The sequence below is a fragment of the uncultured Psychroserpens sp. genome (genome assembly GCF_947492715.1).
Taxonomy (GTDB): domain Bacteria; phylum Bacteroidota; class Bacteroidia; order Flavobacteriales; family Flavobacteriaceae; genus Psychroserpens.
Genome location: NZ_CANLNS010000004.1, coordinates 115,344 through 173,014, shown reverse-complemented (window position 1 = coordinate 173,014; position 57,671 = coordinate 115,344). Strand labels below are relative to the sequence as shown.

Genomic DNA, 57,671 nt, shown 5'->3' with positions numbered 1-57,671 from the left:
AAAATCGTGAAACCTACGAAATTATTGACCCAAAAGATGTTGGTGTTACCAATTCGGCTATTATTTTAACTGCAAGAAGTGGTCGTGCAGCCTTAGCTTATAGAGCTAAAAATGTTGGCTATGAATTAACAAAGTTACAATTGGATGAAGTCTATGCTAACTTTTTAAAATTTGCAGATCGAAACAAAGAAATAAATGATAATGATATCCATCAAATCATAGAAACAAGTAAAGTATATCAAGAAATTCTTTCAGCATAATGAGTAAAAAAACATTATTCGATAAAGTGTGGGATGCTCATGTGGTTAGTAGTATAAAAAATGGCCCACAGATATTATATATCGATAAACACTTAATCCATGAAGTTACAAGTCCGCAAGCTTTTAACGAATTAGAAGATCGTGGAATTCCTATTTTTAGACCAGACCAAATTGTGGCAACTGCAGATCATAATACGCCCACTATAAATCAAGATCAGCCAATTGAAGATGCGTTGTCTAGAAATCAATTAGCACAGTTGTCTGAAAATTGTAAAAAAAACAACATCACTTTATATGAACTAGGACATCAATATAATGGAATTGTTCATGTAATGGCTCCAGAGTTAGGAGTTACGCAACCAGGTTATACTATGGTCTGTGGTGACAGTCATACTTCAACTCATGGTGCTTTTGGATCTATTGCATTTGGTATAGGAACAAGTCAAGTGGCGCAAGTTTTTGCGAGCCAGTGTTTATTGCTTACTAAGCCTAAAAGTTTAAGGGTTACCGTTAATGGAAAATTAAAGAAAGGCGTGCTGCCAAAAGATGTCATTCTTTATATCATTTCAAAATTAGGAACCAATTCTGGTACAGGATATTTCTGTGAATACGCAGGAAATGTCTTTGAAGAGATGAGTATGGAAGGACGTATGACTGTTTGTAATATGAGTATTGAAATGGGAGCACGAGGTGGAATGATTGCACCAGATGAAACAACTTTTAATTATGTGAAAGGTCGGAAATTTGCACCTAAGGGTGAAGATTTTGCTAAAAAAGTCGCCTATTGGAAGACCTTACCAACAGATGATGGAGCACAGTTTGACAAAGAATATCATTTTGAAGCTGAAGATATAGAACCCATGGTGACTTACGGAACTAATCCAGGAATGGGAATTAAAATTTCAGAAAAGATTCCTAAAGATGAAAATCCTTCATTTAAAAAATCATTGGCATATATGAATTTTGAGGCTGGTGAGAGTCTAATTAATAAACCAATCAATTATGTCTTTATAGGAAGTTGTACCAATTCTAGAATAGAAGATTTTAGAGTGGCGGCAGATTTTATAAAAGGAAAGAAAAAAGCCAATAATGTAACGGCTTGGTTAGTGCCTGGAAGTAAACAAGTTGAAGCTCAGATTATAGAAGAGGGTTTAAAAACTGTTTTTGATGAAGCAGGATTTGAATTACGCCAACCTGGATGCTCAGCGTGCTTAGCCATGAATGATGATAAAATTCCACAAGGTGAATATTGTGTGTCTACATCAAACCGAAATTTTGAAGGACGACAAGGCCAAGGATCTAGAACGATTTTGGCAAGTCCTCTCGTCGCAGCTGCTACAGCAGTCGAAGGAAAAATAATTGATATTACGAAACACTTAAATTAATGGAGAAGTTTACAACATTAAAATCAACAGCTATTCCATTGAATATTGAGAATGTTGATACAGATCAAATTATACCAGCTCGCTTTTTAAAAGCAACGGATAAAAAAGGGTTTGGAGATAATGTATTTAGGGATTGGAGGTATCATAAAGATGGTTCTGAAAACTCAGAATTTATATTAAATAATTCAAAATATTCTGGAAGTATATTAGTTGCAGGAGATAATTTTGGTTGCGGATCGAGTAGAGAACATGCTGCTTGGGCTATTGTAGGTTACGGTTTTAGAGTCGTAGTATCTAGTTTCTTTGCAGATATCTTTAAAGGTAATGCATTAAACAATGGCTTATTGCCAGTTCAAGTTTCCGAGTCGTTTCTAATCAATTTGCTAAATAGAATTGAGTCGAACCCAAATACAGAACTCGAAATTAATCTTCAGAACCAAAGGATTTCAATAGTGGGTTTAGACATTTCTGAGAATTTCGAAATAGACGCTTACAAGAAAACGTGTATGATAAATGGATATGATGATATCGATTACTTAATTAATAATAAAGAACAAATCGAAGCTTTTGAAGCTCATAAAATATACTAACATAATATGAAATTAAATATAGCCGTTTTGCCAGGTGATGGTATAGGACCAGAAGTTACAAACCAAGCAGTAAAAGCATTAAAAGCAATTGCGTTCGAATTTAATCATGATTTTAAGTTTGTAACCGGAGATGTTGGAGCTATGGCCATTGACAAATACAACGATCCTTTGCCAGAAAAAACTTTGGATTTATGTAAATCGTCTGATGCTATTTTGTTTGGAGCTATTGGGCATCCAAAATATGACAATGATCCAACTGCCAAAGTGCGTCCAGAACAAGGTTTACTCAAATTAAGAAAAGAACTAGGTCTCTATGCTAATATAAGGCCTGTAAAAGCGTATGAAACATTATTAGGTAAATCACCTTTAAAAAAGCATATTATTCAAGGTACTGATATTAGTATTTATAGAGAGTTAACAGGAGGGATCTATTTTGGCGAAAAGGACTTAAGCGAGGATGGTAATAGGGCTTCCGATTTGTGTTCATATTCTAGAGAAGAAATTGAGCGTATTGCACATTTAGCGTTTCAAGCTGCTCAAAACAGGAAAAATAAAGTAACTTTAGTGGATAAAGCTAATGTCTTAGAAAGCTCAAGACTTTGGAGAAAAGTTGTTGCCGAAATTGCTGTACAATATCAAGACGTTAAGCTAGATTATTTGTTTGTAGATAACGCTGCTATGCAAATGATATTAAACCCAAAACAGTTTGATGTTATTTTAACTGAAAACATGTTTGGTGATATTTTAAGTGATGAAGCAAGTGTTATTGGAGGCTCAATTGGATTGTTAGCTTCTGCTTCAATTGGAGATAAATATGCCATGTTTGAGCCTATTCATGGATCATTTCCACAGGCAGAAGGCAAAGGTATTGCTAATCCAATTGCGTCAATCTTATCAGCAGCAATGTTATTGGAGCATTTTGATTTATTTGCTGAATCTGAATTGATAAAACAAGCTGTAGAAAAATCTCTGAAACTAGATGTTTCTACACCAGACATTAATATGAAATACAATAATATAACTACGGGTAAAGTAGGAGAGTTTATAGAAGATTTCATCAATAATCCTAATGACAGTAATATGAACTTTACAAATATTCACTTAGGTCAGTCGACTATTATATAAATTAAATGCCTACACAGCCAAAACTTACGAGATTCAATCAAAATGTATTATCCAAGTATCAGATATACAACAGTATATTTATGACCTTACCGTTTGATACGATTACAAAAACAGGAGTCTTATTGCCTTTGTTTCATGAGACCTGTAAAAAAGGATTTGCCAATCAAGAAGATCCAACAACAATTGTTGATACATTCTTTAAAAAATACCAAGCAAGAAGATCTCCTAAAAGTCAAATTAATTTACTATTTCGATTTATTCAGTATATAGAGCGCCAAGTCGTTTTGTTCGATGCTATTGAAGATGCAGCGTTTCCTGTTGTAAATAATATGGATGGTATTGGAACACTTCGAAGTTTGAAGGAATCGGTAACAAAAAATAATAAACTCGATACGCTCAGAAAATATTTAGAAGAGTTTAAGGTTCGTATTGTTTTAACTGCCCATCCAACACAGTTTTATCCTGGTTCGGTACTAGGGATCATTACAGATTTAACTGAAGCCATTCGAGAAAATGATTTGCTTAGAATTAATAACCTATTAGCTCAGCTAGGAAAGACGCCTTTTTTTAAGCATAAAAAGCCTACTCCTTATGATGAAGCCGTGAGTTTAATATGGTATTTAGAGAATGTGTTTTATAAGTCTTTTGGGACAATATATGATTATATTCAGCAGAATATATTTGAAGGCGAACAAATTGAAAACGATATTATAAATATCGGTTTTTGGCCTGGAGGTGACAGAGATGGAAATCCATTTGTGACTCCAGAAATAACCTTAAATGTTGCAAAAAGATTAAGAGATACAGTTATTAAAAACTATTACAGAGATGCACGTCGATTAAGACGAAAACTAACCTTTGCTGGTGTGGAAGAGCGGATAGTAGTTTTAGAAACAGAATTGTATAAAATTATTACGAACAAAAATTCCAACCTAACAGCTCAGACGTTTGCAGAAGAGCTAAAAGAGATAAAAAATAGTATTGTAAGCGAGCATCAATCACTTTATGTGTCAGAGGTTAATAGTTTGCTTAATAAAATCCATTTGTTTGGGTTTCATTTCGCAAATTTAGATATAAGACAAGACAGTCGTAAGCATAATCAATTCTTTAATGATATGGTTAATGCCTTGATTGAAAGCGGAAGCGATATTTTTCCAAAGAATTATCACGATTTATCAGAAAAAGAACAGGTAACGTTTTTGTCTAAAGTTAAGGGAGAGGTTGATTTATCATTAATCAAAGATGAAGACACCTTGAAAGCCTTACGAACAATGAAAGCTATAAAGACGATTCAGGTGACTAATGGCGAGAAAGCTGCTAATCGTTATATTATTAGTAACAACCAGACCACGCTTAATGTTATGCAATTATTTGCAATGTTAAAATTGGTGGCATTTCAAGATGAATTGACAGTAGATATTGGACCGCTTTTTGAAACCATAACGGATTTACAGAATGCGCCAGAAGTCATGGAAGCCTTATATACAAATCCAGAATATGCAAAGCATTTAAAATCTAGAGAAAATAAGCAAAACATAATGCTAGGTTTTAGTGATGGTACTAAAGATGGTGGTTATTTAATGGCAAATTGGGCTATTTATAAAGCTAAAGAAAATTTAACAACAGTGTCTAGAAATTATGGTGTGACTGTTATTTTCTTTGATGGTCGTGGAGGACCACCAGCACGTGGTGGTGGAAAAACGCATAATTTTTATGCATCTCTTGGGCCAACTATTGAAGATAAAGAAGTACAGCTAACCATACAAGGACAAACAATTAGTTCTAATTTTGGAACTCTAGAATCGTCTCAGTATAATCTTGAACAATTAATTAGTTCAGGAATTCATAATAGTATCAGTGAGACAGATTTAAGTATGACTCATGAGAATAGAGAAGTAATGGCAGATTTGTCTAATCGAAGTTATAAAGCCTATTCAGATTTTAAAGCGCATCCAAAGTTTATTTCATATTTAGAACATATGAGTACGCTTAAGTATTATGCCAAGACAAATATTGGAAGTCGTCCATCAAAACGTGGTAAGTCTGAAGGTTTAGTCTTTGAAGATTTAAGAGCTATTCCTTTTGTGGGTTCTTGGAGCCAATTAAAACAAAATGTGCCAGGCTTTTTTGGAGTAGGTACAGCTTTAAAACATTATGAGGATTCTGGAGAGTTTGAAAAAGTGCAAACGCTATTTAAAACTTCAGATTTCTTTAAAACACTTATTGAGAACAGTATGATGTCATTGTCAAAGTCTTTCTTTGATTTAACACGATATATGGCTGATGATCCAGAGTATGGAGAATTTTGGAAAATCATTTATAATGAATATGAAACGTCAAAGCGTCTTATCCTTAAACTTACTGGATATAAAGAATTAATGCAAGAAGAACCAGCAGGTAGAGCATCTATTGCAGTTAGAGAGTCTATCGTTTTACCTTTATTAACGATTCAACAGTATGCGCTAAAGAAGATTCAAGAACTTGAAAAATCTGGTGTAAAACCTGATAATGAGGAAATGAAAGTGTATACTAGCATGGTAACTCGCTCATTATTTGGTAATATCAACGCAAGTCGAAATTCGGCTTAGTTACCCATTTATGGGAGAATAAATTAACTGTATAACCATATAAAAACCCTCTAAGGAATTCTTTAGAGGGTTTTTAGTTAATTACCAATAAATTTAAAATTTACTTTTTTAGTGTTCATTCATTCTAAAATCTGAATACGCACTCATACCATGTTCATGTTTGTCCAAACCTTGAAGCTCCTCTTGTTCAGAAACTCTAATACCTATAGTTTTCTTCATGATAAAGAGGATTAAAAAAGCCGATACAAAACTGAAAGCAGCATAAGATACGACTCCAATAAGTTGACTTAAAAACTGAGTTCCACCTGCTAGATTTCCAAAGACACCTACAGCTAGTGTTCCATAAATACCACATACTAAGTGTACTGCAATAGCACCAACTGGGTCATCTAGTTTTAAACGGTCAATTAAAGATACTGCAAATACAATTATTACTCCAGCAATGGCGCCTATGATAATAGCATCTGTAGGACTCATTTGGTCTGCTCCAGCTGTAATAGCAACAAGCCCACCTAAAATACCATTAAGAAACATGGTTAAGTCTAGATTTTTAAACTTAGCAACTGAAGCGATTGCAGCGCCAACACCTCCAGCGGCAGCTGCCAAGCATGTTGTAACTAAAGTTAGTGATGTTAATTCAGGGTTGGCAGATAGAACAGACCCTCCATTAAAACCAAACCAACCTAACCATAATATAATAACACCAGCTGTTGCTATTGGAATGTTGTGTCCTGGAATGGCTTGTAGTTTTCCATCTTTAAATTTACCAATTCTAGAACCTAGTAAACATACAGCGACTAAAGCGGCCCATCCACCAACCGAGTGTACTAATGTAGAACCAGCAAAATCGTAAAATGGAGTTTCTAGTGTTTGTAAAAATCCACCTCCCCATTTCCAAGATCCTGCAATCGGATAAATGAATCCAACATAGATTATGGTGAAAATCATAAACGGACCAATTTTCATGCGTTCTGCAACCGCACCAGAAACTATGGTTGCCGCCGTTGCTGCAAACATACCCTGAAATAAGAAATCTGTCCAATAGGTGTAGCCTTCATTGTAAGCTAAGTCTAAAGAGCCTGCTTCTGTTAAAGGAGAATCTAAACCAATACCAGCCGAACCTAGAATTCCCCAATCTCCAGATTCGAATCCAGGATACATAAGATTAAAACCTACTAAGCAATAAAGTAGTAAACCTACAGTGATGATAAACATATTTTTAAATAATATGTTTATCGTATTTTTTTGTCGTGTTAACCCGATTTCCAAAAATGCAAAACCTAAATGCATAAAGAAGACGAGCGCTGTACAGATCATCATCCATACATTGTTTATTGTAAATAAATCCATGTGTTTACTTTAAAGTTTGTCCTCCTTTTTCTCCAGTTCGTATTCTGTAAACCTCTTCGATATGAGAGACAAATATTTTGCCATCTCCAACATCTCCCGTATATGCCGAATCGAGAATAGTCTTTACAGTGATGTCTTCGAAATCATCATTTACAACTATAGAAAGATATCGCCTTTGTATATCGCTTGTGCTGTAAGAAACACCTCTGTAAACATGACCTTCTTTTTCGTTTCCAAGCCCTGTGACATCCCAATAAGAGAAAAAATTTACGCCTACATCGTGGAGCGCTCTTTTTACTTTAGAAAACTTTGATTTCCTAATAATTGCTTCAACTTTTTTCATGATATTTAAAATTAGATTAACAACTTAAAGAGAGGTGAAAAATGTAAGTTTATAGAAATCATTTTGGGCAAATCTGTCATCTTCGTCAGCTAAATTTGCTCCAAGCGAAACCCTTAAACCTGATGATCCTTTTTTTAATTCTAAATAAGGTCCAAGCCATTTGTAGCCATCTGTTCTATCGAGTTCTCCACCACCATTTATATCTCCTCCGCTCAAATAGAGTTCTTCGAAATGAGCTCCTAGTGATAAAAATGATGCGACTTTGAAGCCAAAATTAGCCCAGTAGTGTATGTAATTATTTGTTGCATCTCCTACTTCTGTTTTATCAGTCAAGGCAGCATAATAGCCAAAGTAAATTTGACCTTCTAGTTTATTGGAATCATAATTAACTGTAAGATTCGGCACTATACCATCTCCAACAATACCTTTTTGGCTTGCTCCACTCGAAAGTAAGTTGCCCATCGTAAAACCTATTTGAGGATTAATATCAAAGTAACCTAAGGTTTTATTGTAGCCTAAGCCAAATTCAGTCCATTGTCCCCAAGCACTCCCTGTGCCAGCTCCCCATTGAATACCATAGGCAGTTATTGCACTGTTTTCATTAATGGTGTAGCCAAATGTCATCATGGGATTAAATCCAAAAAAAGCGTCGTGGTTGAGATTCAATCCAAAGTCTATTTTATCATCAGTTGCTGCATCATCTTGAGCAATTAGGCTATAGGTAATTAAGAACATTGAAATGGTAAATAATTTTTTCATAATGATTATATTTTGTTGATTAAATTCAATTCAAAACTATATAAATGACATCTATGCCCATAAAAAAAGGGGGTATTTTGTTTGATTTTTATGTTTTTGATATTTTATACCCATAAAAAATAGGGGTACAATAATTTTATCGCTTATTTTTTGAAATTTAAGAAATCGTGATTTTTGAAAAATGCATATATTTTTGGTTTTTCATGAATAATATTTAACAGAAGTAAGTTTTCGAAAACGTTTTCGTAACAAAGCTCCTTTTTTATTGAATATTTTTTAATTGCAGATTTCATATTAAAGCTCAATAATATTGTCAAATTTTCAATTTGAAAGCTCTTAATTATCGATATGAGAAAAGTGTTTCGGCTTTTTTTTAAATCGAATTTTACAATATATATTACAGATATATTAAGGTGTAGAAACCATCAAAATGTCATCAATTATGTTAAAGAAACAAGGGCTTTATTTACCAGAATTTGAACACGAAAATTGTGGTGCAGGATTTATTTGTAATCTTAAAGGAGAAAAGACCAACCAAATTATCCATGATGCTTTAGAAATTCTTGTGAAATTGGAGCATCGAGGAGGTGTTAGTGCAGATGGTAAAACTGGTGATGGAGCTGGTTTATTAATTGATATTCCTCATATCTATTTTAAACGTGTTTGCGGTTTTAAAGTTCCTGTAAAAGGAAAGTATGCTGTTGGTATGGTATTCCTACCAAAAAACAGAAATCAATATAAATTCTGTAAAGACACTTTCGAAGCAGAAATTATTGCTCAAGGGCTCTTTGTAATAGGATGGAGAGTGGTACCTGTAGATTCAACGCAATTAGGTGAAATTGCTTTGGCATCAGAACCTAATATAGAACAAATTTTTGTTGGAAAATCTAATGAAGTCTCAGAATCAGATTTTAATGCAAAATTGTATGCAGCACGAAAAATAACTGAACATACGATTCGACATTCTAAAATGTCGCAAAGTTCATATTTCTATGTGTCTAGCTTGTCAACGACAACCTTAATATATAAGGGTATCATTATGCCAGAGGATATTGGAGCCTATTATAAAGACTTACAAGAAGACGATTTGGTTACGCGTTTGGCTTTAGTACATCAGCGTTTTTCAACGAATACAATGCCTACTTGGGAGTTAGCGCAACCGTTCCGATTTATGTGTCAGAATGGAGAAATCAATACACTTCGCGGAAATGTAAGTCGCATGCGTGTTCGTGAAGAAATTATGAAAAGTGACGTTTTTGGTCCTCAGATAGATAAATTATTTCCAATCATTTTACCTGGGAAATCAGATTCAGCTTCCATGGATATGGTCGTAGAATTATTAACACATACAGGGCGCTCATTGCCAGAAGTAATGATGATGATGATACCCGAAGCTTGGGAGAAACATGCCACGATGTCGCCAGAGCGTAAGGCTTTTTACGATTATAATGCATGTATTATGGAGCCTTGGGATGGGCCAGCTTCTATTCCTTTTACGGATGGAAACTATATTGGAGCATTACTTGATAGAAATGGCCTAAGGCCGTCACGATATACAGTTACTAAAAGTGGAAAACTAATCATGTCTTCAGAAATTGGTGTTGTAGATATTGCGCCTGAAAATGTAGAACGTCATGGACGTTTAGAACCAGGAAAGATGTTTTTAGTAGACATGAACCAAGGCAGAATCATTAATGATGAAGAAATAAAAAGCAAAATTGTTAAAGAAAGACCATACCAAGAGTGGCTAGATAAAACAAGGTTACATCTAAAAGATATTCCTTATACAGGAACAAGCTGTCCTGTAGAAACCTTAGATATTAAAACAAGACAGCGATTATTTAATTATACGTTTGAAGATATACAGGAAGTTATTACACCAATGGCTCAAAAGGCCAAAGAAGCGTTGGGTTCTATGGGAATTGATACACCTTTGGCTGTCTTATCTAACAAACCACAACTCATTTCTAATTATTTCAAACAATTATTTGCTCAAGTAACTAATCCGCCTTTAGATGGTATTCGTGAAGAAATTGTAACAGATATTAGCCTGTCTTTAGGAAAGGATAGAAATATTTTTAGTATTACAGAACGACAATGTAGAAAACTGAAAATTCAAAATCCTGTAATTTCAAATGATGATTTAGAGAAAATTAGGAACATTACAGTTGAAAGTTTCAAAGCAGAAACTGTAGAAATATTATATACAAAAGAAAAAGGTCTTAACGGACTTGAAGATGCGTTAGATAATATTATCATTCAAATTGAAAAAGCGCTAGATCGAAAAACAAACATCATTATTTTATCTGACAGAGGAGTCAGTAAAAAGAAGGCGCCAATACCAGCACTTTTAGCCTGTTCTTATGTAAATCATCAGTTGAATCGCTTACGAAAGCGTTCGTATTTCGATATTATTATTGAATCTGCAGAACCGCGTGAACCACATCATTTTGCAACTTTATTTGGTTATGGAGCCAGTGCCGTAAATCCGTATATGGTAAATGAAATTATTAGAATACAAGTGAAAGAAGGGTTCATTACTGCTATGGATGAACAAAAAGCCGTTGATAATTTTAACAAAGCAATAGGAAAAGGGATTCTGAAAGTGATGAATAAAATAGGAATCTCAACTTTACGTTCCTATAGAGGTTCTCAAATTTTTGAAATCGTTGGTTTTAATTCACAGTTTGTAGAGAAATATTTTCCATATACAGCATCTAGAATTGAAGGTATTGGTCTATATGAAATCGAAAAGGAAATCGATAAACGCTACCAACATGCCTATCCGACCAAGCACATTGATAAAAGTTTAGGTTTAAACATTGGAGGAGACTACAGATGGAGACGAAATGGAGAACGTCATTTATTTAATCCCACTACAGTGGCAAAATTGCAACAAGCTGTTAGATTGAGTGATCAAACGAGTTATGATATTTATGCAAAAAATATCAACGAACAATCTAAAAACTTAATGACCATTCGTGGCTTATTTGAATTTAATAATATCGACCCCATCCCAATTGAGGAAGTAGAGTCTTGGACAGAAATAGTAAAACGTTTCAAAACGGGAGCCATGTCTTATGGTTCAATTTCTAGAGAAGCACACGAAAATTTGGCAATTGCGATGAATAGAATTGGAGGGAAATCCAATTCTGGTGAAGGCGGAGAAGATCGTAGTCGCTTTCAGCCAGATATTAATGGTGACAGTAGAAACTCTGCTATAAAGCAAGTTGCATCTGGTCGCTTTGGTGTAACCTCTCATTATTTAACTAATGCCAAAGAAATTCAAATTAAAATGGCTCAAGGAGCAAAGCCTGGTGAAGGTGGTCAGCTGCCAGGAGAAAAGGTGCTTCCCTGGATAGCAGCAGCTCGAAATTCGACACCCTTTGTGGGTTTGATTTCGCCGCCACCACATCACGATATTTATTCAATAGAAGATTTAGCACAATTAATATACGATTTAAAAAATGCCAATCGGGATGCTAGAATAAATGTGAAATTGGTTTCTGAAGTTGGAGTTGGTACTATAGCAGCAGGAGTAGCGAAAGCAAAAGCAGATGTTGTTTTAATTGCTGGCTATGATGGAGGGACTGGAGCTTCACCATTAACATCATTAAAACATGCTGGTTTGCCATGGGAATTAGGTATAGCTGAAGCCCAACAAACTTTAGTGCTTAATGGTTTAAGAAGTAGAATTGTCGTTGAATGCGATGGGCAACTAAAAACAGGTAGAGATGTCGCTATTGCCGCATTATTGGGTGCTGAAGAATTCGGATTTGCAACTGCACCTTTAGTGGCCTCAGGGTGCATAATGATGCGTAAATGTCATTTAAACACGTGTCCTGTTGGTATTGCAACACAAGATAAAGAGTTACGCAAAAACTTTAAGGGCACACCTGAACATGTGATTAATTTCTTCTACTATATCGCAGAAGAATTAAGAGGGATTATGGCAGAATTAGGGTTTAGAACCATGTCAGAAATGGTTGGCCAAACCCACAAGATTAATGCTAATAAAGCGATTAAGCATTACAAAGCAAAAGGTTTAGATTTATCATCAATATTACACAGACCAGCAGCATATAATCAGATGACTGTTAAGAATACTGAAAAGCAGGATCATAACCTTGATAATGTCTTAGATTTCAAAATTCTTAAAGATTCACATCGCGCTTTGTATCGAAAAGAGCAAATGAATTTGTCTTATGCAATAAAGAACACCAATCGTACAGTTGGTGCCATTGTGAGCAACGAAATTTCTAAAATATATGGTCATTTAGGCCTACCCGAAGACACGTTAAACATCAATTTTAAAGGTTCTGCTGGGCAAAGTTTTGGTGCTTTTGGTGCGCATGGATTAAGTTTTATTCTTGAAGGAAATTCTAATGATTATCTAGGGAAAGGTTTATCTGGAGCAAAACTCATCATAAAGAAACCAGCAAAGGCAGATTTTGTAGCAGAAGACAATATCATCATTGGTAATGTGTGTTTGTTTGGTGCAGTTAATGGTCAGGCTTATATTAATGGAATTGCTGGAGAACGTTTTGCAGTTAGGAATTCTGGTGCAACTGCAGTTGTTGAAGGTGTTGGCGATCATTGCTGTGAATATATGACAGGCGGAAAAGTAGTGGTTCTTGGTAAAACTGGTCGAAACTTTGCAGCTGGTATGAGTGGAGGAGTGGCTTATGTTTACGATCCAGAAAACAAATTTGTAAACGGTTTGTGTAATACGGAAACTATCGAGTTTGAAGCTATCGAAAAAGAAGATACTAATGATTTAAAAACCTTAATTGAGAAGCATGTAAAATTCACAGGCAGTCAAAGAGGAAGACAATTATTAGCAGATTGGGAAACGAGTTTAGGTCATTTTGTAAGAGTTATGCCAACAGAATACAAGCGCGCATTAAAACGCTTGGAAACCGAAGAACAAATGGTTGAAGCATTAGTATAGTCAGCTAATAATTTGAAGATACTAGACAATACCAATTATACATTTTGATTGGATATATTATAAAAAACGTCAGTTCAAGCTTTTCCTGAATTGAACTCAGGACAACCACTCGGATTGACGAATTTTTCAAAATGCATGACAGGCAATATAAATTAAAATTAGAAAGCAGGAAAAAGATGGGAAAAGTAACAGGTTTTAAAGAATTCGAAAGAAGAGACGAAAAGTACAAGCAAGTAGAGGATCGTATAAAACATTATAAAGAGTTTACAATACCTATAAATGATAAGGATCTTACAAAACAAGGTTCACGTTGTATGGATTGCGGAATTCCGTTTTGCCATAGTGCTTGCCCGCTTGGGAATTTAATTCCAGATTTTAATCATATGGTGCATCAAGGTGAATGGAAAAAAGCTTCTTGGATTTTGCATTCAACAAACAATTTCCCTGAATTTACAGGTCGCTTATGTCCTGCGCCATGTGAGCAATCTTGCGTTTTAGGTATTATTGAAGATCCAGTGTCCATAGAGAATATTGAAAAAAACATAGTAGAACGTGCTTTTAAAGAAGGTTGGATTAAACCACAACCTCCAAAAATAAGAACAGATAAGACGATTGCTATTGTTGGTTCTGGCCCTGCAGGTTTGGCAGCAGCACAGCAATTAAACAGGGCAGGTCATGCGGTTACAGTTTTTGAACGTGATGATGCTATTGGAGGTTTACTACGTTATGGTATTCCTAATTTTAAAATGGAAAAAGGCATTATAGATCGTCGTTTAGCCATACTTGAAAAAGAAGGTATTGTATTTAAAACTAATGTCAATGTTGGTGTTAACTATGATGTCAAGCAATTAAAAGGATTTGATGCTATCGTACTTTGTGGTGGAGCGACCCAAAGACGAAGTTTGCCAACTCCTGGCATTGATGCCGATGGCGTCGTTCAAGCCATGGATTTTCTAACCCAACAAACCAAAGTGGTGTTTGGTCAGGATATAAAAGATCAAATACTAGCAACGGATAAAAACGTAATTGTTATTGGAGGAGGAGATACAGGAAGTGATTGCATTGGGACATCTAATCGTCAAGGCGCAAAATCGGTTATTAACTTTGAAATTATGCCAAAACCACCAGGTCATCGTTCACCTACCACACCTTGGCCATATTGGCCATTGCAGTTAAAAACTTCTACTTCTCATGAAGAAGGTGTTGAGCGCAATTGGTTAATTAATACAAAGGAATTTATTACGGATGAAAATGGAAAATTAACCGCTCTAAAAACGGTAAATGTAGAATGGGAAACGATACCTGGTGAGCGTCCAAAACTTATTGAAATTGCAGGTACAGAAAAAACCTGGCCTTGTGATTTAGCCTTATTGGCACTAGGGTTTACTGGTCCTGAATCTACACTAGCGGATAAATTAGGCATTGATAAAGACGCACGTTCAAATTACAAAGCGTCTTATGGTAAATACCAAACGAATATCCCAAATATCTTTACAGCTGGTGATATGCGACGTGGGCAATCCTTAATTGTTTGGGCAATTTCTGAAGGTAGAGAAGCGGCTAGGCAAGTGGATAGTTATTTAATGGGTAAATCTGATTTAGCCACTAAAAATACTGATGGAGATTTGGTAAGTATATAACTATTTTGAATTAAAGGTTTCTATCGCTATAATAATTCTGAGGGCAAGTTTATTATTGGGTAGAATTTTAAAGCATCTGTTTCCAGATGCTTTTTTTGTTAAATAAATTATTAAAGATAGGTTTAAAGTAATGGTCGTTGTCTATAGTAGAATTAAAACAATATTAATTATGAGTTCTATAAGTGTTGTCATGATCTTGTGTTTTTGTTATGTTGATTATAAATGGTCCAATTCGTAAATAGGAGTGGAAGCTTTTGAGTTTGATATTAAAATAGCATAATCTAAAAAATCAATTGTGGGCATCCCTTTTACGGCTTCACTGTTGGACTTTTCATCGGTCATTATAATATCTATTAAATCAGGTTCATTATTAGCATATGGAGTGTTACTGCTATTTAAGCGAAATAAAGTTTTATCAGACAGTTTGGTGTTTTTTAAATTTTGGATGCCTCTAAAATATTCTTTTTCATAATCGCCAATACCAAATCCTCCTTCTATCGTATATCCTGTGTAATTTCCATTATCATCATAAAGTTCGTTCCAAACGACCTCACTTTCTGTAAAATATCCTATTACTGAAATAACCTTGTCTTTTGGATATATCTCATTTTCTATTAGCTTGGTAAAAAATGGAGGGTTAGCGTTTTTACCTTCTCTCGATTTTTCGAGGTGCCAAAAACCTATTCTCATAAATGGCTTTTGGTTTTCAAAATTGTAGTGCTCTTTTAAAAAAAGATAGTTATCATAAATAGATGGTTCGCGTTGTTTTTTAGCCATTGAATTTTTAATACCATCTATGATATGCCTAAATACTTTTAGGTCTTTTATCTTAGTATTATAAGCACTTGTATTAACTTCATAGTCTTTAATTAACCTATCTAATACACCATGAGCATAACTGAGTTCGCCTCTGGCATAACTTGTAGTGTCTATTTTCACCATTTCACGAAGCTCACTTAATACTTCTGTTTTGAAAGATTCGTCTATGAGTTTTAGAATATGCTTAGAGCTATATTTATAATTGCTCACAACATCAGCGCCTAGAATTTTAATCCTATTAGGCTTTGGGAGCTTATCATTTAGACGTTTAAGAGTCTTCCATTTTTCATATACTTCAATGGTACGCTCTTGCCTTACATGCATTCCGTTTTGAATAACGAGGTCTTTTAATAATAGTGTATCACCGGTTTTCATAAACTCATTATAATAATGAGCCACACTAAAATCTGTTTCGGGTAAATAATATTTTATAGTACCATCTTTGGTTAATGACTGCAATAACTTTAACTCCACGTCTTCCGTTTTAGCACTGCCGTGATAAGCGCCAAAACCAATAATATTAAAATCCTTTTGTGGAAAATTGAATGTTTCAGAATTAAGATCAAAGCGATTTTGTTTTAGGTAGGCTTTTTTTGATTGTGAAATTCCGCTTAAATAAGAGCATAAGACAACTATAAATAGTAACTGTTTCATAGGTTTAAATTTTATCATTTTTTCTATTAGATGTAATTCACCATGAAAGATCTTGTTTGGTGTCAAGATTTATTATGGCTCATTTTATTCGACTTTTTAACTGTTCGTTTTTTGATTGATGATGACTCAAAACTAATGGCTATTCTTTTTTTATGGACTACACCTAAGGGTAGTTTTAAATAATGAGCTGATATTCTTAATCAATTATTTTTTAAAATTGACTACCCAGAAGGGTAGTTTTTATTTAATCTATATATTTGCTCATATGAATAGTGAAAAAGACTTTTTTTCGTTTAAAAATACCGTTCAAAATTTAACAGAGAGTGATAATAAGCAACTGTCAGATTACCTCGGTGTTATTGATGCTTTTGCGCGTACAACTTATAAAAGTATCTATGTTATAGATTATGAAAAGCAGTCTTTCGAGTATGTCTCAGATAACCCTCTGTTTTTATGCGGAAAGACGCCAGAAGAAGTTAAAGTTTTAGGATATCAATTTTATTTTGAAAATGTGGTTGAAGAAGATTTACGATTACTTTTAAAGATTAATCAAGTAGGATTTGATCTTTATGATCAGGTACCTTTAGAAGAACGTAAACTTTATACGATTGCTTATGATTTTAGATTAAAAAATAAGGAAAACACCTCTATTCTTATTAATCAAAAACTAACACCTATTTTTATTACAGAAGAAGGAAAAGTTTGGAAAGCCCTTTGTATTGTTTCGTTGGCAGAGAATAACACATCTGGTAATATCAAGGTTTATAAATCTAATAGTAATCAAATAAAATCGTATTGTCTGATAGATAATTGCTGGAAAGATGAGCAAAAGCCAACACTCTCTCAGCGTGAAAAAGAAATTTTACAACTTTCGGCACAAGGATTTAAGGTGCAGGAAATCTCTGAAAAATTATTTATTTCACCAGATACGGTGAAATTTCATCGTCGAAAATTATTTGACAAAATACAAGTGTCTAGTATATCAGAAGCTATTTTTTATGCCACAACTAATAAGCTAATATAACCTGTTAAGTATTTTTGGTAAAACACTTCAGTTTTAGCGATTTTATTTAATTCAGGTTCATAAGCGTCATTTGGTTCCGTCACTTAGTTTTCGATGCGCTTCTTTAAAAGATGGAGACTATTTCCTTAGCGTTTAAAACCGCTCTTTTATACCATTTATTTTTTCGAAAGAGGCTACCATGCCATGAATTATAGATGAGCTCAAACCTTGATGTTCCATTTCGTTTAATCCTTCAATTGTGCAGCCATTAGGTGTTGTTACCTTATCTATTTCTTGCTCTGGATGATTTTGTGTGTTAATTAATAATTGTGCTGCCCCTTCACAAGTATGCATTGCTAATTTTTGAGCTTCCGAAGCGTCAAATCCCATTTGTATTGCGGCTTGAGTAGAAGCTCTAATAAAGCGCATCCAAAATGCAATGCCGCTAGCACAAACGACTGTAGCCGCTTGCATTTGTCTTTCAGGAATGACTAAGGTTGTACCAAGTGTATTAAATATTTTATGAGCTATATTGAGTTTTAATTGCGCTTTTTTATTACTACAAATACATGTCATCGACTTACCAACAGCAATTGCCGTATTTGGCATCGCCCGAATAATGGTAAACCCTTCTCCAATAATAGCCTCTATTTTATCAATTGAAAACCCAGTAATTGTAGAGATTATTGTATGACGAGATTTTAAAGCCGATGCGTTTTTACGTAACACAGCTGGCAGATGATTAGGCTGTACTGCAAAAATGATAACATCAGAATTTTCTATGGCTAATGTATTATCACTAGTAATACTAACTTTTTTATTAGCTTTTAAACCTTCTATGTCATTAATATGTCGCTTGGTAAGGTATAATGATGTTAATACATTGCCAGATAGTAATCCTTTGGCAATTGATAAGCCTAAGTTTCCTGCTCCAATTATTGCTATTTTCATAAGTAAATGAATTTGGTTGTAAAACTAAACCAAAAACTGAAATAAATCAGGTTTATCATTGAGGTAATCTCCAAAGAAATTATGAAGTTTCATTTTGGTAATTAGAGGTTCTAAATCCTTATGCGATTTTAATTGCAAACCTACTACAGCAACATCCTTTTCTCTGTTTACCTTTTTTGTATATTCAAAATGAGTGATGTCATCATCTGGTCCCAAAATAGTCGTCACAAATTCTCTTAATGCACCTGCACGTTGTGGAAATTTCACAATAAAATAATGCTTTAAATTAGCATAGAGTAGGGCGCGTTCCTTTATTTCGGCAGTACGCGTAATGTCGTTATTACTTCCGCTAATGACGCATACAACATTTTTACCTCTAATAGCTTTAGAAAATTGTTCTAAAGCAGAAAGACTCAAAGCGCCAGCTGGCTCTACAACAATAGCATCTTTATTATATAGATCTAAAATCGTCTGGCAAATTTTGCCTTCATCAACTGTAACGACATGGTCTAGTGTTTCTTTACAAATTGCAAAATTTAAATCACCAACACGTTTTACAGCGGCACCATCTACAAAACTTTCAATAGATTTTAATGTTGTGTTTCTGTTGTTATTAATTGAAGTTAACATTGAAGGAGCACCTTTAGGTTCAACACCAATAATTTTAGTTTGAGGCGATAAAGTCTTAAATACACTAGATAGACCAGCCGATAAACCACCTCCACCAATAGGAACAAATACATAATGTATGGGATGAGTTTTAGCTTGATCTATGATTTCTAAACCAACTGTAGCCTGTCCCTCAATTACCTTTTCGTCATCAAAAGGGTGAATAAACGTTTTGTTAAGTCGCTCACATGCTGTCATTGCGGCATGATAGGCATCATCGAATGTGTCGCCTACTAAAACCACGTCTATATAGTCTTCACCAAACATTTTTACCTGTTCAATCTTTTGATTTGGTGTTGGTGAAGGCATAAAGATTGTTCCCTTTATTTTTAAGAGTTTACAAGAAATAGCAACCCCTTGCGCATGATTACCAGCACTTGCGCAAACAATCTCATTTTCAATTTGAGAGGCGTTTAATGAGGACATTTTATGATAGGCTCCTCTTATTTTATAAGAACGTACTTGTTGCAAATCTTCTCTTTTGAAGAAGATATTGGCATCAAACTGTTTTGAATACTGCACATTCTTAATCAAAGGTGTTACGGAAGCAATCCCTTTTAATTTTTCCGCAGCAGACTCAACAGCTTTTAGCGATGGTTTGTATGAGGTGGTTACGTTGTTCATATTAGAGTAATCCTAAAATCGAGTTAAGAATATCAAGATCTGTTTAAGCTAAAACGGATTCTTCAGTAGGAGCACTTTTAATGACTTTCATTGCTGTCATTGCGGCTCTTAAGCGCTGTCCTACCGCTTCAATTGGATGATTTCTAATGGCATCATTCACTGCGATGAGTTCAATATTATCAATACCAGTTGTATCTGAATATGGTTTTCCGATGATTGATGTATCAACGGTTTTCATAAATTCTGTTAGCAACGGTTTGCAGGCATGATCGAATAAATAACACCCATATTCTGCCGTATCAGATATTACACGATTCATTTCGAATAGTTTCTTTCTTGCTATTGTGTTTGCAATTAACGGCAATTCGTGTAATGATTCGTAGTAAGCAGAATCTTCAATAATACCTGCACTTACCATAGTTTCGAAAGCAAGCTCCACTCCAGACTTTACAAAAGCTACTAATAATACGCCATGGTCAAAATACTCTTGTTCAGAAATATGATCTGTAGTTAAAGCTGTCTTTTCAAAAGCTGTTTCTCCTGTTTCAGCTCTCCATTTTAATAAATTGATATCATCATTTGCCCAATCTTCCATCATTGTTTTTGAAAACTGACCAGAAATGATGTCGTCCATATGTTTATTAAATAATGGACGCATAATGTCTTTAAGTTCTTCTGATAATTCAAAAGCTTTGATTTTAGCTGGATTGGATAAACGGTCCATCATGTTAGTAATCCCTCCATGTTTTAAAGCCTCTGTAATTGTTTCCCAACCAAATTGGATCAATTTAGCGGCGTAACTGGGTTCAATACCTTCTTCTACCATTTTGTCAAAGGATAAAATGGCTCCTGTTTGTAATAAACCACATAAAATGGTTTGTTCTCCCATTAAATCAGATTTCACTTCTGCAATAAATGAAGATTCTAAAACGCCAGCTTTATGCCCACCAGTGGCTACTGCATAGGCTTTGGCTTGTGCCCAACCTTTTCCTTCTGGATCATTTTCTGGATGTACTGCTGTTAATGTAGGTACTCCAAAACCTCTTTTGTATTCTTCTCTAACCTCAGTTCCTGGGCACTTTGGTGCAACCATAATAACTGTTAAGTCTTCACGAATTTTTGTGCCTTCTTCAACAATATTAAATCCATGAGAATAGCTTAAGGTTGCGCCTTTTTTCATTAACGGCATTACAGCTTTTACGACATTGGTATGTTGTTTGTCTGGTGTTAGATTTAAAACGAGATCGGCATTTGGAATTAACTCATCATAGGTGCCAACATTAAAATCATTAGCCGTTGCATTTTTATATGATGCTCTTTGTTCATCGATAGCTTGTTGACGTAAAGCATAAGAAATGTCTAATCCAGAATCTCTCATGTTTAAACCTTGGTTGAGTCCTTGTGCTCCACAACCTACAATAACTATTGTCTTTCCTTTTAAAGCGTTTACACCATCTTCAAATTCTGAAGCATCCATAAAGCGGCATTTTCCTAATTGCTCTAATTGCTCTCTTAGTGGTAATGTGCTGAAATAATTTGACATGTTTTTCTCTATTTTTTTAAACTCTTTTTAATTTTGAAATGCTTGTAGCATTGTTGATATTTTCATTTCGTCTTTAGTTACTGCAATTCTGCCTGAACGTGTAAATTGCATAATACCAAAAGCATTTAATTCTCTATACAATAATTCTATTTCTTGTCGCCTTCCAGATTTTTCTAGAACAAAGAACTCTTTGTTTACAGTGACAATTCTGGCATTACTTTCTTTAATGATGTTTTGAATTTGACGCTCTTCAAACAATAAATCTGATTTTATTTTGAAAATGCACGATTCTTGATAAATGGTGTCCTCTTCGGTATGATAGTATGCTTTTATAACTTCGACTTGCTTTTCAATTTGCCCTATAATTTTCTTAATCTGCGATTCCGTTACATTAACGAGAATTGTAAATTTTGAAACCCCTTCAATTTCTGAAGCAGAAGTGTTTAAGCTCTCTACGTTGATATGTCGTCTTTGAAAAATAGCCGAAAGTCTATTTAATAGACCAATGTTATTTTCAGTGTATACCGAAACTGTATAATGTTGTTTTTCTGAATTCATTTTTATTTTCTTTTCGTTATTTCAAGTGATTTTTTTGAGGTACGAGATAAGATTGTTCTCGATACAATTTTCAAACCCGTTGCACTTCTTTGAAATTCACTCGAACTGACGTTTATTCTAATCTTATATCTGAAACCGAAGCACCAGAAGGTACCATTGGGAATACATTATCTTCTTTTTCTACACATACCTCTAAGAAATATGGTTCTTTACTAGCTATCATTTCTTCAACAGCTGAGGCTAATTCTTCTCGTTTGGTTACACGCTTTGCATTGAGATAATACCCCTTTGCAATAGCTACAAAATCTGGATTTGTCATTTCAGTAGACGCATAACGTCTATCAAAAAATAGTTGTTGCCATTGTCTTACCATTCCTAGGAAATCATTATTAAGTACAACGACTTTTACGGCTGTTTTTTGTTGGAAAATGGTGCCTAGTTCTTGAATGGTCATTTGGTAACCTCCATCTCCAGAAATAGAAATAACTTCTCGTTCTGGTGCAGCCATTTTAGCTCCAATAGCAGCTGGCAAACCAAACCCCATAGTTCCTAAACCTCCAGAAGTAATATTACTTTTAGTTTTGTTAAACTCAGCATAGCGACAGGCAATCATTTGGTGCTGACCAACATCACTTACAATGGCTGCTTCTCCTTTAGTTTGGATGTTAATTTCTTTCAATACTTCACCCATTGTTAGACCTTCTTTTGTTGGATGCAAATCGCTCTTAATAACTTTTTCATACTCAATATCATATAAGTCCTTAAATTTTTGATGCCACTCTGTATGCGAATTTGGTTTTATTAAAGAAAGTATTTCAGCAAGACTCGTTTTAGCATTACCAAGAACTGCTATATCTGCTTTTACATTTTTATCTATTTCTGCAGGATCAATTTCAAAATGAATGACTTTGGCTTGTTTTGCATACGTAGCAAGATTTCCAGTTACGCGATCATCGAAACGCATGCCTATTGCAATAAGTACATCACATTCGTTAGTTAAAACATTAGGTGCGTAATTTCCATGCATCCCAACCATTCCAATGTTTAAGGGATGAGACGTTGGAATTGCAGAAGCACCAAGAATAGTCCATGCAGAAGGGATTCCCGCTTTTTCAATTACGGCCTTAAATTCTTCTTCTGCTTCACCTAAAATGACACCTTGCCCCCAAACCACCATTGGTTTTTTTGCGTTGTTAATTAATTCTGCTGCTGCTGCTAATGATGACTTATCGGTTTCAGGAACAGGTTTATAACTTCTAATCCCAGTGCATTTTTCATACTTAAAATCGAAATCCTCAAATTGAGCGTCTTTAGTGATGTCAATTAAAACGGGTCCGGGTCTCCCGCTTTTGGCAATATAAAATGCCTTAGCCATAACTTCTGGAATTTCAGAAGCCTTAGTTATCTGATGATTCCATTTAGTAACTGGTGTTGAAATACCAACGATATCAGTTTCTTGAAATGCATCGCTACCCAATAAATGTGAAGGTACTTGTCCGGTAATACATACCATAGGTGTAGAATCTATTTGAGCGTCTGCAATACCTGTGATAAGATTCGTAGCACCTGGACCAGAAGTTGCCATAGCAACTCCAACTTCTCCAGAAATTCTTGCATAGCCTTGAGCTGAGTGCGTAGCACCTTGCTCATGACGAGTTAGTACATGATGGATCTTATCTTGATATTTATATAATTCGTCATATACAGGCATAATAGCCCCTCCAGGATAACCATAAAGTACTTTTACACCCTCTTCAAGTAAGCATCTCACAATGGCTTCACTACCAGAAATTCGTTCTGTAGTTTGTGCAGTATTATATGTCTTTTGTATTGTTTGAGTTTCTTTCATCTTTAATGTCTTTTAAAATTCGTCAGTAACACAACCTTTCGAAGCAGATGATACTGTCTTTGCATATTTGTAAAGAACTCCGCGTTCAAATTTTAAGTCTGGTGCTTTCCAATTTTGTCTTCTTTTTTGTAATTCTATTTCTGAAACTTCAACTGAAATAGTGTTGGTTTCTGCATCTATAGATATAATGTCACCATCTTTAACAAAGGCAATTGTTCCACCTTCTTGAGCTTCTGGAGTAATATGTCCAACAACAAAACCATGTGTTCCACCAGAAAATCTTCCATCGGTAATTAAGGCAACATCCTTACCTAAACCTGCTCCCATTATGGCTGCGGTTGGCTTTAACATTTCTGGCATTCCTGGCCCTCCTTTTGGGCCTTCATAACGAATAACAACAACATCTCCTTTTTCTACTTTTCCATCTCTAATGCCGTCATTTGCTGCGTATTCTCCTTCAAAAACTTTAGCTTTTCCGTTAAAACTTAGTCCTTCTTTACCAGTGATTTTCGCGACACTTCCTTCTGTAGCTAAATTGCCGTATAACATTCTTAAATGCCCTGAGATTTTAATTGGCTCCTCAATTGGTTTAATGACATCTTGTCCTTCAGTTAAATCATCTACCTCTAATAAATTCTCAGCTATTGTCTTTCCTGTAACAGTTAAACAGTTGCCATGAATGAGTCCTTTTTTAAGTAGGTATTTCATAACTGCAGGAATTCCACCAACGTCATGTACATCTTCCATGAGATATTTTCCGCTTGGTTTTAAATCTGCCAAAAATGGTGTGCTATCACTTATATCTTGAAAATCTTTTAATGTAAAATCTATTTGAGCTGCTCTTGCAATTGCTAAAAAGTGTAGTACAGCATTTGTAGAGCCACCTAATATGGTAACTAGTCTTACTGCATTTTCAATTGACTTTCTTGTGATAATATCTGAAGGCTTTATGTCTTTTTCTAATAGTACTCTTAACGCTTCTCCAGCTCTTACAGATTCTTGTTTTTTCGCATCACTTAATGCTGGATTAGACGAATTAAAGGGTAATGTCATTCCTAGTGCTTCAATTGCAGATGCCATTGTATTTGCAGTGTACATACCTCCACATGCTCCAGCTCCTGGACATGCCTTTTCTACAATATTCTGATATTCATTTTTAGTTATGGTACCGGCAACCTTGCTTCCCCAAGCTTCAAATGCAGAAACAACATCTAGCTTTTTACCTTCATGGCATCCAGAATCAATTGTACCTCCATAAACTAAAATTGAAGGACGATCTAAACGAATCATTGCCATTAAAGCACCAGGCATATTTTTATCACAACCTACAACGGTTACCAATCCGTCATAACTCATGGCTTGTACTACAGTTTCCATTGAATCTGCAATAATATCTCTTGATGGTAATGAATATCGCATTCCTGGTGTGCCCATTGAAATACCATCACTCACACCAATTGTGTTGAAAATTAGACCTATTACATCTTCATTTTTCGTCCCTTCTTTGACCAATTTGGCTAAGTCGTTAAGATGCATATTACAAGGGTTGCCTTCGTATCCTGTGCTTGCAATTCCCACAATAGGTTTGTAAAAATCTTCTTTGGTTAATCCGATAGCATGCAACATCGCTTGAGCAGCTGGCTGTGTTGGATCTTGCGTCACTGTTTTACTGTATTTATTTAATTGACTCATACGGCTTTTGATAGATTTCTTTTACGTTCTCCTAAAACTTCTTGTTGGTATATGATACTTTCGTTATTGTAATATGCGCTCATAATATTTTAAAGTTCTAAATTATATTATCGTGTTTTTTTTATGTTGTGAATATTTCTGATTGAACTAAACTCATGTTACTTTTATTTTGTTTAAATGCTTGTTTTTGAGTCGTTTACATGTTGTTCTGTATGACGTTCAGGCATCAAATTTTTAATTAAATTTGTTGGATTAGTTTAAAACATAATAGGCAAACATTCTAAGCATGTGGAATTTGGTCTTCTTGAAAATTTAAAGACTAAAGTTGAAAATGAAATGAATAACCTGCCAACAGAGGATGAGTTAGTCTATAAATTAAAAAAATGTATACTAAGTCAGAAACCTGAACGAATTTCAATTGATAAGGCTTCAGAAAAACTTCATATTTCTGAACGAGCTTTACAAAGAAAGCTAAGGAAGTTAGATATACCCTTTAAAAACGTTGAGTATAGTTTACAATTAAGATTGGTTAAAACCTACCTCAAGGAAAATCAAAAATCTAATGAAGAGATAAGTTACCTCTTAAGGTTCTCTGAGAGTAGTGTATTTATTAGATTTTTTAAATCTTTAACTAATGAAAAATATATAAACAACTTATTTTCGATGAAATAGTTCTAAAAGATGTATTCAATATATTCTAGTACATCATTAGTTATCTGGATAAAAATAAATAGCTATTCAAATTTTTGATGTGATTTTTGATAAGACCTTGGAGACATTGAGGTTTCCTTTTTAAAAGCACTATAAAAAGCTGAAGACGTGTTAAAACCAACATCAAAAGCTAGATTTTCAATTTTCTCATTTAAAAAATTGGGATTAATCAGTTTTGTTTTAACATCTGCTATTCTAAAACCATTAATCACATCTTTAAAGTTTTTTCCATATACAGCATTAATGGCTTTAGACACTAAGTATTCAGGGCTGTCTAATGTCTTTGAGAGTTGAGCAATAGAAATTCCTGATTGTAAATACATTTTATCCCTTTCAAGTGCAATCTTAATATTTTCAATAAGCTCATGAGTGACTTTCGCCGAATACTTTTTCTTTATAACGGATGGTGAATTTAATGCTACAAAAAATAGAACATATATAATAGTTGAGGCTATTATCAATCCAATAGTATAATTAGTTTGACCTCTTGAAAAATTTTGAATTGAAAAGGCTATTATCAATCCAAACATTCCATAATATAAATAGTGGTGCCATTTTGTGAGTTTGGACTTATATTTAGAGTTAAAAATGTACTTAACTCCAATGTATATAAGATATATCAAGAAGAAATAATTACCCCAAATGTATACGTCATTAGCTCTATAACTATCAGTTATTAGTATTAAAAAAAGAACTATTGGACCTAAAAAATGCACTAGATTATAAACCTTAAATTTTTTCGATTCCGAAAATAAATATTTGAAATGAAGGAGTAAAAGAGGCGCAGCAATAGTATATCCCAAGAGTACTATTGATATTTGGGTTAACGACATACCATTTACCAAGTAAATTAGCATAGATTTAGAAATTCTCATCGCCATTGAAAAAAATATTAGTCCAATAGTAATATCTAGAAACTTATTTTCCTTTCTAACAAAGAAGAAATAGATAGACATAAACAAACAACTTGATACGGCTATACCCGAAAACATAGTTAAAGCAACAACTAGATTCATAAGCACTAAATTATGAAATATAAAAGTATGAAATCTGCTATTTTTTCATCTGTTAAAGTATTCACAAATAAATCTCCAGTTTCACTGAAAAAGGAAAGTCAACCATTAAATGCATCTTAGTTATACTTCAGTTTTTAAAAAGGTAATTCTTCTTTGCTGGATAAATTTAGAGTCTAAATAATTTTATAATGAATAAAACTAAACCAATAAATCTTTTTTTAAAATCACTTGACCAATTGTTAAAAAGGTCATAAAACTATGTCCTGTTTTTAAAAAAACGGAAGCCTAAAAACTAATGTAAAGCTAAATTTGAGCAAACGAATAAACAATAATATAATGAAACTAAAATTGAATTTAATAATAATGATGTTTGGATTTACAACATCATACGCGCAATTTCATACACTAAATATTCCACAGCCTAGTCCACATGTGAACGATATCTTTTCTTCTTTTGAAAAAGAACTTCTTAACGAATTGAGTAATGGAGGAGCTCCTGGTATTCAGGTATCAATTATGTATAACGGAGAAGTCTATAACAAAAGTTTTGGTTACAGTAATTTTAATAAGAAAATAAAAGCGAATAACAAGACCCTGTTTAAAAATGCATCAACAGGAAAAGTTTTTGTCGCCTATGCAGCCATAAAGTTGTCGTTGCTTGGTAAACTGGATTTAGATAAGAACATATCTACCTATATCTCTGGATTAAATTCGGAAATAGGAAAACTAACGACTAGACAATTAATAACACATACGTCAGGGCTAAAAGATGAATCAGATAATTTTGGGCCATCTGGACTTTCACAGCAAATTAAAATGGCAAAAACCTTGGGAAGTGATAAGTTCTTTGGTGAGCCTGGGATGGTTTTTAGTTATTCAAATACTAATTATGATTTAGCGGGAGCCGTAATCGAATCTTTAACAGGTTGGGATTTTAACACAGCTATGATGAAACTTGTTTTCGAGCCTCTTAACATGAAAGCTACTACTTATAGATTTGATGTTGCTAATCCTAAAAATGTGGCTTTTGGTCATAGTGGTTCAGGTCCAAACTATTCTACTAACACTACAATTCCAGATAATGCAAGAGGAAGAGCTTCAGGTATGGCATTGACAACAGCCGAAGAATTAAATAAGTTTTTAATGTGGTTACAAATAGATCATAAAGATCAATTTGATAACAAATTAAAGGATGCTGTTTTGGAAGTGTTTTCAAACAAAAAAATGACAGGCGCTTATTGGGAATATGGTTACGGGTTATTCCATTCTACCTACTGTAATACCAATGCAATATGGCACAGTGGTGGCATGCCTGGATATAAAGCCGCATTTTTAAGTGTACCAGAACAGAGTTTTTCTGTGACTGTTTTGGCTAATGGTTCTGGAATTAATCAATGGAACGTTATAAAAAAAGCAGTAGAAACTGTAATAAATGGCAACTGTTCACTAATTAGTAATAATGTCGAACTAACCGATATTTCAGAAGAGGAAGGCCAAGAACTCATTGGAACATATACTCAAGGGATTGGAGCTAGGATTAAAGTGTTCAAAAAGGAGGATACTTTTGTTATGAGCGTTGATGGAGGGCCTAGTTATGAGTTAAAGAAAAGAGGAGAAGATAACATTGTAACAATTCGTGAAAATAAACCTTCTACTAGTTATGGTGTTTTTAAAGATAAAAATGGTAAAGTGCTCTATCTTCAATATTGGGTGAGAGCCTACCCGAAGGTTAATATGTAAAATACGTTAATCAGACCGTTTATCCTAAAAAAAACAAATACCGAAATGAGATTCATTGACCATGTTGGATGATTCTTTTAAATCAGTTTTCATCATTATTTTAGCTCGTCTATTCTTGATTCTAACTTTTCATCAACATAATTCAAATAAATTATTTTTAAAATAATATTACTTGAATGTCTAATTTGACTGTTTTTTATTTTACTGTACCAAATTTGTACCCTAAACATAGAAAAGTTAATAAAGCCTATAAGGTTAATTTCTCCTTAGAAAAGTAACTATTATATACTTTAATTCCTTTGCTTTAACTGTTCAATGTTATTCTTGATTATTTAGTTTTAATACTTGAGTAATTTTTACTAGATTTATCCCAGACCTATAATTTCTTTTTTTTATGCATTAATGATGTGAATTTCCGATCGTCAAATTGATAGATCGATTTTTGATGCAGCACAGATATTTAATAATACAGTTAAAAAATGAATAATAGTTATAGGATACTATTCGATTTACTGGTTACTCATACTTACTTTAAAACAGGCTTTTGCGAAGGGCTAACTTATAAACCATCGAAATCTACAAGTGAATTGATGGATAGATTTAATCTTAAAGTTTTGAATATCGATAAAGGCTTTCAGTTTTATTCGAGAGGAAAAGTACCTTTTGATACCTTTCTCAATTATATAACTAAGGCCACAGAGCATTCTTATTTCGAATTTAATGCTCAGTCTACAGACCAAGTTTTTTATCAGTATACAAATTTACCTCTTGATGATATAAAAACACTCTTATTTGATTCTGAACAGAGTCATGCAGAAGGAGACTTTATAGTTTTGAACCAACAATTTCAGAAGCGCTCTGCTAATTTATTTACGTTAAGAATACAATTCTCTGACATTTTAATGCATTTAGCTAAAGATGCTATAGGTCATTATAGAATAGACTTTTCTTCACGAGCCACAAAATGGCAATATAATATCATAAATAATAGCCAGGAACACTATAACGAACTCTCAATTAAGAGCAACTCCGAAGTAGAATTTGATTCAGGAAAAGAAGTGGTGTTAAACAATGGACAAAAAGCAATTGCTTTTACATCTATAGGAGACAATATTGTACTTAGTCAAATTCCTAAACATACTTTTGATTTGGTTTGTACTGAAAGTGAAATGGGCGTAAAAATATCGAGAATTTTATTTAAAGGATTACCGATGCCAATTCCTAGCCAATTGCAAGTTATAAAAACGAATACCGAAATGTCTATGGTATCTCCAATATATATCTATTTATAACAGTCGATAGTTTTTTTCTTTAAAAGGCCAAGGTAGTACATTCTGTAGCAGAATACTGCCCGTTGTTTTGAGTGTTTTATTCAAAACCACTCTGCCAAATACACGTATATATACCTATTGTTTCGCATTATGCGATGCTATACCTTTGAGATGACTCCAAGTTAATCGTGACTTTAATTTTATAGTTACTGAGCTTAATATTTGTGTTTTGAGTAAGCTAAATAATAGCACATTAACCTGTATACATTCAAACTAAATAAGACATTATGGACTCAAAAAAGCAATCGGTTTCATCAAACGAAAAAAAACCTTACCTCTCGCAACCTATTCCTGGCAATGGAGAACTATTTCATGTAGAACATGACCCTATAGACCCATCTGCCACACAACCTTGGAACGGCTTTGTTCCAAAATGTACTTTAGATGATCAAGATCAATGCAAATATTTTCCAGCGCAAACATCAAATATAATCGTAGACGAAGTCTATGAAAAAATTAGAATTAAAAGTAATAAATGGATAGAAATGGCTTGTGAGGAGGCCAAAGCATCTATAGGAGAAGAAGGAGGGCCATTTGGAGCCGTAATTGTTCAGATAGATGATGATACTCAAGAGATTATTCGTTATTGGAAAAATCATAATCAAGTTACCGCTATAAACGATCCAACGGCACATGCCGAAGTGATGACGATTCGGAGCGTCTGTGCATCTCTAGGTGTTTTTGATTTGTCTAAAATAGAAAAAGGCCATTCTAAGTTACCTCAAAAAAGCGAAACATCTCATTGTGTCATATTTAGTTCTGCAGAACCATGTCCAATGTGTTTTTCAGCGATTAGCTGGGCAAGTTTGAAACACATGTATTTTTCGGCCACACGTTACGATGCCGCTGTGCAAGGTGTTAACTTTTCTGATGAAGAAATTTATAACGAACTATCAAAACCGTATTATCAAAGGAGTATGAAAGTATTTCAATGCAGTACACCAAATTCACTGGATGCCTTCAATACATGGAAGGTTGTTCCTCATACAGATTACTAACCGATAAACTAAAATACTATTTCAAATGGAAACGAATTCAAATTTTAACTGGAAGGATCACATCTCAATTGTTGATTCTAGTTTAAACGCAGAAGCTATTGCAAACGTCATTAAAGTGGATACAGAAATGTTGGCTCATATGGACGATTTACAAGATAGAGTCCAAGCCGATTTAACAAAATTTCAACCGGTAATTGTTGCTCAATTTACGCCTGGCGGCGGAAAATTTACTTTAGTTAGAGATGAATATGGAGAAGAGGCCAGATATACTGTTGAGCCTGTAGCCAGATTGTTTTATATGGCAAAATCTATTGCGCATGCGCCTCTTGGTATTTTTGGATGCTTTGGTCCTTATAGTACAGACCCCAAAAATCAAGGCTGGAGAGCACCAATGGAAGATTATAGAAATGTATTAGCAAAGGCCTTGTCAACGATAGATGATATTGATGTTGAAAAGGGCTATCAAATTGATGATAGATTAAAGCGGAAATTGGTAATGGATTTAAATAATGTCACTGGTCAATTTGACGATGCGCCACCTCATTTAGACGAAGATACAGTAGTGCCTCATGTCATTAAAGTGATGAAAGACTTGTTAAAATCCTCAATCGATTTTGTAGATAACACAGCATTCCAATTAAGTGACGACGAATCCCCTGCAGAAGTGTTTCAAAAATGGTGTAACATGACCAGCGACGATAAAGATAATCCAGATGATACACTCTATAAACTTATCGTACAATCCCAAGTGATTGCAGCATCAACGCAGCAATTAGGAATAAGCACATTAATGCAAACATGGAGAGATACATTTTCTGAAGAAGATTGGGCAAATTTATACGTTATCGTTCAAGGAGAATGGGTAACCCGAAAGTTAAACTCAATTGCACAATGTATTTTACCTGAAATGGCAGATGGAGAAGAAGCCTTGGATGAGCATCTTTTGATTGTAACTAATCTTACAGATGTGGATCCAGCATTACATTTTCTAGCTCGGATTTTAGAAGACAGATCAGCGGCGGCAATGATTCTCACAGATCATAGTCAACCAAGAGATGATCTATCTGGTCAAGTGGATTTATTAGGGCCAGTCATGCAAGATGTTGTTTGTCCGCATATGAGTGCAGCTAACAAGGCACCTGAAACTGGTGATTCATGTCCTCATTAAACTAATTAATACAAATTATATGGAAGTTTCTGAGTATAAAAATCACCTTACGTTTTATCTCGATGGTAAAAAAAGGACCTTGTTTAATGTGTCTCCCAAAATGCGACTTATAGATTTTTTGCATTTGCCCGAGATTGGAAAAGGCGGAACCAAAATAGCTTGCGGACAAGGAGGTTGTGGTGCTTGTACTGTAATGTTAACGGGTTATGACAAGGTGCTGAGAAGAATAACCAACCGAGCTATTAATGCATGCCTACGCCCATTATCCTCTATAGATGGTACATTGATAACAACCACTCAAGGCATTGGTAATGTTAAAACAGCAGTAGACGAAATACAATGGACTATTGCTGCTAATAATGGTTCTCAATGTGGTTATTGTACGCCAGGTTTTGTTATGAATATGTTTACAAGAATGCAGGAAGATTCAAAGCCAAATGTAAGGGAAGTTGAGGAATTATTTGATGGGAATATCTGTCGATGTACAGGGTATCGTCCAATATTAGATGGCTTTAAAAAATTGGCGAGTAATTATAAACCACCAAAGCATATACCAGAAATAGAATTAGATCCTAATTATAAACCAAAGGCACAACCACATGCCACGAAAATCAATATTCCTAAAGACTTTGCAGAGTATATGGAAAACCCAGACAGCCTTCATTTTAGCCAGAATGACTATAGTTATTTTAGACCAACAGTACTCCCAGAGTTATTTGGTTTATTAGATGAGTATGGTCCTGTAGGTCCTAACTTGCAGCTGATGAGTGGTAATACAGCAGTTGGAATTTATCCTACCAAAGCAAATTATAATGAAGCCTATCAAGATCCAAAATGTATTATTGATATTTCTAAAATCACCGAACTACAATCTGTTAAATCTACAGAGAATAGCTTAACTGTTGGCGGGCAAATTACGTTGTCTAGGTTTTTGAATGTGCTTGAAAATCAAATAGAAAAACTGGAAGAACCTTTAAGTAAGGGGCTTGTCGCTTTAAAGGAACATCTTCATAAAGTAGCCAATCTGCAAGTGCGAAATGAAGCAACTCTAGCTGGAAATATTTTTATTGGAACCAACAAAGGGTTTCTCTCAGATTTGGTTTTGGTTTTAGCAACTCTTGAGGCGACAATAACGGTGAAAACGAGTAAGGATACTTCAACAGTAACATATCCAATTCTGAAATTGCCAAAGGCTTCAGAGTTAGGTAAAGATGCTATTTATTATGCCATTACAATACCTTATACAAAGAAGAATGACTACATAAAAACCTTCAAAATTCGCAGGCGTGTGGAAGATTGTCATGCCATAGTAAATGCTGGATTTAAGGTGACATTGGATAATAATGAACAGGTCGTAGAAAGTCATTTTGTCGTAAATGGAATCAATGCTAGCTATGATGATACTTCCGAGGGACTCAAATTTAAACCTGTCATTTTATCTCATGTGTCTAAAATGTTATCTGGAATGCCATGGAATGAGGATACTTTAAGTAATGCATTGCATTTAATTAGAGATGAAATTGGAAATTATGAACCACCAAAAAATGATTGTAATGAACTTTTAGAGATCAATCAAATACCGTTTTCTTATCGTCAAAATTTGGTGTCTTCATTATTCTATAAATTTTTTGTTTCAGTATGTAAACAACGACATATTAAAGTTTCAGAACATATAGATTCGTTGAATGATAATTTGCACGACGATATTTCATCAGGTATTCAGTTTTATAATTCATATGAAGATGAACTACCAGTATCAGCACCTTTTGTAAAGCTATCCGCTTTCATGCAGGCTACAGGAGAAGCCATCTATACGTCCAGCGTATTAACACCTCCAAATACTTTGGAAGCGGCGTTTGTCTACAGTACAATTTCAAAGGGAACTTTTGGTTATTGTCTACCACGTAAAGAAAAAGTGAGTGTAGAGGAATTGGTACACTTCTTAAGTGATAAGTTTTCAGGTTTTACCGATTTAATTACTTATGCTGATATTCACGAGGATAATCGCTTAAATAATTGGGGAGGAGCGGGATTAGACGATCCTCTATTTGTGCCTTCGGAAGATGATCAAATACCGACACTAATTCTTAAAAAAGGAGAAGATTCTGAGGTCTTTTTTCCTGAAGAGATTACTACGATAGGGGCACCTCTTGCCATTGTTTTAGCAAAGACCGAAGCCTTATCAAATACCATTGCCGAGTATATAAGACGACATTGCATAAAGTATGAAGAGCAACGAGGAATTTACATTGATGAAGCCTTACAAAAACAACACTATTTTCCTCAATCTCCAAGTACAAATCCAGGTTTAAGTCATATTGAAGAAATGATTAGACCAGGTAGTGATATTGCTATTCTTGAAAACTTAGAAAGATTAGCTCATGGAGATACTAATATTGAACACAGTTTTTCTCACGGAAATCATGCCACAGGATATCAAAACCATTTCTACATGGAAACCATGACTGGTCTAATTATTCCAGGTGAAAATAAAGATATGATATTGTATTCTACAACGCAAAATTTGGCCGACGACCAGAGTGTTGTAGCGAGTATTTTAGGTATCGATGCAGCTGATGTAAAAGTAACTGTACAGCGACTTGGAGGCGGATTTGGAGGCAGGCAATCTAGAGCTCGATTTATTGCTGGACCAATTGCCATCGCTTCTCATAAGCACAATTGCCCAGTTCGTTTAAAAATGTCTAGAGAAACTAACTTCATTATGTGTGGAAATAGACATCCGTTTTATGGTCACTTTGCAACACAATTTGAGCCGTCTGGTAAAATAACAGGAATGGTAATGAATTATATTTCCAATGGAGGAAATACTTATGACCTTTCTTTTCCCGTAATGGACTTATCTGTATTAAGTGGCGATAATGCCTATAATATTAAACATTTAAAAGTTACTGGTAACGTCTGTCAAACTAATGAGATAAGCAACACAGCATTTAGAGCTTTTGGTTTGGTTCAAAGTATGAACATACTCGAAGAATGTATTGAACGAACGGCTTTTGAGTGTGGTATTAGCCCAGAAGAAATTAGAGAGCGCAATTTTTATAAAGATGGACAAGTTAAATGGACAAGTTTTCAAATTACAGATTGGACATTAAGTGTCTTAGAAATGTTTGGTTTTGATAAATCAACATTGCATAGTTTGGAAGTTTTAAAGGATGTAGTGTATAAGGATGAAACTGAATTAGAAATGGCTATAAATAGTCATAATATTGAAGGTTTAATAGGACCTTCAAATATTGATAAACTTATCACTTTAAAAGATTTTAGTACCACATCTTACGATTATACGCCATATTTAGCAGGATTGAAATGGAACAATATCAATCAGATATGGACCGACTTAAAAACGTCCTCAGACTTTGAAAAACGAAAAGCCAGCATTGAAGAATTTAACGCCAATAATAAATGGAAAAAGAAAGGAATTTCTATGATTCCTTTAAAATATGGGATTTCTTTTAATGGTCCGAGAGGAGCTTTAAATCAAGGAGGAGCTTATGTATTAGTTTATTCTGGAGATGGTTCTGTTTTGGTACATCATGGTGGCGTTGAAATGGGGCAAGGTATTCAAACTAAAATGGCTCAAATTGCTGCAGAAGCATTGGGTATTCCAATTTCATATATTAAAATGGCAGAAACGAATACTAATATTGTTAATAATGCCTCTGCAACAGCAGCATCTACAGGATCTGATCTTAATGGAGGTGCAGTTCAAAAAGCGTGTTTAGCACTGAGAAACCGCCTAGAACAAATGTGTATTGATCTAGAAGATAATGTCCTATATTTTGCTGAAGCTGTAGAGGCCGATTCTCAGGATGCCTTAAAAGTTAAGACTATTGTACGTAACTGGAGAGACCATTGGTCTGAGGTATGGCCATTGATTATAGAATGGGCCTATTCAAGTCGAATAAACTTAAGTGAGTCTGCTAGATATAGAGCCCCTCATCATGATGTTGTAGATAACACAGATCCAATAGGCAGACCCTTCTTTTACTTTACATATTCTGCCGCTGTAAGTGAGGTTGAAGTAGACATTCTAACAGGAGAATTCGAAACAAAACGAACAGATATCTTATTTGATTTAGGAAAAAGTCTTAACCCTTTAATTGATGTAGGTCAGTTAGAAGGTGCGTTTGTTCAAGGATTGGGGTATTTAACGACCGAGGAAATGATTAAACAAGGACCAAAAGAGACACCAATTGAAGGTATTCCAAAAGAAGCCATAACTTCTGTGAATACCTGGGATTATAAACCTCCAGGGACAAAATCCATACCTACAGATTTTAGAATTTCGATATTTGATGATCGATTGACTCCACAAGAAAGATTAGATCCAAAACTCGCAGCAAGAGCTGTGAAATCTTCAAAGGGTATAGGAGAACCACCTTTAGTACTTGCCAACTCTGTGTTTTTTGCTATCAAACAAGCCATACTTGCATTTTATAAAGAAGTCGGCCATGAAGGATGGGTAGAAATGACAGCACCTGCAACAATACCTAAAATACAAGCAGCTTGCCATGTGGCATTAGATCAAATGACTCTTAAATAAACTTTAGTAAAAAAATAAAAATATGACAACTTCAAAACCAACACCAGTAATTTTTAATCATAGTGCCGCAATTGATGATTTTGTGTCCACAGCAGTGCTTAGTTCAATGCCAAATATAGATATTAAAGGTATTGTTGTAACCAATGCCGATTGTATTGCTACTCCAGCTATGGATACATCTAGTAAAGTACATCAATTTCTAGGTTTAGAGAAAAAGAATATTCCACTAACTTTAAGTATGGCTAGAGGATGGAACGCCTTTCCTTGGTCTTATAGGAAAGATTGCATTACAATGGGCACTATAGAATCCTTATATCCTTTTAAGAGTCATGTAACGCCGCCATATCAATCTGGAGAAGATATGATAGAAGTATTGTTATTAGAGGCCATGATAATGAGCGAACCTGTAATTGTATTAGCTACAGGTCCGATTACAGCAATTACCACAGTGTTAAAAAGGCGCCCAGAACTTATTAAAGGAATTAAGAAAGTTATTTGGATGGGAGGTGCCATTTTTGTGAAAGGAAATTTGTATGATAAAACGGTTTCTGTGCCTCGGGAAATAGCAAATGATAAAGCCGAATGGAATGCCTTTTGGGATCCTTTTGCGGTTAACGAATTGTTTACTACGTTTAGCGGGATTCATATGTTTCCACTGGACATTACAGATAAGGCAAAGATTACAGATGCATTTAAAACTGAACTTGCCGCGCAGGCAAAGGATTTTAATCTGTCACAATTTGTTAGTGAAGCTTATGGTTTGGTAAAAGATGAGCCATTTTATGAAATGTGGAATACTTTAGCCACATGTTTCCTAGGAACTGCTGCAAATGACATCTTCGCAGATCCAGAAGAGATATCTTTAACAATAGAAGAATGGGGAAATGACACTCAGGGCTGGATACATCAAATGGAAAATAGAAATGCACAATCTGTTTATTTTAATTTGAAAAACTCAGATGCTTTTTATGATTATGTATTGCAACAGTTAAAAGCAAATGTAGAAGATAATGACTAGTCTTATGAAAAATATTGTAATAATGAGTTTTTGCCTGTGCATATTAGGCTGTAAAAAAACAAATGATAAGTTAGATTTTGAAACAACATCAGATTTCTATGAGAAACTGGTAGAAACAAATGACATCGCAGAGTTAAATCAATTTTTTACTAATATGCCTAAAGGTGGTGATATTCATCATCATTATACAGGATCCATATATGCAGAAACCTATTTAGATTGGGTAGGAGATAAGAATTGGCGAATAGATAGTTGTTCGTTAAAAATAATTAAGGATGTCTCCGAAACCCAAGGTTGTACGCTATTAACAGCAGATGAGGTTATAAAAAACACAGCACTATATAGGCAGTTGTTAGAACTTTGGTCAGATCTAGATTTTGCAAATCATGATCATTCTGAACCGCCACCAGATTTACAATTCTTTAATACGTTTGGTTATTTTGGAGCCGTTTCTGACGAATACATGAATATAGGATTGAATATTTTAAAGGAAAGAGCTATTAATGAAAATGTATCCTACATTGAAACCATGTTAAGTGCAGTGGGTGTGTCTAGCAGTGATTATTTTCCTCAAGATAACGACTTCAACACGTTATTAGAACTAGTAAAGACACAGGAAGATGTAGATGAAATTCTAAAAGAAATAGATAAGGTCTATTTAAACAATACAGCTTTCGAAAATGAGATAGATACATTTGTAGATAAAATAGTTAAGGATCATGAGGGTATTGATACTGATAATTTCACCATGAGATTCCAAAGCTATGGCGTTAGAGTTCTAGAACCATTACAGGTATATACAGATCTTCTTTCAGCATATATTGCCAATACTAAAACACCTTTACTAGTAGGTGTTAATATTGTAGCTCCTGAAAACAACTATGTTGCTCTAAAAAACTATACACTGCATATGCAAATGTATAATTACCTTAAAAGGCAATATCCAGATGTCAATAGAGCTTTACATGCAGGTGAACTTACAATCGGAATGGTAAGACCAAAGAATTTATTATTTCATATTAATCAGGCTTTAGATATAGCAGGTGCGCAAAGAATAGGACACGGTGTTGATCTACCCTATGAAAATGAATCATATAAATTATTATCTAAACTTAAAAATCAAGCTGCAATCGAAATTAATTTAACCAGTAACAAGTTCATCCTTGGTGTTGAAGGTAGAGAACATCCCTATTTAATTTATTCAAACTATGGTGTACCTTTAGTCATTTCAACCGACGATTCGGGCGTGTCTAGAAATAACTTGTCAAATGAATATATGTTATTGGCTACGAATTATAAACCGTCCTATGAAACGATTAAGGAATATGTCTATAATAGTATTGATTATTCATTTATGGATGAGAAGGATAAGGAGAAGTCTATAAAGGTATTGAATGAACAATTTGAAGAATTTGAACGGAAAATAACAACTGTTTTAAACAAATAAATTAGAGACGCTTCTTTACAAGATATTGATTTAAACCCTGATTAGAACTAATGAAATATGATAAGGATCAGCGAGCGAATTGATTTGACCCTCTTGTTTGTTGATATTTATGTTTAAATGTATGGGCAGTTGACGTCTTTTGTATAGGTACTATATTCCTTGTCTATATAACCATACAAAATCGTATATTGTACTCAATTCATCTATTTAGGTCCAAATGTCAATATACAAGAGCATCTTTTTTTTATTCTTAGGATTAACTACAATATCTGTTAATGCACAAGAAATACCACCTATTCAGGTTTATTTGCCAGAGGTCTATAATGCCGAAACTCAAAACTGGTCTATTAGCCAATCTGAAAATGATTATATCTATGTCGCTAATAACATTGGTTTATTAGAATTCAATGGTGCCAAATGGAAGTTATACAAGACGCCCAATCAAACAATATTACGTTCTGTAAAAGCTGTTGAAAACACAATATATACTGGTTGTTATATGGAATTTGGTTATTGGAAGCGCGATAGTCTTAACCAGTTGGGATATACCTCTTTGTCTAAAGACCTTAAGTCACCAATGATTGAAGATGAACAGATATGGAATATTATTGCTTTGGATGAATTTATAGTATTTCAGTCTTTAAATAGGCTTTATAGTTACAACACAAAATCGAAAGTGTTCAATGTTATTAATTCAGAAACAACTTTAACTAAGATGGTTGAAGTTAACAATACCATTTATTATCAAAAACTGAATCAAGGTGTTTTTAAAATTGAAAATGGTAAAGAAACATTGTTTTCAGATGATGATTTTTTGAAAACAAACCGAATTATAAACTTATTCAGTATTGACGGGAACTTTATCATTCAAACAAATCAAAAAGGTTTTTTTGTTTTAGATGATGGTGTGCTTTCTAAATGGGATGTTCCGTCAAATGAAGTTGTTTCAAGTCTCACGACCTATAGCAGTATGAGATTAAAAGACGGAAGTTTTGCGATTGGAACAATTTCTAATGGTATTATTGTACTTAACAACGAAGGTAGGATAGTCTATAGTTATAATCAAAAAAATGGCTTGTCCAATAATACAGTTCTTTCCGTTTTTGAAGATAAAACCGACAATATTTGGCTTGGTTTAGATAACGGCATTAATTGTATTAACAGCTCATCTCCGTTTAGTGTATATAATGACGAAAAAGGACAATTGGGAGCTGTGCATGCAGCAAAAGTCTACCGAAATAAATTATACCTTGGAACAAATCAAGGATTATTTGTTAAACCACTTGATGTTCTTGAAGAGTTCGAACTTGTGGATGGAACAAAAGGACAAGTTTGGAGTTTAGAAGTATATGATGACACTCTTTTTTGTGGTCATGATTTAGGTACTTTTATTATTAACGACGATGGTATGAAGCAAATATTTGATGTCGCAGGTACTTGGGGCATAAAACAGATACCTCATAATGAAAACCTTTTATTAAAGGGAAGTTACAATGGTTTGAGCATTTTAGAAAAAGTTAACGACGATTGGCAACTTAGAAATAAAATTGATGGATTCGATATATCTTCTAAATTTTTTGAGCTACTAGATAGAAATCATATTCTTGTGAGTCACGAGTATAAAGGTGTCTATAAATTAGATGTTAATAGTGGCTATGAAGAAGTGTTGGAGGTGAAAAAAGATACCACTGTAAATAAGGGATTACACGCTAGTTTGCTTAGATTCAATTCTGATATTCTATATGCATACAAGGACGGTATTTATGCTTTTGATAGCAGTGAAGACCTGTTTAAAAAAGACACTGTTTTAAGTGAAGTTTATAACCCTAAAACGTATGTGTCTGGTAAATTGGTGAATACACCAGGTAAACTTTGGAGTTTTTCAAAAAGAAACATAAACTTTATATCGCCTGGGTTGCTTAGTGATACACCACAAATTACAAGGATACCGTTATCAAGCGAATTGAGAGAAAGTATAACTGGATATGAGAATATTATTCCTATAGATAATCAGAAATACCTTATCGGTTCTTCATTTGGGTACATTGTTGTGGATTTGAATAAAATGAGAAATAGATCTTATAATATCCAAATAAATTCAATATCTAATTATGCATTAGACTCCGAAAGCCGAACAATAGAAACCAAAACGAATAAGGAATTTCATAATAAAAGCAACAATTTCGAATTCACTTATAGTATTGCGGAATTCGATAAATATTTAGAGTCTGAATATCAATACAAGCTAGACGGAGATTATGATAAATGGAGCTCATGGTCTAAGTCCTCATCAGAGCTGTTTAAGAATTTGCCTTTTGGAGATTACACGTTTTATGTTCGAGGTCGCGTTGGAAATCAAATAACCGAAAACACTGCCGAATATTCGTTCTCTATTAAAAAACCATGGTATTTGTCAAATCTATTGGTGCTTATTTATGCGTTGTCGCTGATAGCTTTCGCAATTATTACTCATAATATTTACAAAAGAAATTACAAGAAACAGAAAGATAAACTAATTATAGAGGCAGAACGTGAATTAGAACTTAAAGAATTAGAAAATGAACAACAGCTCATGTCGCTAAGAAATGAACAGTTAAAGCAAGATATTGATAATAAAAATAGAGAACTTGCAATTTCGACGATGAGCCTTATTAAAAAGAATGAATTCCTAAATAGCATTAAAGAAGAGCTCAAAGGTGTTAATAAAACGGAAGGTCTTAACTCGGTTATAAAAATTATTGATAAAAACCTAAACAATACAGACGATTGGAAGTTCTTTGAAGAGGCTTTCAATAATGCAGATAAGGATTTTCTTAAAAAAGTAAAGGCTAAACATCCGTCCTTAACACCAAACGATCTTAGACTTTGCGCTTATCTTAGACTAAATTTATCTTCAAAAGAGATTGCTCCATTGTTAAATATTTCCTCTCGTAGCGTCGAAGTGAAACGCTATAGACTTCGCAAAAAAATGGATTTACCACATGAATCTAGCTTAACAAATTATATTTTGGAAATTTAGACACTATACATGGGCTGTTTTTGCCTATACATTACCTATACACATTTCCTTTCTTGTCAATTTACATCGTTATAGTTAAATTGTTTAAGGTAGCTGTAATAAGCATTAAACAAACGAAAAACTGAGTATTTCTCAAAAAAAGAGCGTTTTTTTTGCGATGTATGTTTTTTGTTGAGGTCATTTTTGGCTTTTTCTTAATGTATAGGAGTAAATTTACCTATCAAGTATTCAAAATAGATTTTGGAGTTTTATTAAACTTAAATCTAAGTCATTAATTAAACTTAGAGGTTCCAACTCTTAATTACTAATTTAAAACAACTAAATGATGAAGAACAACATTCTTGTAATCTTTCTTTTCTTCGCCGCCACATTTTTAACTTTTTCACAGTCCAATAAGGTCTATGTAGATAGTGCCAGTGATGGGATGAGATTAAAAGTAGATGGGAAAGATTTTATGATCAATGGTATGAATTGGGATTACATTCCTATTGGTAATGATGTCGTAGATGCCAACTTATTTAAAAAGTCTGATGATATTATTAAATCTGCTCTTGATAGAGAAATGGCACTCTTAAAAAATATGGGTGTTAACGTAATACGTCAATATACTGGTGTGCCAGCCAAATGGATTCAGTATATCTATGAAAATTATGGTATTTATACGATGTTAAACCATTCTTTTGGACGATATGGCTTAACTATAGATGGTGTTTGGACTCCGGTAACAATATATGATGACGAAGCAACACAAACACTTTTAATGAATGAATTAACAAGTCTTGTAGAGGAGTATAAAGATACCCCTGGTTTATTAATGTATTTATTAGGTAACGAGAATAACTACGGTTTATTCTGGGCTGGTGCCGAGACAGAAGATTTTCCTGAAGGAGATGAACAAAAAAGAGCAGTGGGAGAAAATCGAGGAAGGCCAATGTATAGATTAATGAATGAAGTCACCAAAGCTATGAAGTCTATTGATGGTAATCACCCTGTAGCCATTTGTAACGGTGATGTCTTGTTTATTGATATCATTGCTGAGGAATGTCCAGATATTGACATCTATGGTACAAATACCTATAGAGGTGTTTCTTTCCGAGATATGTTTCAAACCGTAAAAGATGAATTAAACATTCCTGTAATGTTTACAGAATTTGGTGCAGACGCATTTAGTGCTAAAGATAATAAAGAGGATCAATACTCTCAAGCCTATTATATGGTAGGAAATTGGAAAGAGATTTACGAAAATGCCGCCGGATTAGGTGAAACTGGAAATTCAATTGGAGGTTTTACTTTTCAATTTAGTGATGGTTGGTGGAAATTTGGTTTTGACGACAGAAAAAATGCGGATGTACATGATAATAACGCATCTTGGGCAAATGGAGGATACTCCAGAGATCAAATTGCCGAAGGTGATAACAATATGAATGAAGAATGGTTCGGAATTTGTGCAAAAGGACCAACGGATCCAAGAGGGCTTTATGAATTATATCCAAGAGCCGCATATTATGCCTTGAAAGAGGCGCATCAGCTAAACCCATATGCCGAGGGGATGACAGCTGAGGCTGTACGCACATATTTTGATAATATTCAATTAATGGATGCTGTTTTGAGAGCTAGAGGTGATAAAGCTGCACTTGAAGGAGGAGGAGATCAGAAAATAAGGATTAGCAATTTACAAGCAAAGTTTACAACATTTAGCACTGGTGGTTCTTTGATTACAACACCAGATAATGAAGATCCAAATGTGAATGCATTTCCTAACCAATTAGGGTTTGACCATATGCAATCTTACTTTATTGGTGTTGAAGGGAATCCTGCTCCAAATATGAGGGCAAAGGTTAATCTTAATATATTAGGAAACGTAGCAGAAAATCCTATTGATGAAATATTCTATGAAAACGCAGGACGACCAATTACAGTTACTGGCGTCGATGGCGGAAATAATACAGATGTAGAAATTGCAGATTTTAATAGATTAAGAGTTTACCAAGCGGAATTCGAATGGAATGCTAAAGACTTCGATTTAAGAGGATTCTATCGTACGGGTCATTATCACTGGGGATATGAAGGTGATTTCTTTGGCTTGTATCCAGAGGCTAATTATGGGCCCAACTTAGATATTTATGGTGGTGAAATATTAGGGCTCGAAATAGATGGTAAGGGAGCAATAGATGGCCTTAAAGCGGCCTTCGGACCACAATTATGGTGGGGAGCTAACCCAACGACTTTATTAAAATACCAACGAAAAGTTGGACATTACGATATTACAGGAATCTATCATAGAGATCTTGATACCGACATTGAATTTGATCAAAACGGTCGACGTATTTTAGATGCTAATCAGGTGCGAAGTGGTGTAATTCCAGCATGGCCAACTGAGCGTGCTACACTTGTTGTTGAAAGAGAATTTGGTAAAGTTGATGTCACTCTAGGCGGTTTCTGGGGTGGAAGTCCGCTTAATGGTAGTTCTTTTCAAGCAATGAGAGGTGGTGTAGTTGTAGAAGATAAAATTGAAGGAAGAGATAATTGGGGAGGAAAAGCGAAGATTGCCTATGCAGGTGGCAGATTTAATTGGTATGCACAAGGTTCTGTAATGGGATTAGTTGCCAATGGAGGAGCCGACCAAACTTTAACATTTACTGGATGGAAACTAAAAGATTCTGGTAGTGGTAACATGTCCAATTTCCTTACAGGTTTCACGTACTCTGTTGGTGATTTTCAAATTGCGCCAAATTTTATGTGGCAAAAGCCTTTGATTGATGCAATGCCAGACGGTGTAGAAGCACCTGGTAGATTAAGAAATATTATAGATGATCCATTTGCTGTAAGGGGAGGTAATCGTGAAACAACGGCAGGTGAAATTTTAATCACCTATGACCCTGAACCAGGAACATGGTTCTATGAATGGAATAACGACCGAGCTGAAGATGCGAAGTTTGCTATGAATTTAGGCTTTGTATTTCGCCATCTTCCAACAACACAAGATGCTCATATAGGTTTCTTAGCTAATCGTACATTTTTTGCTTTTCCAACATCTGTACCAGCAGAAGATTTATGGGAGTTACACTCAAGAATGGTGTCAAAACTTGGACCTGATCTAGGGATCATTGGTAATTTTTATTATGGAAATGGGCAAGCTAATGGTGACAGTCAGAGAACAATTGATCGTTTCGGGGGAGATATCAGAATGATATATAAGAAAATGAAATTCGAGACTCACGTTAAAATTAATGATTGGGGACCATTTGATTACCACAGAGATTTTAACTTAACATTTCCGCTACAGTTAATGTTAGATGTGTCTACATCTTTAGGTAAACCAGATTGGTTTATTCTTCCTAGTACCACAGTTGGTATTAGAGGTACATGGAGATCTTTAGATCAATTCTCTCCAAGATATTTACCAAACCAAGCACCAGAGTTTGGAGTACCTCCTGTTAGCGCAGTTGGATTCCCAGATGGTTCTGAATGGGAAATTAGAACATATGTACATATTAATATAGGAAAATAAAAATTAGAAAAATGAAAAATATAAAGTTTATTAATTCAAAGGTTTTACTATTGCTAGCGTGTATTTCGATGGCTGTAGTAGGCTGTGATAGAGATATTTCTGATGATGCAATAGAAGCTGGATTTCCACAAAACGGAGATGTTTTTATTGATGGGTTTAGTGCAGGGTTAGATTACTTTCCTTTTGGAGATTCGTTTTTCGAAGCGTTTTCTGTTGATACCGAAACCACTTTCGGTGGTAGCGATGCTTCAATGCGATTTGATGTACCTAATGAAGGTAATCCTGATGGTGGTTATGCTGGTGCTATTTTCCGCACATCTTCTGGACGTGACTTATCAGAATTTGATGCCTTAACATTTTATGCAAAAGGTTCTGAAGCTAGAACGATAAATGATATTGGATTCGGACAAGATTTTGGTGAGAATAAGTTTCAAGCTGAAATTACAGGATCGCTTCAACTTACGACAAACTGGAAAAAATATATTATACCTATTCCAGACCCTTCAAAATTAACTGAAGAAAGAGGATTACTATGGTATGCCGAAGGACCTGAGGGTGGTACAGGATTCTCGTTTTGGCTAGATGATGTAAAATTTGAAAAGTTGGGTACTATTGCACAGCCAAGACCTGCTATTCTTGAAGGAAATGATTTAAACGAAACTACCTTTATAGGTTCTCAACGTCCGCTAACTGGTTTAAGACAAACATTTAATTTAGGAACAGGTATTGATGAAATCGTAAAAGCGGCACCTGGATATTTTAATTTTACATCTTCAAATCCTAGTGTAGCAACTGTAAATGAACTAGGCGTTGTAAATGTTGTTGGAATGGGAACTACCGTAATTACTGCCACGCTTGGTGGTATTGATGCTGCAGGATCCTTAACATTAGAATCCTTAGGAGAGTTTACTCAAGCGCCAATTCCAGATAGAGATCCTGAAAACGTGATATCTTTGTTTAGTGATGCTTACACGAATATACCAGTAGATTATTATAACGGCTTTTTTGCGCCATTTCAAACGACACTAGGAGGTGCACCTCCATTAAATATTGGTGGTGAGGAAGTTATTAATTATACAGATTTAAATTTCGTAGGTGTCGGTACATTTTTAAACGTATCTCCAATAGATGCAACGCAAATGACACACCTCCATGTTGATATTAATGTACAAGAAGCAATAGATGCAGGGGATTTTATAAGATTAGAAATACTCAATGGTGTTCAAACTCCAGATGAAATATCTGGATCGGTGACATTAAATAGTTCACAACTCGTGTCAAATGGGTGGGCGAGTTTTGATATTGCATTAGGTGACTTTGCAGGTTTAAGTGTTAGGGATCAATTAGGTCTTTTGTTCTTCGTTTCAGATGCAACAGTTTCAAATATCTATGTTGATAATATTTATTATTACAAAGAGGTTATAGATCCTTCGCCCAATGTAGATGATTCTGGTGCAACTCAAGTAGAATTGCCAATAGGTTGGGAGTCTACAACATTAACATATGACTTTTTAGGTTTTGCAGGTTCTGATCCTGCAATTGAAGCCAATCCAGATCCAACTGGAATTAATCCTACGGCTAATGTTATGCGAACTACAAAAACGGTTGGAGCCGATTTCTTTGCAGGAACTTTTGTCAATCTCGATGCACCAATTGATTTTTCAACATCTCAAAAATTACGAATGAAAGTTTGGTCACCTAAACTAGGTATACCAATTAGAGTAAGGTTAGAAAATGCTGATAATTCTGTTGGTATCGAATTAGATGCGAATACAACAACAAGTAATGAATGGGAAGAATTAGAGTGGGATTTTTCAGGAATGAATACCGCTCCAGATTATGTTAGAGTTGTTGTTTTCTTTGAATTTATTCCTGGCGTGCCAGGAGATGGAAGCACTTACTATTATGATGATATACAAATAATTAACTAAAGTTAAAGGTTATGCTAATTAGAACAGATAAAAAATATTTTAAAATGAAAAATGTCTCTCTTATAACTTGTTTATTACTAATAGTGTTTGTTTTTACAAATTGTAACACAGATGAGACTCAAACAGTAACGACCTTGAATAATTTAACATTGTCTCAAGAGTTTGATGTCAACGGAGCTCCTGATCCAACAATTTGGACTTATGACATAGGAGATGGCTCAGATATCGGATTGCCAGGTTGGGGTAATAACGAATTGCAATACTATACAGATCGTCCCGAGAATGTAGTCATTGAAAACGGAATGCTGAGAATAACGGCTAGACAAGAATCTTTTGAAGGGTCTGGTTATACGTCAGCTAGAATACAAACAAAAGATAAATTCGAACAACAATACGGGCGTTTCGAAGCAAGAATCCAATTACCATGGAGTCAGGGGCTTTGGCCAGCGTTCTGGATGTTGGGATCGGATTCTGATGAAGTAGTTTGGCCATTAACAGGAGAAATTGATATTATGGAAAACAGAGGTCAAGAACCTACATTAATTAATGGTAGTGTTCATGGCCCAGGATATTCTGCTGGCGAAGCAATTACAAAATCATTCGAATTGGAAAACGATCGCTTTGATACAGGGTTTCACATTTTCGGTATCGAATGGGGTCCAAATTATATCAACTACTACGTAGATGACGTATTGTACAATCAAATTACACCAGAGGATGTTACTGGAGAATGGGTGTTTAACAAGCCATTTTATATTATTATGAATGTTGCGGTTGGAGGTAATTATCCAGGTCCTCCAAACGAAAATTCTGTTTTCCCACAATCCATGTTGGTAGATTACATAAGGGTATACCAATAGTAATTTTTGAAATTTTAACTATCAAACGATTTATAGTAAAGGTTGAATGTATTCATATCATGGATACTCAGCTTTAAGAAAAAAGACATGCACTTTTATTAAGCATATAGATAATGATAAACGACACAACTTTAATGAGAAATAATACTATTTCTGAAGAAAAACGAATCAGGTTAACTGATTTGGTCATAGATAATGAGTCTTATTATAAGATATCAAATAGTGATGAAATTCGTCCATTTTTTATGAGTATCGTGAGTGATTCCAATCACTGGATGTTTATATCAAGTAATGGAGGACTAACGGCGGGACGTAAAAACTCTGAATATGCACTCTTTCCATATTATACAGATGATAAGATTACAGAGTCGGCAGATATTACTGGTAATAAGTCGATTTTTAAAGTTGTTAAGAATAACCAAGAATTCATGTGGGAACCATTAGCCATAAGGTCTTTGGGTAGGTATTCTACAACTCAAAATTTGTATAAAAACAGGTTTGGGAACAAAATCATTTTTGAAGAGATTAATCATGATCTAGAACTCATTTTTAGATACCAATGGAGTTCTAGTAATATGTTCGGTTTTATAAAAAAATCTAAACTCATTAATGTAGGAGCAGATACTGTTCAAGTAACACTCTTAGATGGTATTCAAAATATTATGCCAGCCAGCATTGGTAGTGATATCCAAAACCAATCGAGCAACCTTGTGGATGCATACAAGCGAAATGAACTGGAGGAAGCCACTGGCCTTGGAATTTACGCTCTAAGCTCAATTCTTGTTGATAAGGCCGAGGCTAGCGAAGCCTTAAGAGCCAATGTTGTTTGGTCGTTAGGATTAGATAACCCTAAACACTTGTTATCTGCTCTACAGCTTAACAATTTCAGATCAGGCGAAGACATTGTACAGGAAGTCGATATTAAAGCCGAAAAGGGAGCCTATTTAGTGTCTTCAGAAATTGAACTGTCGGCAAACGATTATAAAGAATGGATGATTGTTGCTAACGTTAATCAAAACCATTCTGACATAGCTTTATTGTCAAAACAAATTAGAGATAATGATGCACTAATTGATCAAATTAATGCCAATATCGATGCAGGCACGAAACGTTTGGTTGAACTAAATGCGGCTTCAGATGCTATTCAAGTTTCAGCAGATAGTTTAAGGGATACACGCCATTTTGCCAATACGTTGTTCAATATTATGCGTGGTGGAATTTTTGACAATGGATATCAAATTGAAAAATGGGATTTTAGTAATTACTTATTCAATGCAAACAAGAAAGTTGCGCGCACGTCAGAAAAGACTTTAGAACATCTTCCAGATGTATTCTCTTTATCAGAAATCCAAAAAATTGCATACGCTAGTGACGACAAAAACTTCAGACGTCTTTGTCTGGAATACATGCCATTAAAGTTTAGTCGCCGACATGGAGATCCGAGTCGCCCTTGGAATAAATTTTCAATTAATACAAGAAGTGAAGTTGATGGATCTAAAATATTAGATTATGAAGGGAATTGGCGTGATATTTTTCAAAACTGGGAGGCCTTAGCACATTCTTATCCAGAATTTATTGAGAGCATGATTCATAAGTTTTTGAATGCTACAACTTTTGATGGTTACAATCCCTATAGAGTAACAAAAGGGGGCTTTGATTGGGAAACAATTGAACCAGATGATCCTTGGTCTTATATTGGGTATTGGGGTGATCACCAAATCATTTATTTACTTAAATTTTTAGAATTCATTAATAATCACAAGCCTGGTAGATTAGAGCGCTTTTTTACGAAAGACCTTTTCGTTTATGCGAATGTTCCTTATAAAATAAAGCCTTATAAAGACTTATTAAAAGATCCAAAAGACACTATCATTTTTGATGAAGACTTAGATCGTAAAATCCAAGAAGAACGCTCACAATTAGGAGCTGATGGAGCTTTGTTGAGAGATGAAAACAGGTTTATTGTTAAGGCCAATTTTATTGAAAAAATCTTGGCGACATCTTTAGCAAAGTTATCTAACTTCATCCCAGAGGGTGGTATATGGATGAATACACAACGCCCAGAATGGAATGACGCAAATAATGCTTTGGTAGGTAATGGCGTGTCTATGGTTACGCTATATTATCTGCGCAGATTTTTTAACTTTTTCGAAGAATTACTTGACACCACAAATGTTAATGAAACCGAAATCTCTGTCGAATTATTTGACTTTCTTAATAAGGTTTTGGAAACATTTGAAAATCATAAATCCTTATTATCTGCGAGCATTTCTGATATCGATAAAAAATCAATCTTAGATCAATTAGGAGAAGCAGGAAGTGATTTTAGAACGCATATTTATAATCATGCATTTTCAGGAAGAAAAAGAACACTTTCACTAGATAGACTGAAAGATTTTATAGCAATTAGCAAATCCTATTTAGAACATTCTATTAAGGCAAATAAGCGGGCAGATGATTTATATCATGCGTACAACTTAATGACTGTAAATACAGATAATTCGATTTCTATTTCTTATTTAAGCGAAATGCTAGAAGGACAAGTAGCCGTTTTAAGTTCGGGCTATTTAAATGCAACAGAAGCTCTGAACGTTCTAAATGCTTTAAAGCAAAGTAAACTTTTTAGGGAAGATCAATACAGCTACATGCTGTATCCTAATAAAGAACTAAAAGGGTTCTTAGATAAGAATACAATTTCAGAAGACGCCATTTTTTCATCAAAATTACTTCAGGACTTATTGAATGATGGCAATACTCAAATTATAGAACGCGATGTAAATGGGGAATACCATTTCAACGGAAACTTTAAAAATGCTAATGATGTTTCTGCAGCATTAGAAGCACTTTCTGAAACAAAGTATAAATCATTATTGGCATCCGATACGCCAAAAGTGTTACAGGCTTTTGAAGACGTGTTTAACCATAAAGCATTTACGGGAAGGTCTGGAACATTTTATGGATATGAAGGTTTAGGGTCCATTTATTGGCATATGGTTTCTAAGTTATTATTAGCGGTCCAAGAATGTTGTATTAAAGCAGTTACCGAAAAGGAGAACGACATAGTAATAGGACATTTATTGGAGCACTTTTATGAGATTAACGAAGGAATTGGGGTACATAAATCTCCGTCGTTGTATGGGGCGTTTCCAACAGATCCCTATTCTCATACGCCTGGAGGAAAAGGAGCTCAGCAGCCCGGAATGACAGGCCAAGTAAAAGAAGATATTTTAAGTCGTTTTGGGGAGTTAGGAATATTTGTGACACAAGGCAGATTATTTTTTAACCCTTGTTTGTTGAGAGAAGAAGAATTCTTAACCGAGCCTAAAACGTTTAAGTATGTCGATGTAAATATGAAATGGAAGGAAATAGAGCTGGAGGCTCATTCTATGGCATTTACTTACTGCCAAGTTCCTATAATTTATAAAATGGGTTATGAAGATTGGATAGAAATTGAAACAACCCAAAGTTCACTAAAAACACTCAATAGTTTAGCCCTTGATACTATTATTAGTAAAGAAATTTTTGAACGATCAGGTTTGGTTGAGAAAGTTGTTGTGAGTATTAATAAATCTGTTTTAAAGTAAAACCAATAGGCATGAAATTGAAAACAAACATAATATGTATTGCTATTGTTTCAATAATCATGTGTGCCTGTAATCAAAACCCAAAATCAAAAAAACACATGCAAACAGCAAAACAAGTGACTGCTAAAGATATCTTAGGGAATCCTAATTATCTGGCAATATCTTATGGAGGTTATCGTAAAAAATCAAGAGATAGCCAACCAACACTAGAGGAGCTTAAGGATGATATGAAATTATTGTCGGCAATGGGTGTTAAAGTATTGCGCACATATAATGTGCAATTGCCTCACGCTTCTAATATTTTAAAAGCAATTACAGAACTTAAAGAAGATGATGATAATTTTGAGATGTATGTGATGCTTGGTGCGTGGATCGATTGTCTAAATGCATGGACAGATCAACCTATAGATCATGATGTTGAGAGTCCTAACAATACTGCGGAAATTGAAAGAGCGGTGGCACTGGCCAATCAATATCCAGATATTGTTAAAGTTTTAGCTGTTGGTAATGAAGCAATGGTTAAATGGGCAGAAAGTTATTACGTCCAACCTAGCGTTATTTTAAAATGGGTTACATATCTGCAAGAACTAAAAGAAAACGGAAAACTACCAAAAGATATATGGATAACTAGTTCGGATGATTTTGCGTCATGGGGTGGAGGCGAAGAGCAATACCATGTTGAAGATCTAGAAAAGCTAATTAAAGCAGTTGATTACATTTCAATGCACAGCTACCCATATCATAACTCACATTATAATCCAGAATTTTGGGGTGTGCCCGAAGCTGAAAATGATTTGTCTGATATAGATAAAATTGATGCTGCCATAAAGCGCGCTATCCAATTTTCAAAACGCCAATATGATAGTGTAACCAATTATATGAAAAGCATTGGTGTTAATAAACCAATCCATATTGGTGAAACAGGCTGGGCAACTGTATCTAAAGGATTTTATGGACCAAATGGTTCTAAGGCGACAGATGAATATAAGCAGGGATTGTATTATAAACTTATGCGAGAATGGACCAATTCTGCCGGAATCTCATGTTTCTATTTTGAAGCCTTTAATGAGCAATGGAAAGATGCACAGCATCCAAATGGTTCTGAAAATCATTTCGGATTATTTACAATTGACGGAAAAGCTAAATATCCAATATGGGATTTAGTAGATACGAATGTTTTTGACGGATTAACAAGAAATGGTAATCCCATATCTAAAACATATAATGGAGACAAAGCAGCACTAATGAAAGATGTATTAGTACCACCAGCTTTAAATGAAATAATGGCCAATCGATAGACAGGATCAAGAAAACAGTCGAGTATGAAAACAGTAAACTACATTTTTTATTCCCTTTTAATAGTACTTATGATAAGTTGTAATGAAAAAAAAGAAACAGGACAGACATTACTTGAAGTAGAAGTTTATGAGACATCCGCAGATGGAAATCAGCTTACAAAAATTGATGAATTTCCAATTTCAGATTCATTAACGGTTTTAAAGCTAAATCCAGATAAAAAATTTCAAACTATAACTGGGTTTGGAGGAGCATTCACTGAATCTTCAGCCTATTTATTAAATCAACTCAGTGAAGCTAACCGAACTAAAATATTAAAAGCCTATTTCAGCAGAGAAGGAGCTAATTATTCATTAACACGTACTCATATGAATTCTTGTGACTTCTCATTGAGCCAGTATTCTTATGCGCCTGTTGAAAATGATATGACTTTAGACCATTTCACCATAAAAGATGATATGGATGACTTAATTCCAATGATAAAAGATGCGATGAAAGTCTCTGAAGATGGCTTTGATATTTTTGCATCTCCATGGACAGCACCACCTTGGATGAAAGATAATAACGAATGGGTAGGTGGGAAATTGCTCCCAAAATATTATGATACTTGGGCATTGTTCTTTTCAAAATATTTAGATGCTTATAAAGCAGAAGGTATTGATATTTGGGGATTCACCGTAGAAAATGAACCTCACGGAAATGGAAATAACTGGGAGAGTATGCACTTTACACCAGAAGAAATGACCGAATTTGTTCAACATCATTTAGGACCAAAATTGGAAAGCGATGGCAAAGGTGATAAAATCATTCTAGGCTATGATCAAAATAGAGCAGGGCTTAAAGAATGGGTAGATGTCATGTATGCCACAGAAGCGTCTTCAAAATATTATGACGGAACTGCTATTCATTGGTATGAGAGTACCTATGATTATTTCCCAGAAGCGCTACAATATGCGCATAATAAGGCTCCTAACAAATATCTGATTGAGACTGAAGGTTGTGTAGACTCTGAAGTACCGAAATGGAAAGATGATGCATGGTACTGGAAAAAAGAAGCTACAGATTGGGGCTGGGATTGGGCAGCCGAAGACCAAAAATATTTGCATCCGAAATATGCGCCTGTTAACCGCTATGCGAGAGATATTATTGGATGTTTGAACAACTGGGTTGATGGCTGGGTAGACTGGAACATGGTTTTGGACAGACAAGGAGGACCTAACTGGTTTAAAAATTGGTGTGTGGCTCCAATTATTGTTGATCCAGAAGCCGATGAAGTCTATTTCACACCTATTTACTACACCATGGCTCATTTTAGTAAATATATGAGACCTGGAGCGGTGGTAATTGATGTTGAAAATCCAGACAAAGATTTAATGGTAACTGCGGTAAAAAACCCTGACGATTCTATAGCTGTAGTTCTTTTTAATGAGGGAAAAACAGCAAAGAATTTCACTTTGAATTTAAACAATAGCAATGTAGATATTAAAATTAGCGCACAGGCCATTCAAACGATTGTTGTGCCAAAAGTATAAATCACTAATAACTAACTAAACTAAATCACTATGTCAAAAATTAAAACAGCTGCAAAAGATAAAGTTCCGTTTGTACAAAAAACAGCCTTCGGTTCAGGACATTTGGTGTTAAATCTACTACCAGGAGCCTTAGCCGTCTTTATGTTTTTCTTGGTTACGGCATTTGGTATGGATCCATTTTTAGCTGGTTTATTAGGAGGATTGCCTAGAATATTTGATGCTTTAACAGATCCTTTGATGGGTTTTATTTCCGATAATACTAAGTCAAAATGGGGGAGACGCCGACCGTATATTTTAGTTGGCGCAGTATTGAGTGGAATATTGTTTGCACTTTTATTTCAGTTGAGTGAAAACAATTCAGTCATGTTTAACTTCTGGTATTTCCTACTAATGTCTCTATTCTTCCTTATAGGAAATACCATGTTCGCGACACCATTGGTTGGTTTAGGATATGAAATGACTTCCGATTATAATGAGCGAACACGATTAATGGCATTTGCTAATACAATTGGTCAAATAGCATGGATGTTAGTGCCATGGTTTTGGGTTGTCATTGCAGACCCTACTGTATTCCCGCTTAGTGAAGAGACTTTAAGGGCGATTGGTGAAATGGGACTTACAGGTGATGAATTGCAGAAGATAACAGATGAAAAATTACAGGCTAATGGCGTAAGACAATTATCACTATTGGTTGGGCTAGGATGTGCTATTCTTGGGGTTTTACCTGCTCTATTTTGCAAAGGTATGGATCCTGGTAAAATGGAAAATAGAAAGAAAATTAGTTTTAAAACATTATCATCAAATTTCAAGGAATTATTTGATGGTATAAAAACAGTATCAAAGAACAAACCTTTTATGAAATTGTGTGGCGCTACCTTTTTGGTGTTTAATGGATTTCAAATGGTAGCTTCATTTAGCTTTTTTATAATTGTCTTTTATATTTATAATGGTGATTACGGTCAAGCTGGTACTTGGCCTGCGTGGTTTGCTTCTTTAACAGCAGTAGTAACAGCCTTTATGGTTATTCCTATTATTTCTAGAATAGCAAATAAATGGGGAAAACGAAAAGCCTTTATTATTTCAACTGTTATTTCTATTGCTGGATATATTCTAAAATGGTGGGGATTTGATAATTCCTTAAATGCCGAATTCAACCAATCGAGCTACGGTCAGAGTTTAAATAGTTTTGTGGCTTCCATATTCGAAACAATTAATCCTTTTTTAGATAGTATAGGAATGTCCTGGTTTAGCATGGATACAAGTCAAGGAGGACCATGGTTAATGTTCTTGCCTATTCCACTTATGGCTTTTGGTTTAGGAGGGCTGTTCACATTAATGATGAGTATGACAGCGGATGTTTGTGATTTAGATGAATTAGAGAATGGGATGCCTAGAAAAGAAGGAACTTTTGGAGCAATATATTGGTGGATGGTGAAACTAGGACAAGCCATAGCTTTGGTGCTTGGAGGTGCCATATTAACCTTAGTGGGGTTTGACGAAGGAGCTGTGTCTCAAACTGCTGAAACCATGACACGGTTGCGGATAGCCGACATTGTAATACCAGCCATAACAGCAGCTATTGCTATTTGGATTATGTGGAAATACAACTTAAATGAAGATAGAGCTAGAGAAATAAAGAAAGAACTCATTGAACGAAGAGGAGAATTATAACTATAAATTAAAGATTTTAAATGTCATATAGAGAGGAAGAATATCACGCTTACAACGGCATCAGTTTTACAGAACATTCTGGGATTGATTTCGGTTCATATTCTATTGAAGAATTAAAAACGCTTTGGAGAGCAACGCTCAAAAAAGGAATGCACGGCATATGTTTTAGTATGTATGAGGATGGTCAGGAACCAGGCGATGTTATTACCGAAGCACAGGTAGAACGACGTGTTAAAATTTTAAAACCATATTCGAAATGGATACGTTCATTTTCTTGTATAGAAGGAAATGAACATATACCACGTATGGCGCACAAACATGGAATGAAAACTTTGGTTGGTGCTTGGCTTGGCGATGATAAAGATGAAAATGAAAAGGAAATAGAAGGACTCATTCAGCTGGCTAAAGAAGGAGTGGTTGATATCGCCGCAGTGGGTAACGAAGTACTTTACAGAAACGATTTGACTTTAGATGAATTATTAGGATATATCCGAAGAGTAAAAGAAGCTCTACCTGGTATTCCAATTGGCTATGTCGATGCGTATTATGAATTTTCAGTGCATCCAGAGCTTGTAGAAATTAGTGATGTCATTTTAAGTAATTGTTATCCATATTGGGAAGGGTGCCATATCGATGGCGCTTTACACCATATGCAGCAAATGTTTGGTCAGGCATCAGATGCAGGACGTGGAAAAAAAGTAATCATTACAGAGACAGGTTGGCCAAGTCAAGGAGGTAGTTTAAAAGGTGCATTTTCCTCTGAGGAAAATGCAATGAAGTACTTTATTAATACGCAAGTTTGGGCTACCAAAGCTAATATAGATGTGTTCTATTTTTCGTCATTTGATGAGTCTTGGAAAACAGGAGATGAAGGTGATGTTGGTGCATATTGGGGACTCTGGGATAAGCATGAAAAACTCA

Annotated in this window: 36 protein-coding genes (2 of these 36 cut by a window edge); 25 read left to right on the top strand and 11 right to left on the bottom strand. The window is 34.7% G+C overall.

Annotated elements, in window-relative coordinates:
* The 5 genes in view from Q0787_RS11890 to Q0787_RS11870 are tightly spaced (at most 6 nt apart) and all read left to right on the top strand, a layout consistent with a single transcriptional unit that may run on beyond the window.
* Positions 1-260: the final stretch of a 2-isopropylmalate synthase gene (locus Q0787_RS11890; protein WP_298902925.1), read on the top strand. Its footprint begins 916 nt before the window's first position; the window shows 260 of its 1,176 coding nt (coding positions 917-1,176); the start codon falls outside the window, past its left edge; its stop codon occupies positions 258-260.
* Positions 260-1,645, top strand: coding sequence for a 3-isopropylmalate dehydratase large subunit (gene leuC / locus Q0787_RS11885; protein ID WP_298902923.1), 1,386 nt, complete (start codon positions 260-262; stop codon positions 1,643-1,645). The genes Q0787_RS11890 and leuC overlap by 1 nt, the downstream gene beginning before the upstream one ends.
* A complete protein-coding gene (leuD, locus tag Q0787_RS11880) occupies positions 1,645-2,235 on the top strand; it encodes a 3-isopropylmalate dehydratase small subunit (RefSeq protein WP_298902920.1) in 591 nt (196 codons plus the stop codon). The genes leuC and leuD overlap by 1 nt, the downstream gene beginning before the upstream one ends.
* Positions 2,236-2,241: 6 nt before the next feature.
* The gene (gene leuB, locus Q0787_RS11875; RefSeq protein WP_298902919.1) at positions 2,242-3,360 is read left to right on the top strand and encodes a 3-isopropylmalate dehydrogenase; all 1,119 of its coding nucleotides are present in this window, start codon (positions 2,242-2,244) and stop codon (positions 3,358-3,360) included.
* A 5-nt stretch (positions 3,361-3,365) separates the two neighbouring features.
* On the top strand, positions 3,366-5,948 hold the full coding sequence (locus tag Q0787_RS11870; RefSeq protein WP_298902918.1) for a phosphoenolpyruvate carboxylase: 2,583 nt from the start codon (positions 3,366-3,368) through the stop codon (positions 5,946-5,948).
* Positions 5,949-6,056: 108 nt separating this feature from the next.
* On the opposite strand, the gene amt is transcribed toward Q0787_RS11870, so the two are convergent.
* The 3 genes from amt to Q0787_RS11855 are packed head-to-tail and all read right to left on the bottom strand — an operon-like array spanning position 6,057 to position 8,400.
* Positions 6,057-7,298: an ammonium transporter gene (gene amt / locus Q0787_RS11865; protein WP_298902917.1), complete on the bottom strand. Its 1,242-nt coding sequence runs from the start codon at positions 7,296-7,298 to the stop codon at positions 6,057-6,059.
* Positions 7,299-7,302: 4 nt separating this feature from the next.
* Entirely contained in the window at positions 7,303-7,641 is a 339-nt protein-coding gene (locus Q0787_RS11860) for a P-II family nitrogen regulator (RefSeq protein WP_298902916.1), read from the bottom strand.
* Positions 7,642-7,665: 24 nt separating this feature from the next.
* Positions 7,666-8,400 carry a DUF6733 family protein gene (locus tag Q0787_RS11855; RefSeq protein ID WP_298902914.1) on the bottom strand — a complete coding sequence of 245 codons (735 nt, stop codon included), beginning with the start codon at positions 8,398-8,400 and terminating at the stop codon, positions 7,666-7,668.
* Between the two features lie 442 nt (positions 8,401-8,842).
* On the opposite strand from Q0787_RS11855, the gene gltB reads away from it, so the two are divergent.
* The gene (gene gltB / locus Q0787_RS11850) at positions 8,843-13,351 is read left to right on the top strand and encodes a glutamate synthase large subunit (protein WP_298902913.1); all 4,509 of its coding nucleotides are present in this window, start codon (positions 8,843-8,845) and stop codon (positions 13,349-13,351) included.
* A 176-nt stretch (positions 13,352-13,527) separates the two neighbouring features.
* Positions 13,528-14,991 carry a glutamate synthase subunit beta gene (locus Q0787_RS11845; RefSeq protein ID WP_298902912.1) on the top strand — a complete coding sequence of 488 codons (1,464 nt, stop codon included), beginning with the start codon at positions 13,528-13,530 and terminating at the stop codon, positions 14,989-14,991.
* 216 nt (positions 14,992-15,207) lie between these two features.
* Here Q0787_RS11845 and Q0787_RS11840 read toward each other — a convergent pair whose 3' ends face one another.
* Positions 15,208-16,464: a hypothetical protein gene (locus Q0787_RS11840; RefSeq protein ID WP_298902911.1), complete on the bottom strand. Its 1,257-nt coding sequence runs from the start codon at positions 16,462-16,464 to the stop codon at positions 15,208-15,210.
* A gap of 265 nt (positions 16,465-16,729) precedes the next feature.
* Between Q0787_RS11840 and Q0787_RS11835 the strand changes: the two genes are divergently transcribed.
* Complete coding sequence (locus Q0787_RS11835) at positions 16,730-17,488, top strand: response regulator transcription factor (RefSeq protein WP_298902909.1); 759 nt, start codon at positions 16,730-16,732, stop codon at positions 17,486-17,488.
* Between the two features lie 132 nt (positions 17,489-17,620).
* Here the strand turns inward: Q0787_RS11835 and proC are convergent, their stop codons facing one another.
* The 6 genes from proC to ilvD form a co-directional block, all read right to left on the bottom strand.
* The gene (gene proC / locus Q0787_RS11830) at positions 17,621-18,418 is read right to left on the bottom strand and encodes a pyrroline-5-carboxylate reductase (protein WP_298902908.1); all 798 of its coding nucleotides are present in this window, start codon (positions 18,416-18,418) and stop codon (positions 17,621-17,623) included.
* 24 nt (positions 18,419-18,442) lie between these two features.
* Complete coding sequence (ilvA, locus tag Q0787_RS11825; RefSeq protein ID WP_298902907.1) at positions 18,443-19,711, bottom strand: threonine ammonia-lyase IlvA; 1,269 nt, start codon at positions 19,709-19,711, stop codon at positions 18,443-18,445.
* Positions 19,712-19,754: 43 nt separating this feature from the next.
* Positions 19,755-21,254, bottom strand: coding sequence for a ketol-acid reductoisomerase (gene ilvC, locus Q0787_RS11820; RefSeq protein WP_298902906.1), 1,500 nt, complete (start codon positions 21,252-21,254; stop codon positions 19,755-19,757).
* A gap of 27 nt (positions 21,255-21,281) precedes the next feature.
* Positions 21,282-21,812, bottom strand: a complete 531-nt coding sequence (gene ilvN / locus Q0787_RS11815; protein ID WP_298902905.1) for an acetolactate synthase small subunit — start codon at positions 21,810-21,812, stop codon at positions 21,282-21,284.
* Positions 21,813-21,924: 112 nt separating this feature from the next.
* On the bottom strand, positions 21,925-23,661 hold the full coding sequence (gene ilvB, locus Q0787_RS11810) for a biosynthetic-type acetolactate synthase large subunit (protein ID WP_298902904.1): 1,737 nt from the start codon (positions 23,659-23,661) through the stop codon (positions 21,925-21,927).
* Between the two features lie 12 nt (positions 23,662-23,673).
* Entirely contained in the window at positions 23,674-25,353 is a 1,680-nt protein-coding gene (gene ilvD / locus Q0787_RS11805) for a dihydroxy-acid dehydratase (RefSeq protein WP_298902902.1), read from the bottom strand.
* A gap of 288 nt (positions 25,354-25,641) precedes the next feature.
* On the opposite strand from ilvD, the gene Q0787_RS11800 reads away from it, so the two are divergent.
* Entirely contained in the window at positions 25,642-26,025 is a 384-nt protein-coding gene (locus Q0787_RS11800) for an AraC family transcriptional regulator (RefSeq protein ID WP_298902900.1), read from the top strand.
* 62 nt (positions 26,026-26,087) lie between these two features.
* Here the strand turns inward: Q0787_RS11800 and Q0787_RS11795 are convergent, their stop codons facing one another.
* Positions 26,088-27,080: an AraC family transcriptional regulator gene (locus tag Q0787_RS11795; RefSeq protein WP_298902898.1), complete on the bottom strand. Its 993-nt coding sequence runs from the start codon at positions 27,078-27,080 to the stop codon at positions 26,088-26,090.
* Positions 27,081-27,416: 336 nt separating this feature from the next.
* Between Q0787_RS11795 and Q0787_RS11790 the strand changes: the two genes are divergently transcribed.
* From Q0787_RS11790 to Q0787_RS11715, 16 genes are all read left to right on the top strand, one after another.
* The gene (locus Q0787_RS11790; RefSeq protein WP_298902897.1) at positions 27,417-28,820 is read left to right on the top strand and encodes a serine hydrolase; all 1,404 of its coding nucleotides are present in this window, start codon (positions 27,417-27,419) and stop codon (positions 28,818-28,820) included.
* A 479-nt stretch (positions 28,821-29,299) separates the two neighbouring features.
* A complete protein-coding gene (locus Q0787_RS11785; RefSeq protein ID WP_298902896.1) occupies positions 29,300-30,112 on the top strand; it encodes a hypothetical protein in 813 nt (270 codons plus the stop codon).
* Positions 30,113-30,378: 266 nt separating this feature from the next.
* The gene (locus Q0787_RS11780) at positions 30,379-31,149 is read left to right on the top strand and encodes a nucleoside deaminase (RefSeq protein ID WP_298902895.1); all 771 of its coding nucleotides are present in this window, start codon (positions 30,379-30,381) and stop codon (positions 31,147-31,149) included.
* Positions 31,150-31,174: 25 nt separating this feature from the next.
* On the top strand, positions 31,175-32,317 hold the full coding sequence (locus Q0787_RS11775) for a hypothetical protein (protein ID WP_298902894.1): 1,143 nt from the start codon (positions 31,175-31,177) through the stop codon (positions 32,315-32,317).
* Positions 32,318-32,336: 19 nt separating this feature from the next.
* Positions 32,337-36,881: a molybdopterin cofactor-binding domain-containing protein gene (locus tag Q0787_RS11770; protein WP_298902893.1), complete on the top strand. Its 4,545-nt coding sequence runs from the start codon at positions 32,337-32,339 to the stop codon at positions 36,879-36,881.
* Between the two features lie 22 nt (positions 36,882-36,903).
* Positions 36,904-37,899, top strand: coding sequence for a nucleoside hydrolase (locus Q0787_RS11765; RefSeq protein ID WP_298902892.1), 996 nt, complete (start codon positions 36,904-36,906; stop codon positions 37,897-37,899).
* A gap of 4 nt (positions 37,900-37,903) precedes the next feature.
* Complete coding sequence (locus Q0787_RS11760) at positions 37,904-39,346, top strand: adenosine deaminase (protein WP_298902891.1); 1,443 nt, start codon at positions 37,904-37,906, stop codon at positions 39,344-39,346.
* Between the two features lie 217 nt (positions 39,347-39,563).
* Positions 39,564-42,365 (top strand): LuxR C-terminal-related transcriptional regulator, encoded by a 2,802-nt coding sequence (locus Q0787_RS11755; protein WP_298902890.1) that lies wholly within the window; start codon positions 39,564-39,566, stop codon positions 42,363-42,365.
* 325 nt (positions 42,366-42,690) lie between these two features.
* On the top strand, positions 42,691-45,876 hold the full coding sequence (locus tag Q0787_RS11750) for a glycosidase (RefSeq protein WP_298903089.1): 3,186 nt from the start codon (positions 42,691-42,693) through the stop codon (positions 45,874-45,876).
* 11 nt (positions 45,877-45,887) lie between these two features.
* Entirely contained in the window at positions 45,888-47,807 is a 1,920-nt protein-coding gene (locus Q0787_RS11745) for a carbohydrate-binding protein (RefSeq protein ID WP_298902888.1), read from the top strand.
* 44 nt (positions 47,808-47,851) lie between these two features.
* The gene (locus Q0787_RS11740) at positions 47,852-48,667 is read left to right on the top strand and encodes a glycoside hydrolase family 16 protein (RefSeq protein WP_298902886.1); all 816 of its coding nucleotides are present in this window, start codon (positions 47,852-47,854) and stop codon (positions 48,665-48,667) included.
* Positions 48,668-48,780: 113 nt separating this feature from the next.
* Positions 48,781-52,251 carry a hypothetical protein gene (locus Q0787_RS11735; protein WP_298902885.1) on the top strand — a complete coding sequence of 1,157 codons (3,471 nt, stop codon included), beginning with the start codon at positions 48,781-48,783 and terminating at the stop codon, positions 52,249-52,251.
* Positions 52,252-52,262: 11 nt separating this feature from the next.
* Positions 52,263-53,549, top strand: coding sequence for a glycosyl hydrolase family 17 protein (locus Q0787_RS11730; RefSeq protein WP_298902884.1), 1,287 nt, complete (start codon positions 52,263-52,265; stop codon positions 53,547-53,549).
* A gap of 24 nt (positions 53,550-53,573) precedes the next feature.
* Positions 53,574-55,079, top strand: a complete 1,506-nt coding sequence (locus Q0787_RS11725; protein ID WP_298902883.1) for a glycoside hydrolase family 30 protein — start codon at positions 53,574-53,576, stop codon at positions 55,077-55,079.
* Positions 55,080-55,109: 30 nt separating this feature from the next.
* Positions 55,110-56,750 (top strand): MFS transporter, encoded by a 1,641-nt coding sequence (locus Q0787_RS11720; protein WP_298902881.1) that lies wholly within the window; start codon positions 55,110-55,112, stop codon positions 56,748-56,750.
* 20 nt (positions 56,751-56,770) lie between these two features.
* Positions 56,771-57,671, top strand: the 5' portion of a protein-coding gene (locus tag Q0787_RS11715) for a glycosyl hydrolase family 17 protein (RefSeq protein ID WP_298902880.1). 8 nt of this gene lie beyond the right edge of the window; 901 of the gene's 909 nt are visible here — the first part of the coding sequence; the start codon lies at positions 56,771-56,773; the stop codon falls past the right edge of the window.

Bases quoted from the DNA above. Each gene is read 5' to 3' on its own strand.
- leuC (WP_298902923.1), top strand. From the start codon at position 260: ATGAGTAAAAAAACATTATTCGATAAAGTGTGGGATGCTCATGTGGTT.
- leuD (WP_298902920.1), top strand. From the start codon at position 1,645: ATGGAGAAGTTTACAACATTAAAATCAACAGCTATTCCATTGAATATT.
- leuB (WP_298902919.1), top strand. From the start codon at position 2,242: ATGAAATTAAATATAGCCGTTTTGCCAGGTGATGGTATAGGACCAGAA.
- Q0787_RS11870 (WP_298902918.1), top strand. From the start codon at position 3,366: ATGCCTACACAGCCAAAACTTACGAGATTCAATCAAAATGTATTATCC.
- amt (WP_298902917.1), bottom strand. From the start codon at position 7,298: ATGGATTTATTTACAATAAACAATGTATGGATGATGATCTGTACAGCG.
- Q0787_RS11860 (WP_298902916.1), bottom strand. From the start codon at position 7,641: ATGAAAAAAGTTGAAGCAATTATTAGGAAATCAAAGTTTTCTAAAGTA.
- Q0787_RS11855 (WP_298902914.1), bottom strand. From the start codon at position 8,400: ATGAAAAAATTATTTACCATTTCAATGTTCTTAATTACCTATAGCCTA.
- gltB (WP_298902913.1), top strand. From the start codon at position 8,843: ATGTTAAAGAAACAAGGGCTTTATTTACCAGAATTTGAACACGAAAAT.
- Q0787_RS11845 (WP_298902912.1), top strand. From the start codon at position 13,528: ATGGGAAAAGTAACAGGTTTTAAAGAATTCGAAAGAAGAGACGAAAAG.
- Q0787_RS11840 (WP_298902911.1), bottom strand. From the start codon at position 16,464: ATGAAACAGTTACTATTTATAGTTGTCTTATGCTCTTATTTAAGCGGA.
- Q0787_RS11835 (WP_298902909.1), top strand. From the start codon at position 16,730: ATGAATAGTGAAAAAGACTTTTTTTCGTTTAAAAATACCGTTCAAAAT.
- proC (WP_298902908.1), bottom strand. From the start codon at position 18,418: ATGAAAATAGCAATAATTGGAGCAGGAAACTTAGGCTTATCAATTGCC.
- ilvA (WP_298902907.1), bottom strand. From the start codon at position 19,711: ATGAACAACGTAACCACCTCATACAAACCATCGCTAAAAGCTGTTGAG.
- ilvC (WP_298902906.1), bottom strand. From the start codon at position 21,254: ATGTCAAATTATTTCAGCACATTACCACTAAGAGAGCAATTAGAGCAA.
- ilvN (WP_298902905.1), bottom strand. From the start codon at position 21,812: ATGAATTCAGAAAAACAACATTATACAGTTTCGGTATACACTGAAAAT.
- ilvB (WP_298902904.1), bottom strand. From the start codon at position 23,661: ATGAAAGAAACTCAAACAATACAAAAGACATATAATACTGCACAAACT.
- ilvD (WP_298902902.1), bottom strand. From the start codon at position 25,353: ATGAGTCAATTAAATAAATACAGTAAAACAGTGACGCAAGATCCAACA.
- Q0787_RS11795 (WP_298902898.1), bottom strand. From the start codon at position 27,080: ATGAATCTAGTTGTTGCTTTAACTATGTTTTCGGGTATAGCCGTATCA.
- Q0787_RS11790 (WP_298902897.1), top strand. From the start codon at position 27,417: ATGAAACTAAAATTGAATTTAATAATAATGATGTTTGGATTTACAACA.
- Q0787_RS11785 (WP_298902896.1), top strand. From the start codon at position 29,300: ATGAATAATAGTTATAGGATACTATTCGATTTACTGGTTACTCATACT.
- Q0787_RS11780 (WP_298902895.1), top strand. From the start codon at position 30,379: ATGGACTCAAAAAAGCAATCGGTTTCATCAAACGAAAAAAAACCTTAC.
- Q0787_RS11775 (WP_298902894.1), top strand. From the start codon at position 31,175: ATGGAAACGAATTCAAATTTTAACTGGAAGGATCACATCTCAATTGTT.
- Q0787_RS11770 (WP_298902893.1), top strand. From the start codon at position 32,337: ATGGAAGTTTCTGAGTATAAAAATCACCTTACGTTTTATCTCGATGGT.
- Q0787_RS11765 (WP_298902892.1), top strand. From the start codon at position 36,904: ATGACAACTTCAAAACCAACACCAGTAATTTTTAATCATAGTGCCGCA.
- Q0787_RS11760 (WP_298902891.1), top strand. From the start codon at position 37,904: ATGAAAAATATTGTAATAATGAGTTTTTGCCTGTGCATATTAGGCTGT.
- Q0787_RS11755 (WP_298902890.1), top strand. From the start codon at position 39,564: ATGTCAATATACAAGAGCATCTTTTTTTTATTCTTAGGATTAACTACA.
- Q0787_RS11750 (WP_298903089.1), top strand. From the start codon at position 42,691: ATGAAGAACAACATTCTTGTAATCTTTCTTTTCTTCGCCGCCACATTT.
- Q0787_RS11745 (WP_298902888.1), top strand. From the start codon at position 45,888: ATGAAAAATATAAAGTTTATTAATTCAAAGGTTTTACTATTGCTAGCG.
- Q0787_RS11740 (WP_298902886.1), top strand. From the start codon at position 47,852: ATGAAAAATGTCTCTCTTATAACTTGTTTATTACTAATAGTGTTTGTT.
- Q0787_RS11735 (WP_298902885.1), top strand. From the start codon at position 48,781: ATGATAAACGACACAACTTTAATGAGAAATAATACTATTTCTGAAGAA.
- Q0787_RS11730 (WP_298902884.1), top strand. From the start codon at position 52,263: ATGAAATTGAAAACAAACATAATATGTATTGCTATTGTTTCAATAATC.
- Q0787_RS11725 (WP_298902883.1), top strand. From the start codon at position 53,574: ATGAAAACAGTAAACTACATTTTTTATTCCCTTTTAATAGTACTTATG.
- Q0787_RS11720 (WP_298902881.1), top strand. From the start codon at position 55,110: ATGTCAAAAATTAAAACAGCTGCAAAAGATAAAGTTCCGTTTGTACAA.